Genomic DNA, 54,422 nt, shown 5'->3' on the forward strand with positions numbered 1-54,422 from the left:
CGCCTGCGTGGTGACCTCCGAAAGCATCCGCCGGACGTTCGCTGTGGTGAGCGACTCCAACCGTCGGCTACCCAGCAGAGGTACGAGGTACAGCCGAATGTGCATCTCGTACTTCACGTACGTCGTGCGCTTCCGATTGGGCCGGATGTGCTCCTCCAGCCAGTACGGCAACCACTCGGAGAGCTTCGCTGAACGAGTGGGCGTCGGGATTCCCTGCCGGTCGCGGCGAACGAGTTCCTGACGCTTCTCGTCGCACTCCTCCCAGGTGGCGCCGTAGACGGTCTTGCGCTTGCGGGTGCCGTCAGGCTGCGGGACGTAGGCACGGCCCTCAAAGCGCCCGTCCTTGCGCTGCCAGATGCTGCCGGCACCGTTCGGGTTCCTCTTTCGTGCTGCCATCAGGCTGCGTTCTCCTCCATCCGGTCGTGCATGTACTGGCGAACGGCGTCGACCGGGACGCGGCGTGCCCGGCCGGATGTGTAGCTGGGGAGCTGTTTGGAGCGGATGAGGTCGTAGACCTTGCTGCGGCTCAGCCGCAGCGCGGTCATGACTTCCGGGATCTTGAGTGCTTGGGGCTCGTTCGGGACGGCGGAAAGCACGTCGAAACCTCCGTAAGGGGGTGGGGCCTCCTTTGGCCCCCTCCTGAGAAGTCCGCTACTTCCGCTACCGCCGCTACCGCGCAGGTCAGGGGGCTGCGCGGGGTAGCGGGAAGGGGTAGCGGTAGCGGATGGGTAGCGTTGGGGTAGCGGCAACCGAGGCTGGTTGCCGCTACCGCGTTGTTGCTGGTCAGGCGGTGTTTTCGGTGCCGGGTAGCGGAGGTAGCGGACTTTCCGGGGGTGGGGGGCAGTAGCGGGCCCACGCGTCCCGGAGATCGGCGGCGTAGTAGCCCTTGAGGACGCTTCCGGCGGTCTTGATGTTGCGGGAGGCGACGGGCTCGTTGTCGGCCGTCATGTACTCGGCGAGCATCTTCGACAGGCGCCGGTTGTCGAGCGGCTTGCCGTGCAGGTCTGCCCAGGGGGCGTCGTCGAGGGCGTTGAGCCGGTCGAGGATGGCGATGGTGGGCAGGCGGTCAATGCCGACCATGACGTGATCGCGCAGGTCGGTCAGGAGCCGAATGCCCAGACTGCCCTTGTCGTTGGCCTTGGACGCGGTCACCAGGGCCACGCACGCTGCGCGTGCCCGCTCGGGCCAGTCGCCTCCGGCCGCGTCGGCGACGGCGAGCAGTGGTTCCCATACGTCGGCCGGCCGGTCGGTGACGCCGTCGGGCATGTCCGGCCAGGCGCCCATGACGACCCCGCGGGCGTGTTCGGCCCACTGGGCGAGCCGGTCACGCAGGGCGTGTCCTTCGGCCTCGTGGGTGCGGGCGCGGAAGGGTTCGATGTGTTCGTTGCGTGCGCGCCGGCGCATCCGGATGATGACGGAGCGGGTCAGGATCGTGTCCGGGAGGGAGCCGAGGCCTGCGACCGCGACCCCGGCGTACGAGGGGAACGCCTGCACGGTCTGATTGCCGCCGTCGCCGATGCACCGGTAGGTGACCCCGGTACGGCGGTGACCGGCGTTGAGGAACCCGCGCAGTTCCTCGTTGTCGCCCGCCTTGGGTCCGAAGATCGTGTCGATCTCGTCGAACAGGATCGTGGGCCGCCCGTTGGGGTTGGACACGGACCGGAACAGGGCGGCGGCGGAGGCGTTGACGGCCGTCATGGGCTGCGGCACAAGGGTTTCCACGATCTCCAGCGCCCGCGACTTGCCCGACCCCGGCTCCGGGGACAGGAACGCCAGACGCGGGGTGGAGTCGAAGCAGTCGAGCAGGTGCGCGTGCGCGTCCCACAGCTGGTCGCTGCGGCTGCAATCAACCGCTACGCGTCGCTCTTTGAGCACGTCACGTACGCCCACCTGCATACCGAACGGATTCATGACTCCGTCTCCAAGATCCTTGAGACGGCCGTCTACGACGGTGAGCGAGGGTTCACCCTGTCCTACTTCCATCGCGCCGAAGAGCTTGTGGCGGAGTTGGTGGCCTCCGGACTGACAGACGTGCAGGTCTTCGGTATTGAGGGGCCCGCCTGGTCACTTGTGAAGGCAGCCGAACAGCAGCCGGGCGAGGGCCCCACGGATGAGCTGATTGCCTCAGCCCTGGACGCAGCGCGCATGGCAGAGCCGTACCCGGAACTGCTCGCTGCCAGCTCGCACCTACTGGCCGTCGGCAGGGCTCCCGCTGACATCGACAGTGGCGAACGCTGACGGACAAGTGCAGCCGTGCCACGGGCCGTCCGCGTCGCTGTAGGTACGTGGGGAGGATGCGCACAGGCCAAAGGCCCCGCCGGTTCGCCCGGCGGGGCCTTTTCGCGGCTCTACGCCCGCACGATCACTAGGCGTTTCCCCATGCCTCAAAGAATCGCTCGCGGTCTTCGGCCGTTTCGTGCGTCCGGCGGCTGGCGAGCTGGACGTGCCAGGCAGTGCTCAAGCTTTCGTACAGCAGCTACCACAAGGCCGGCCGCGCTCTGGCCGCGGTCGCCTACGCCCTCGCACCGCGGCGCACTTGAGAACCCAGTTAGCCCTTCGGTCGCTTCGGAGATCGCCAAATCCATGGCTCGGCCTTGCATCTCGGACTGTTGCGCGCAAGGGTGGAGGAAAGGCATTCCTTAGTGCCGGTTGAACCGAGCGGCTGGTGAGGGCGAGTAGCGGCTCGGTGGTGCGGGATTGTTGCGGCCGTCAAAATGAGAGTCGCTCTCTATTCATCGCGCAAGCCACATCCGAACATCCCCAAGCGGAACCGCAATATTTGAGCTTCGCTCGACGCACCGCCTCCGTTGGACGCACAAATAGGGAAGCGATCGTGCGCACTAAGCGACCACTTATGCTGCTCGGCCCGGGGCTCCTGGCTTCCATGGTGCTCGCGCCGGGCATCGTCACCCGGGCCTCGGCCGCCCCGGCACCTGCGCAGGCAGCGGTGGTGGCTCCGAGCCTCCCCGACTACGTGGGGCAACCACAACCGGACCCCGACAGAGATTCCGACCAGAGCGTCCAGCGCCGAACTAACGCCTACTCTGATGGCATCGACGCCGGGATACGTGCGGCTATTGCGTGCAAGCCCCGCAGTTCCGCTCCCGTCCCTTCCGCCCAAGGCCACGATCTCGCCGAGCTCCGGTACTACCAAGGATGGCTCGCTGGATACGACAACAACACCACTGAGGTCTGCGCGGTGCGCGCATCAATAAATACTGCCGAGCAGGACTACTGGAAGCAAAAGCAGAAGGAACGCGAAGAAAAAGAGGCAAAGGAAGCCGAGGGTGTGCGGGTCGAGCCGCTACCCCAGGACCAGCCCCAACTGCCCACCGAGCCGCAGGATCCTGGACATCAAACCGATCAGCAGGTGACGCCACAGGGCCAGGGCACTGGACAGCAGCAAGGCCACACTCAGGACCAGGGCACTGGACAGCAGCAAGGCCACACTCAGGACCAGGGCACTGGACAGCAGCAAGGCCACACTCAGGGCCAGGGCACTGGACAGCAGCATGGAGGGGGTTCTGGAGGCCAGGAGGGTGGATCGCAGTCAGAATCCTCCGGGGAGTAGCCGCACACCAGCCGGTCTTGCGGAGGCTGGCACCGTAACGCTCTTGAAAGCCGTCGTGGCGGCGGTGTCACCGGGGTTCGTGCGCCGGGTTGCCTCAAAATTCGAACACGCGCTCTAATTCGGTGATGCGTCGAGTGGACCACCTCACCGAAACCCAGGAGCGCATCCTGGCCTGCATCCGCGGATCCATCGCCGAGTACGGTGAAGCGCCGACGGTCGCGGAGATCGGCGCGGCCGTCGGCATGCGCAGCCGGGCTTCCGTGCACTATCAGCTCGGCGAACTTGAGGCGAAGGCGGCGATCATCCGCGAGCCCGGCCGCCATCGTGGGATCCGCCTCCTGTGACGGACTCGCAGCGCTACAACTGAGCCTGACCTGGGAAGGCCGGCTGATGATGCATGGCTGGTGGAGCAGTGAGGCGACCGCCCGGCGCAAGTTGACGTCATGGATCGGCGAGCGAGGCGGCATGCCCGGTGCGTGCATCACCCTCACGGATGAGGAGGCAGGCTCGGCGTTGGCCAGCTGGCCGGACGAGTCGTAGCCGACTGCCCTGCCCCGGGTGGCGCGCGACTTCGCTGGCAAGGCGCCGATCCCAGCGTAGGGCGTGCTCACTTGGCGTTTCAGCCCTCCAGATCCGCGACGGCAGTCTGTGACGGCAACAGGTGCGGATGTTGCCGTACGCCAGTGGTAGCTGGCGTACCTTCTCGCCTAGCCCAAAGCGCCAAGCTGCTGACCAGCGTTTTCAGGGTGGGAACTTGTAAAGCGAAGGTCGTCGGTTCGAATCCGACAGGGGGCTCCACGTACCACCTGGGACAGGCTCCGCGATCATGGATCGCGGGGGCTGTCGTCGTTCTTACGGGCGCAGACTCTGCCGCGGCTGTCGGAGGGGGCGGGGGCGGGGGTTCAACCCGTGCGCAGCACCGTCGCGAGGACCTTTCGCAGTGCGGCTTCCGGGTTCGGTACGGCGCCCGGTGCGCGCCAGGCCACGAAGCCGTCCGGGCGTACCAGGATCGCTCCGTCGGCTGTGGTGCCGTGGATCTGTGCCCAGTCGTCGGTGTCGGTGTCGTAGGTGAGGTCGGCGTCGGGGCCGGGGCCGATGCGGTAGGCGTCGAGGCGTACGCCGTCCTGGTCGGCGATGCGGCGGGCGGCGGCGTGCCAGCCCGCGTCGTCGGGTGCGTCGGTGAGCAGGACCAGGGAGCGCTCGTAGAGGTCGATCGTGGAGATTCGCTCGCCGGAGCGGTGCAGCCACATGTGGGGGGCCCGGCTGCCGGGCTTGCCGGTGAGGTCGATTCCTTCGGGGACCACGGGCTGGTCGGGGTCGGCGTCGATGACGGCGCCCTGGGGGTAGCGGTGGCCGATGACGACGCTGAGGATGCCGCCCTTGTGGCCGGTGCCGACGCCGGGTACCGGGGCGAAGCCGGGGTGGCTGTGTTCCACGGAGCGGGCGGAGGCGCGGGCGCTGGTGGCCCGGGCGACCGGGCGGCGTTCGGTGTCGTATGTGTCGAGCAGGTGCGGGCCGGCCCAGCCGTCGAGGACGGCGGCGAGTTTCCAGGCGAGGTTGTGTGCGTCCTGGATGCCGGTGTTGGAGCCGAAGGCGCCGGTGGGGGACATTTCGTGGGCGGAGTCGCCGGCGAGGAAGACCCGGCCTTGCTGGTACCGGTCGGCGACGCGTTCGGCGGCTCGCCAGGATGCCTTGCCGGTGAGTTCGATGTCGAGGTCGGGGACGCCGACGGCGCGGCGGATGTGCCGGGCGAGCCGGTCTTCGGTGAATTCGTCCAGGGTTTCGCCGCGTTCGGGGTGCCAAGGGGCGTGGAAGACCCAGCGTTCCTTGTTGTCGACGGGCAGGAGGGCGCCGTCGGCGTCGGGGTCGGTGAGGTAGCAGCAGATGAAGTGGCGGTCGCCGACGACGTCGGCGAGGAGTTTGGAGCGGAAGGTGACGCTGACGTTGGCGAAGAGGTCGCCGGGGCCGCTCTGGCCGATGCCGAGTCTGCTCCGGACGGGGCTGCGGGGGCCGTCGGCGGCGACCAGGTAGTCGGCGTGGACCGTGTGGCGTTCTTCGGTGTTGCGGTCGCGGATGACGGCCGTGACTCCTCGGGCGTCCTGTTCGAAGGTCTCCATCTCGTGGGAGTACCTGAGGTCGCCGCCGAGTTTGCGGGCGTTGTCCAGGAGGACGGGTTCGAGGTCGTTCTGGCTGCACAGGCACCATCCGGTGGGGCTGAATCTCGACAGTGCGCCGCCGGGGTCGATGTGTCTGAAGAGCCACTCTCCCGCGTCGCCGACCAGGGTGGGGGTCTGCAGAATGCCGTGGTTGTCGGCGAGCAGTGATGCCGCGGTCCGGATGTCCGGTTCGATGTCGGCCACTCGGAAGAGTTCCATGGTCCGGACGTTGTTGCCGCGTCCGCGGGGGTGGATCGAGGTTCCGGAGTGGCGTTCGACGAGCATGTGCCGCACACCGAGGCGGCCCAGGAACAGGGACATGGACAGGCCTACCAGAGAGCCGCCCACGATGAGGACGGGAACTCGGTGGTCGGCTCGGTGGTCGGCTTTTTGATGCATCGAAGCCTCCAGAGGCAGGGGTGTGCGCATGGGGCGCCTGTGAGTTTCCATGCCCTCTGGGGCTGTGCGGGAGCGCCTCCGGGCGTCCAATCACCCACGTGGTTCATACGAGTCGCGCACTTGTGGGGTCCGGCACAGGATCAAGGAACGCTGACGTCGCGTCACTCGCGGCCGGCGTCCGCCTCTGCCCCGCGAAGGAGAAGTGCGCAGGATGACCATTACGTCTGAACGTGTTTCAGAAGAACTGACGCGCCAGGTGTCGAAAGTCTCCCAGTCCGTGTTCGACGGCTCCCGGCTCCGGGTCGTCCTGCTGGTCGACGTGTACGACGGAGCCCAGCAGCAGTTCCTGGAGGCCTACGAGCAGCTGTGCAACCAGGTTGCTTCGGTTCCCGGGCATGTCAGTGACCAACTCTGCCAGTCCATCGAGAATCCATCCCAATGGCTCATCACGAGCGAGTGGGAGAGCGCTCCGCCGTTCCTGGCCTGGGTGAACAGCGAGGAACACGTGCGGATGGTGCAGCCGCTGCACAGCTGCGTGCGGGACACCAGGTCGCTGCGTTTCCACATCGTCCGCGAGACGGGCAGCCTGCCGGCCGGGGCGAGGGGGGAGGAGCGTCGGCTCCAGTCGTCTCCGCGGATCGGTGACGGTCTGATCCGGCACGCGCTGACCTTCACGGTCAAGCCGGGCAGTGAGCCGGAGGTGGCGAAGATCCTCGCGAACTATGCCTCGCCCGAGGCCCAGGCGGATGGCACCACGCGGTTGTGCCGGACCTCGCTGTTCATGCACGGCAACCGGGTGGTGCGGGCCATCGAGGTGCGCGGTGATCTGCTCGCGGCGCTGCGTCACGTCGCCCGGCAGCCGGAGGTGCGTGCCGTGGAGGAGGCCATCAATCCGTATCTGGAGCAGGAGCGGGATCTCAACGACCAGGAGTCGGCGCGGGTCTTCTTCACCCGGGCGGCGCTGCCGGCCGTGCATCACGTGACGGTGGGCGAGCTGCCGGAGGCGGAGCGGCACGCGCTGTACTACCCGGCGAAGTCCGGTCAGGGGATGCGGCTGGCCGAGGCGCTCGCGCAGTACGACGAGGCGGCGGCGGAGGACCGGGGGAGTCCGGTGCTGCGCAGCACGGTCTTCCAGCGTGACGACGTCGTGGTGCGGCTGGTCGATATGCGCGGTGACGGCGGTGGCGCCTCCGTTCTGCCGGGCGACGGGCAGGCCGCGGAGCTGAAGAAGCTTCTCGACGGTGCCGTCGTCCGCATGGATCTCATCACCGACCGCCGTTCGCCGGACGCCTGACCGGGCGGCCAGGTCCTCACGCCGACGCAGCTACCCATCGGAGGAACGTCGTGATCAAACCCCGTCCGAGAATCGTCGACCTCAGCGAGGTCGAGCCCAATGTCAGGCGCGGCGGTGATCTGCGCGCCATGCTCACCCCGACCACTGTGGGCTCCACCAGCGGTTTCATGGGCGTGGCCATCGTGCAGCCCGGCGACCGCATCGGTGAGCACTACCACCCGTACTCCGAGGAGTTCGTGTATGTCGTGTGCGGGCAGTTGGAGGTGGACCTGGACGGCGAGCCGCACTCGCTGCAGCCGGAGCAGGGGCTGATGATCCCCATGCACATGCGGCACAGGTTCCGCAATGTGGGCAATGTGGAGGCGCGCATCGTCTTCCACCTGGGTCCGTTGGCGCCGCGTCCGCAGCTCGGTCATGTCGATACGGAGGAGACCGAGGTCATGGGTGCCGCCGCTGTCGTCACGGAGGGAGCCGGGGCGGGCGTGGACCGCGCGGCCGACCGAGGTCGGGTCCGGTCATGACCCGGCGCGTGGCGGTCACCGGCATAGGCATCGTGGCTCCGGGCGGAATCGGCGTACCGGCGTTCTGGGATCTGCTCGCCAACGGCCGGACCGCGACGCGGGGCATAACGTTCTTCGACCCGACGGGCCTGCGTTCGCAGATCGCCGCGGAGTGCGATTTCGATCCGGGGGCGCATGGCCTGGACGCCGAGCAGATCGAGCGGGCGGACCGGTACATCCAGTTCGCCCTGGTTGCCGGGGACGAGGCTGTCCGGGATTCCGGTCTCGACCTTGCCGGGGAGAACCCCTGGCGGGTCGGGGTGTCCCTGGGGACCGCGGTGGGCGGTACCACCCGTCTGGAGCACGATTACGTTCTGGTGAGTCACCGGGGGCAGCGCTGGGATGTGGATCATCGGGAGGCGGAGCCTCAGCTGCATCGGGCGTTTTCGCCGAGCACGCTGGCCTCCGCGGTGGCGGAACGTTTCGGCGCACAGGGGCCGGTGCAGACCGTCTCCACGGGCTGCACCTCGGGCCTGGACGCGGTCGGATACGCCTTCCACACCGTCGAGGAGGGCCGGGCCGACATCTGCATAGCCGGCGCCTCGGACTCGCCGATCTCACCGATCACCATGGCGTGCTTCGACGCGATCAGGGCCACGTCCCCGAACAACGACGACCCGGCGCATGCCTCCCGGCCCTTCGACAACAACCGTGACGGGTTCGTCATGGGCGAGGGCGGCGCGGTGCTGGTCCTGGAGGAGCTGGAACACGCGCGGGCCCGCGGCGCGCACGTGTACTGCGAGCTCAGCGGCTACGCCACGTTCGGCAACGCGTACCACATGACCGGCCTGACCAGTGAGGGTCTGGAGATGGCCCGGGCGATAGAGGTCGCCCTGGACCATTCCAGGCTCGACGGTTCGGCGATCGACTACGTCAACGCGCATGGCTCGGGCACCCGGCAGAACGACCGCCATGAGACGGCGGCCGTGAAGCGGGCGCTCGGACAGCACGCCTACGACACCCCCATGAGCTCCATCAAGTCCATGGTGGGTCATTCCCTCGGCGCGATCGGCGCCATCGAGGTCGTCGCCTGCGTGCTGGCCCTGGCCAAACAGGTCGTACCACCGACCGCGAACTACGACACCCCCGACCCCGAGTGCGACCTGGACTACGTCCCGTGCGTCGCCCGCGAACGGAAGCTCACCAGCGTCCTGTCCGTGGGCAGCGGCTTCGGTGGTTTCCAGTCCGCGGTGATCCTGACCCGGCCGAGGGAGTGAGGACACGATGAGCGCACCCCATGAACGGCGCGCGGCCGTCACCGGCATCGGTGTGGTCGCACCCAACGGAACCAGCACCGACACCTTCTGGAAGGCCACGCAGGAAGGGCTCAGCGTCCTCGACCGGATCACCCGCGAGGGCTGCGAGCACCTGCCGCTGAAGGTGGCCGGCGAGGTCCGTGCCTTCGAGGCGGCGGCGGCGGTCGAGGAGCGCTACCTCGTCCAGACCGACCGCTTCACGCACTACGCCATGGCCGCGGCCGACCTCGCGCTGGACGACGCCCGTCTCGGGCCCGCCGACACCGCCGCGGCGCCGTACTCCATCGGCGTGGTCACCGCGGCCGGCTCCGGCGGCGGCGAGTTCGGCCAGCGGGAGCTGCAGCAACTGTGGGGAAAGGGGAGCCGGTTCGTCGGCCCGTACCAGTCCATCGCCTGGTTCTACGCCGCCAGTACCGGTCAGATCTCCATCCGCCGCGGTTTCAAGGGCCCCTGCTCGGTCGTCGCCGCCGACGAGGCGGGCGGTCTGGACGCCCTCGCCCATGCGGCGAGGGCTGTGCGGCGGGGCACCGATGTGATCGTGGCCGGTTCGACCGAGGCGCCGCTGGCTCCGTACTCGATGGTCTGCCAGCTCGGTTACGAGGAGCTCAGTACCGTCGAGGACCCGACCCGCGCCTACCGTCCGTTCACCACCGCGGCCTGCGGATTCGTGCCCGCCGAGGGCGGCGCGATGCTGGTCGTGGAGGCGGCGGAGGCGGCGCGGGAGCGGGGCGCCCCGGTCCGGGCCGTCATCGCGGGGCACGCGGCGACGTTCACCGGCGCCTCCCGCTGGGCGGAGTCCCGGGAGGGGCTCGCGCAGGCGATCCGCGGGGCCCTGGACGAGGCCGGCTCTGCCCCCGAGGAGGTCGACGTCGTCTTCGCCGACGCTCTCGGAGTGCCGGAGGCGGACCGCGCCGAGGCGCTGGCGATCGCCGACACCCTGGGCGCCGGCGGCAGACGGGTGCCGGTCACCGCGCCGAAGACCGGCTTCGGCCGGGGCTACTGCGGGGCGCCCGTGCTGGACACCGCCACGGCGGTGCTCGCGATGGAGCACGGCCTGATCCCACCCACCCCCAATGTCTACGACGTCTGCCTCGACCTCGACCTCGTGACCGGCCGTGCCCGCCCCGCCGAGCTGCGCACGGCGCTGGTCCTCAGCCGGGGACTCATGGGGTCGAACTCGGCGCTCGTGCTCAGGCACGGCGCCGCCGGTGCCTCGTAGCGAGGCGCCTCGCAGTAAAGCCTCCGCAGTAAAGGAGAGGAACACATGACAGCCCAAATCACCGTGGAAGAACTGTCCGGGCTCATGAAGAAGGCCGCCGGGGTCACTGTCCCCCCGCAGGAGCTGGAGCGGCAGAGCGACGTGGGCTTCGACGTCCTCGGCGTCGACTCGCTCGGCCTGCTCGGCATTGTGGGTGAACTGGAGAACCGGCACGGTACGCCGATGCCGCCGGACGCGGAGCGCTGCAAGACCCCCCGGCAGTTCCTCGACCTCGTCAACAGCACCCTCATGGCAGGAGCCTGACATGGCAGGACACACGCAGAACGAGATCACCATCGCCGCACCGCTGGACCTCGTCTGGGACATGACCAACGACCTGGAGAACTGGCCGCAGCTGTTCAGCGAGTACGCGTCCTGCGAGGTCCTCTCCCAGGAGGGGAACAGGACGACGTTCCGGCTGACGATGCACCCGGACGAGAACGGCACCGTCTGGAGCTGGGTCTCGGAGCGGGAGCCGGACCGTGACACCCTCACGGTCGAGGCCCGCCGCGTGGAGACGGGGCCCTTTGCGTACATGAACATCCACTGGGAGTACGAGGAGGTGCCCGCGGGCACGCGGATGATCTGGACGCAGGACTTCGAGATGAAGCCGGACGCGCCGGTCGACGACGACTGGATGACCGACAACATCAACCGGAACTCCAAGGTCCAGATGGCCCTGATCCGGGACAAGATCGAGAAGGCCGCCGCCGGACACCGGCCCGCGCCGGCCCTGGCCGACTGAACCGGACGGAGGACCCTCCGATGCACCAGGCCCTCATCGTCGCCCGCATGGCCCCGGGCTCGGCCCCCGACATCGCCAAGGTGTTCGGGGAGTCCGACCGGGGAGAGCTGCCGCACCTCGTCGGTGTCGTGCGGCGCAGCCTCTTCCAGTTCGGCGACGTGTACATGCATCTCGTCGAGTCCGAGCACGAGCCCGGACCCGCTATCGCCAAGGTGACCGAGCACCCCGAGTTCCGGGACATCAGCGAGCGGCTGTCGGCGTACGTCAGCGCGTACGACCCGGAGACCTGGCGCTCCCCGAAGGACGCCATGGCGCACCGCTTCTACCTCTGGGAGCGGGACCGCACCGTCTGAACACCCCACGGACGGCCACCGGTCGCCGGGCCCGCAGCGTCGCGGGCCCGGCGACCGGTGGTCTTGGGGGGGTGCGGTCACCCGGGTACGTGGCAGTCGAACGCGTGCAGGTAGGGGTTGACCGGGCGCATGTCGTCGACGACCAGGCCCGCCGCGGTCAGCCGGTCCACCATGCTCTCGGTGGTGTGCTTCGCCCCGCCGACGTTGAGGAGCAGCAGCAGGTCCATCGCGGTGCTGAACCGCATCGAGGGGGTGTCGTCGACGAGGTTCTCGATGACCACGACCCGCGTTCCGGGGCCGCCCGCCCCGACGACGTTGCGCAGCGTCCTGGCGGTGCTCTCGTCGTCCCACTCCAGGATGTTCTTGATGATGTAGACGTCCGCCCTGACCGGGACCGCGGCGCGGACGTCGCCGGGCACGATCCGCGTGCGGTCGGCGAGGTCGCCGCCCTCGCGCAGCCGCGGCACGGCGTTCTCCACCACGCGGGGCAGGTCGAGCAGACTGCCGTGCATCGACGGGTACTTGTCGAGCAGGCAGGCCACCACATGCCCCTGGCCACCGCCGATGTCCGCGACCGACGTGCTGCCGGACAGGTCGAGCAGGGCGGCGACGTCCCGCGCCGACTGCTCGCTGGACGTGGTCATCGCCCGGTTGAAGACGTCGGCCGACTCCGGGGCGTCCTCGTTGAGGTAATCGAAGAACTCCTTGCCGTAGAGGTCCTCGACGACGTTCCTGCCGGTGCGCACGGCCTCGTCCAGCTGGGGCCAGGCGTCCCAGGTCCACGGCTCGGTGCACCACAGCGAGATGTAGCGCAGGCTGTTCGGATCGTCCTCGCGCAGCAGCCGGGACATCTCGGTGTGCGCGAACATGCCGTCCGGCCGCTCGGCGAAGACGCCGTAGCAGGACAGGGCCCGCAGCAGCCGGCGCAGCGGCTTCGGCTCGGTCTTCACCGCGGCCGCGAGGTCCTCCACGGCCATCGGGGCCTGGCCGAGGGCGTCGGCGACCCCGATCCGGGCCGCGGCGCGGACGGCGGCGGCGCAGGCCGCGCCGAACACGAGCTCTCTCAGCCGCATGGACGGCGGTGGGGCGGTTTCAGCGGTCGTCATGTGCCGCCTTCTTTCCTTGGATGTAGGCGTGGGTACGGCCGGTCAGCACAGGCCCGAGGGCTTGGAGACCGCGCAGGAGTTGCCCTGGAAGGTGTTGTTGCTCTTGGCCTTCTCCTGGTTGACCAGGTCGGCCGGGGCGTTGCCCCGCAGCGTGTTGTCGCTGATCCGGTTCCGTTCGCTGGTGACGCCCACGAAGCTCTTGAACAGGACGATTCCGCCCGACAACGGGGACTTGCCGGAGTTGCCCGTGACCTGGTTCCGGTTCACCTGGGTGTTCTCGACCCCGGTCAGCACGATGCCGGAGCCCTGGAGCATGGGCAGCCGCTCGGTCTTGGGGCAGGACTTGTTGTTGGTGGTGACCAGGTTGTCCGCGACGGTCAGCGCCCCGGCCCTCGGCTTGTTCTCGTCGCCGACGACGAACACGCCCGCGCAGTTGCCGGTGACGTAGTTGTCCGTGACGGAGAGGTTCCGCAGGCGCCGGACGGTCAGGCCGATCCGGTTGCCCTCCATCCGGTTGCGCTGGACCACCGTTCCCCGGGTGTCCAGGGCGCCCTCTTCCGTCTTGATCGTGTTGGCGAGGAACAGCCCCGCGTCGCCGTTGTCGCGCACGTAGTTGTCCCGGAACACACCGCGGACCGACTGCTCCTGGGCGATGCCCCAGACCCCGTTCCTGAGCGCGTTCACCTTGCGCACGGTCAGCCCGTCGGTCTCCTGGCCGAGCACCCCGGTCTTGGCGAAGCCTGTCACGGTCAGCTGGGAGACGGTGACGCCCTCGACGCGACGGTTCTTCTTGCCCACCACGCAGATGCCGTTGCCGCCCTGGGCGCAGGTGTTGGAGGCTTTTCCGGCGGCCGGCTCGATCACCGTGTGCGCGCCCATGCCGCGCAGGGTCAGCCGGGACGTGGTCACCTTGACGCTCTCGTGGTAGGTGCCGGGGGCCACCAGGACGGTGTCTCCCGGCTGAGCGGCGTTCACCGCCTTCTGGATCGATTCCCCCGGATGGACCACGTGGATCGTGTGGGCGGCGGTGGCCGGAGCGGCACCGAGCCCCGCGCCGAGGAGCGCGGCGGCGCAGGCCAGGGAGGCGATGTGGCATTTCGTCATATCCTGTACGCTATGACCGATTAGTGCTCGGGCTGGCCGGATGGGCCATCCGGCGGCGTGTCACCCGCGCAGCGTGCGCCCGATCTCCAACTGCACCGCCGCCAGGGGCCGGTCGTCGCCGATCTCCCACAGGCAGTTCTGCAGCACCCGCCCCAGCGTCCACGCCCGCGCCCGCTCCCGGTCCAGGCCGAGCAGGCCCGTCAGCGCGTCGAAGCGCCATCCGGTCGCGGCCGGGTCGTAGCGGTTGCCGATGGCCGGCAGCAGGTCGAAGCCGGGGTCGCCCGCGAGCGGCTTGGGGTCGATGGCGGTCCACTCGTCGCGGTCCGCCGCGGCGACGGCGTCCGCCCGCTCGGCCGCCAGGACGTTGGCGTAATGCAGGTCCCAGTGCAGCAGCCGGTCCCCGGGCTCGCCGACGACCTCCCGCACGGCCGCCGCGCAGTCCGCCAGGAGCCGCCGGTCGGCCGGGTCGCGAACCCGCTCCAGCGCCCACGGCACCCGCTCCAGCACGGCCCCCGCGATGTCCCCGAGCCGCCGCAGCCCCGGCGGGGCCGGTACGGCGGTCAGCCGGGCCAGCAGCCCGCCGACGACGAGCACGGCCTCGCGCGCGTCCGGCAGCCCTGTCAGCGCCCGGGTCTCGTCCAGTCGCTCCAGCAGCAGCGTGCAACTGGGCGCGTCGTGCTCCAGCAGCCGGCCCCGTCACCGTCCCAGGCCCGCAGCGCGAGCGGCTCCCCCTCGCTCTCCGCGTCCAGCAGCTGGAGCTTCAGCGCGGCCCGGGTGCTGTCGGTCCGGACCACCGGAAGGACCAGCGCGCACACCCCGTGCAGGGCGGGCCCGTCGACCCGCAGCTCCCACCGCCGGAGGAATTCCTCCGCCCGTCGCGGCAGGTCCGCGACGAACGCCCGCCCCGCCTCCCCGTTGAATTTCCGTTGAGAAGCGGCCAGCTCGCCGGGCACCTCGATCACCTTCCCGACGATACTGACGCGTGTGGACCGGGTCAGCGGATTTCGGCGTGGGCTCCGGGCGGCGGCGGCCTACGTCCGCAGCGCCCCGGGCACGTACGTGTGGCTGCTGGTCCTGTTCCTCACGACCGTCGCCCTGCACCACATGTCGCCGGCCTTCGAGGAGGACTTCCTGCGGCAGCGGTCGACCAACATCCACGAGCTGTCGCAGAACCCCGTACGGGTGCTGATCACCAGCGCGATGTGGATCGACGGCGGGCACTGGATTCCGTACGCCGCCCTGTTCACGGTCTTCCACGCCCAGGCCGAACGCTGGCTCGGCACCGCCCGCTGGCTGGCGGTGTGCGTGGCCGCGCACGTGCTGGCGACCCTGCTCAGCGAGGGCGCGCTGCTGAAGGCGGTCCGGGACGGGATCGCGTCGCAATCGGCGCTCAACACCCTCGACATCGGGGTGAGTTACGCGCTTGCGGGGGTCGTCGGGGTGCTCACCTACCGGTTGGCCGTGCCCTGGCGGTACGCGTACCTGCTGGTCGCGCTCGCCGTCTACGGCGTGCCGCTCATCACCGACCGCACCTTCACCGAGTTCGGACATTTCGCCTCCATACTGATCGGCCTGGCGTGCTATCCGCTGGTCAGGGGCTGTGGAAAAGCATGGAATCCGAAGGAGACACTGGCCGCCCTCAGGAGTTAACGTCCGGCCATGAGCAGCTCGGCAAGCAGTGTCGTCAACGGCGGCATCTCCTTCTGGTACGCGGACGACGGCCTCCCGGAGGTCCGGGAGCCGCTCTCCGGTGACGCCTCCGTCGACGTCGTGATCGTTGGCGGCGGCTACACGGGACTGTGGACCGCGTACTACCTGAAGAAGGCCGCCCCCTTCCTCCGCATCACCGTGCTGGAGCAGAAGTTCTGCGGCTACGGCGCCTCCGGGCGCAACGGCGGCTGGCTGTACAACGGCATCGCGGGCCGCGACCGGTACGCGAAACTGCACGGCAAGGAAGCCGCCGTACGCCTGCAGAAGGCGATGAACGACACCGTGGACGAGGTCATCACGGTCACCGAGGCCGAGGGCATCGACGCCGGTCTGCACAAGGGCGGGGTGCTGGAAGTGGCGACCACGCCCGCACAGCTGGCGCGGCTGAAGGCCTTCCACGAGCACGAGCTGGCGTACGGCGAGAAGGACCGCGAGCTGTACGGCGCCCGGGAGACGCGGGAGCGGATCCGGGTCGCCGACGCGGTCGGCTCGACCTGGACCCCGCACGGGGCGCGACTGCACCCGGTGAAGCTGGTGAAGGGGCTCGCGGCGGCCGTGGAGGCGCTCGGCGTCACCATCCACGAGTCGACGCCGGTGACGGAGATCCGTCCGAGGCACGCCGTGACCCCGTACGGCACGGTCCGCGCCCCCTACATCCTGCGCTGCACCGAGGGCTTCACGGCGAACCTGAAGGGCCAGAAGCGCACCTGGCTGCCCATGAACTCCTCGATGATCGCCACCGAGCCGCTCACCGACGAGCAGTGGCAGACCGTCGGCTGGGACGGCCGGGAGACCCTGGGCGACATGGCGCACGCCTACATGTACGCCCAGCGCACCGCCGACGGCCGTATCGCGCTGGGCGGGCGCGGGGTGCCGTACCGCTTCGGCTCGCGGACGGACAACGACGGCCGCACCCAGGACACGACCGTCGAGGCGCTCCGGGAGATCCTGGTCCGCTTCTTCCCCTCCCTGGCCGGCGTCCGCGTCGAACACGCCTGGTCCGGCGTCCTCGGGGTACCGCGCGACTGGTGCGCGACCGTCACCCTGGACCGCTCGACGGGCCTCGGCTGGGCGGGCGGCTACGTCGGCTCGGGCGTGGCCACGACCAACCTCGCCGCCCGCACCCTGCGCGACCTGGTCCAGCTCGACTCCGGCCACGCGGGCGGCACCGAACTGACGGACCTGCCGTGGGTGAACCACAAGGTGCGCAAGTGGGAGCCCGAGCCGCTGCGCTGGCTGGGCGTCCAGGGCATGTACGCCACCTATCGCGCCGCCGACGACCGGGAGCGGCTCCACCCGGGTGCCGAGTCGTCGAGGCTGGCGCGGATCGCCGACCGGGTGGCGGGGCGGCACTGACCGTGATCCGCACCGCGACCCCCGCCGACATCCCCGTCATCCGCGCCCTGATCCGCGAACTCGCCGAGTACGAGAAGGCCCCGCAGGAGGCGAGGGCGACCGAGGAGCAACTGCACGAGGCGCTGTTCGGTGAGCACCCCGCCGCCTTCGCGCACCTGGCCGTGGACGAGTCGACCGGCGAGGCGGTCGGCTGCGCGATGTGGTTCCTGAGCTTCTCCACCTGGCGCGGGGCACGCGGCATCTACCTGGAGGACCTCTACGTCCGCCCCACCGCCCGCGGCCGGGGCCACGGCCGGGCGCTGCTGGCCGAGCTGGCCCGGATCTGCGTGGAACGCGGCTACGAGCGCCTGGAGTGGTCGGTCCTGGACTGGAACCGGCCCGCGATCGGCTTCTACGATTCCCTGGGCGCCCGCCCGAAGGACGAGTGGACGGTGTACCGGCTGACCGACGGGCCGCTGGCCGAACTGGGCGGGCAGGGCGGGCCGGGCGGTTCGGACCGCTGACTCGGCGGCAGCCCGCCCGCGGTCCGCCCGCGGTCCGTCGATCTCGCCGGTGTCGTCGCAGGCCAGGCGGATTGTCAGTGGCGGGGTGCAGCATGGGGGCATGGCGAGGAGAACGACTGACGAGGCAGGGGTGCGGTCCGCGCGGCGGCCGGAGCTGCGCCTGCCCCCGCTGGAGGCGTACGGCGGGGAGCTGGAGCCGGACGGGGACTACGACGGGCTGGAGTTCCGGGAGACGGACTTCACCGGTCAGGACGGCGGGGGCGCCCGCTTCATGGACTGCGCGCTGACGGGCTGCGCCTTCGACGAGACGCGACTGCACCACGCGCGCGTCCTGGACACGGTCCTCACCGGGATACGGGGTGTCGGCACCAACCTTGCCGAATCGACCCTGCGCGACGTCGAACTCGTCGACGCCCGTCTGGGCGGCACACAGCTGCACGGTGCCGTCCTGGAGAGGGTCCTGATCCGCGGCGGCAAGATCGACTACCTCAACCTCCGCAAGGCGAAGCTCAAGGACGTCGTCTTCGAGGGCTGCGTCCTCGTCGAGCCGGACTTCGGGGGCGCCCGCCTGGAGCGGGTCGAGTTCGTGGACTGCGCCCTGAAGGGGGTGGACCTCAACGGGGCGACGCTGACGGACGTCGACCTGCGCGGGGTCGCTTCGCTGGAGATCGCGCGGGGAGTGGAGCGGCTGGCCGGAGCGGTCATCAGCCCCGGCCAGCTGATCGACCTGGCACCGGTGCTGGCGGCGGAGCTGGGGATCCGGGTGGAGTGAGCCAGGGGTGTCGCTCGCGCGCGCAGGGCCGCACCCGAGCGGGTGCGGCCCTGCGGCATGACGGGATCTGTCTTGCTGACGGGAAGACAGTGCCTCACCGGTGGTGAGGCGAGGTCAGATAGTGCTGCCTGAGAAGCTCCTTTCCGTAGTCGTTGCCGTTGGGCGTGCGGATGATGGAGTGGACGTGCTTCTGGGTCGGACCGTCCCCCCGGCTGGCGCCGTAGGCGCCGGCCAGCGGGCCGGGCGACTGGCAGTCGACTTCGATCCACACGACGGGGCTGTGCACGCGCACGTAGAAGGCGTCGTCGTCGCCGGTGCCGCCGGCCCATGTGACGTAGGTGTCGTCCAGGTGCTTGCGGACCTCGGCCATCCGCACCTTCGCGGCATCCGCCTTCGCCCGGCCCGCGAAGGCCTCGGCGATGCCGAGGAGTTTCGCCCGCTGCGCCGCGGTGAGCTCCTTGCCCCGGAGGCCCTCGTAGGCCTGGACCGTGTTGTCGGAGAAGGCGCCGGCCTTCATCGACTCGTCCGACTTGGTCGAGGAGGCGATGGCGGTCTTCCGCTGTGCCTCGGTGAGGGAGTTGATGAAGGCGAGGCTCGCGACGACCTCCTCGTGGCAGACGGTCACCGTCTCGCCGTCGATCTCCATCGAGGTCGGCTCCGAGCCCCAGAAGCAGGGGCTCATCACGACCTGGTCGCCGAGCACGAAGTAGTTGACGACCAGGTGATGGCCGTCGAACTGGAAGCCCCACGGCTCACTGTCCGAGGGCGTGCCCATGAGGGTCCAGTAGTAGGCGTCCTCGTTGAAGGAGGTGGTGTTGCCGATCGCCTCGCCGGCCGCCTGGTTGATCTTCCGGATCTTCTCGGTGGTCTCCAGGCCGTCCGCGCTCAGAGCCGCCTTCAACAGGGCGGTGCCCAGCGCCTTCTGGTCGTCGCTCAGGTCGGCGAGGGAGACGCCCTGGCGCTCGTAGGAGTCGATGTTGCTCCACAGCCGCCATTCGGTGGAGTGCACGGTGAACTGGGCCGAGGACTTCTGGGTGTCGGTGAGGCCCGCCAGAAAGGCGTTCGCGGCGGAGATCACCGGGGCGGTGGCGACCTTGGTGGCGTGGATCGTGAACAGGTCGTCGATCCGCTTGCCGTCCGTGGTCAGACCGAAGAACTCCTCGGTCAGCGACTGGTTTCCGGGTCCTCCGGTGCCTCCGCCCGGTCCGCCGCTGGGAGCCGCACTCGGCGAGGCGCTCGCCGTGGCGTCGGCCGTGGCCGTGGTGTCGTCGGCCAGCGCGGTCCAGGCACCGGCGCCGCCCATCGTCACGACAGCGGTGGCGCCGCCGGCGAAGAAGACCTTCCGCATGAAGTTGCGGCGGCTCGCGTGGGCGCCACGGCCGCCGTCGGACTGCGGCTCTCCGGCGGTCGGCACCCCGGCGGTCGGCTCCCCCGCGTCGAGCTCGGTCATCGTCGCTGTATCCCTTCGTCGTGGGCGCGTCCCCGCTGGACCGCCCGGGCGCACCACAGTCGGGGATCAACCTGAGCCGGGCCTGAAGCGGTCGCGGCACACGACCGTGAAGACGGCCGCGGTCAGCCCACGAAGCAGCTCTGAGCTGCACGTCTGTGGGGATGCTTAGAGTTCGCGGGACTGAGTTCGCGGGACTCCCGGACGCGACGGCGGACGTTCACGTCGCGGCGGGGAGCCACACCGTGAACTCCGTGCGGCCCGGGCAGCTGTCCACTTCGATGCGTCCGCCGTGCGCCTCGGTGATGGCCACGGCGATGGCAAGCCCCAGGCCGGAACCGCCGGTGGCACGGGTCCGTGAGGCATCGGCACGCGTGAAGCGTTCGAAGACCGAGGGGAGAAGGACGGACGGTATGCCGGGACCGTTGTCCCGGACCCGGATCACACAGTGTGTCTCCGTGGCCTCCACATCGACGGTGATCCTGGTGCCCGCAGGCGTGTGCACACGGGCATTGGCCAACAGGTTCTCCACCACCTGGTGGAGCCGGGCCTGGTCACCGACGACCGTAGGGGGGACGCCCAGGCGCAGCGCGAGCTGCCAGTCATGGTCGGTGCCCGTGGCCCGGGCATCCCACACGGCCTCGGCGACCAGGGTCGCGAGATTCACCTCGGCCGCCCCGAGCGGCCTCCCCTGGTCGAGCCGGGCGCGCAGCGACCGTCCCCGGGAGCCGGTGCGGCCGTGCCCGGTGAGCTGCCCGATGATCCGCCCGGTGATCTCAGCCCTCCCCGGCCCTGATCGCATATCCGACTCCGCGCACCGTGTGGATCATCGGTGTCCGCCCTTTGTCCACCTTCGCGCGCAGGCTGTACACATAGACCTCGACCAGGTTCCCCTCGCCGTCGAACGAGGCGTTCCAGACGTGGTCGAGGATCTGCGCCTTGCTCAGTACCTGGTGGGGATGGCTCATCAGGAACCAGAGCACGTCGAACTCCTTGGCGGTGAGCGGGATCGACGTCCCGCCGCGCCGCACCTCGCGCGTCCTGCCGGCGACCACGAGGTCCCCCAGCACCCGCACCGGCCCGTCGTCCCCCGGCTCCCCGGCTCCGGCCCGGCGCAGAAGACCGCGCAGCCGCAGCATGACCTCCTCCACCGAGAACGGCTTGGTCACGTAGTCGTCCGCTCCCGCCGACAGACCGTCGATCCGGTGTTCCAGCGCATCCCGGGCGGTGAGCATCAGTACGGGCAGCCTGTCGTTCTCGCTCCGCAGGCGGCGCAGCACCTCGATCCCGTCCACGTCGGGGAGCATCCCGTCGAGCACGACGACGTGCGGGGCGCAGCCCCGCGCGATGCGCAGTGCGCTGCGCCCGTCCTCAGCGGCGAAGGGGTGCCAGCCTGCCTCGGCGACCGCTGCCGACAGCAGGTCGGTGAGCTCGGGCTCGTCATCGACGATGAGCACACGAACCCCGCTTACGCGGGCGGCAGTGCGGGACATGCCGCGATGGTCCCGTCTCAGCCTGAGGTACGGCTGTGCTCAGGCTGTGTTCCAGCCGTGGGTTGCCAGGCGCTCACCGCACCCGGGGAAAGCGGGCCTGCAGCGTCCAGATCGCCGGGTTCTCGGCCAGAGACTCGTGCAGGTCGGTCAGGTCGGCGATCAGGTCGTGCAGGAAGTCCCGCGCCTCCCGGCGGAGCTCCGCGTGGGAGAAGGTGAGCGGCGGCTCCTCGGCCGGCATCCAGTCGGACTCGATGTCCACCCACCCGAACCGCCGCTCGAACAGCATGCGGTCGGTCGACTCGGTGAAGTCCAGTTCCGCCCGCTGGGGGCGGGAGGCGCGGGAGCCCGCCGGGTCCTGGTCGATCCGCTCCACGATGTCGCACAGCGCCCACGCGAAGTCGAGAACCGGCACCCATCCCCAGGCTGTGGACAACTCCCGGTCCGCCTTCGTGTCGGCGAGGTACACGTCCCCGCAGAACAGGTCGTGCCGCAGCGCGTGGACGTCCGCGCGGCGGTAGTCGGTCTGGGGCGGGTCGGGGAAACGGTTGGAGAGGGCGTAGCCGATGTCGAGCACGTAGGTGATGGTGTCACGGCCGGATCCGGACACCGGCACCTCCCGATCACGCCCCGTCCCCCTGTGCACAACGGCACGGGATCTAGGATCTCTGACATGTCCAGGTCCGCACGCCTTGTCCCGGTCGGCACCCCGGCCCTCGCCGCCCTGCTCGCCCTCACCCTGACCGCATGCGACGGCGGAGTGCACGGCACCCCCGGCGGATCCGGCGTGCACGACCCGTACTTCCCCAAGGCGGGAAACGGCGGCTACGACGTCACTCACTACGGCCTCACCCTCTCCTACGACCCCGGCACCCACCGCCTCACCGGCAAGGCGGTGATCACCGCCCGCGCCACCGAGGACCTCTCCGCCTTCGACCTGGACCTGAAGGGCCTGGACGTCGAGGACGTCACCGTGGAGGGCAGCCGCGCCCGCTTCAGCCGCGCCGGCCAGGAGCTGACCGTCCGCCCGCACGACGACCTGGACAAGGGGGAGACCTTCAGCACCACGGTGCGCTACTCGGGCACCCCGGAGACGATCACCGACCCCGACGAATCCGAGGAGGGCTGGCTGCGCACGGCGGACGGCGCGCTCGCCCTCGGCGAACCCACCGGCTCGATGGCCTGGTTCCCCGGCAACGACCACCCCTCCGACAAGGCGTCGTACGACATCGCCGTCACCGTGCCGAAGGGCCTGCAGGCCGTCTCCAACGGGGAGCTGACGCGCGAGACGACCACCGGCGGCCGTACCACCTTCGCCTGGCACACCGCCGAACCGATGGCGACCTACGTCGCCACGCTCGCCATCGGCCACTACGACATCACCCGCTACACCACCAAGAGCGGTCTGCCCGTGTACGTGGCCGTCGACCCGAAGCAGACCGAGGCGAGCCGCAAGGTGCTGGCGAAGATCCCCGAGATCATGGAGTGGGAGGAGTACAACTTCGGCCCGTACCCCTTCTCCTCCACCGGCGCGATCGTCGACCGCCCCGACGACGCGGGCTACGCCCTGGAGACCCAGACCCGCCCCGTCTTCCCCGGCGCCCCCGACACCGGGACCCTCGTCCACGAGCTCGCCCACCAGTGGTACGGCGACTCCGTGACCCCGAAGACCTGGCGGGACATGTGGCTCAACGAGGGCTTCGCGACGTACGCGGAGTGGCTGTGGGACGAGGACCACGGCGGCGACACCGTGCAGCAGACCTTCGACGCGGTCTACGACGGCGACTACTTCGACAACGCCGACCAGGCCAAGGCCATCTGGGCCTTCCCGCCCGCGAAGCCGTCGAGCGCCGCGCACATCTCCGACAGACCGGTCTACGAACGCGGCGCCATGGTCCTGCACAAGATCCGGCAGAAGGTCGGTGACGACACCTTCTACGACATCATCCAGGGCTGGGCGGCCGCCCACCGCCACGGCAACGCGGACACCGCCGAGTTCACGGCGTACGTCGAGAAGATGGCGCCGGACAAGGACTTCGACGCCATCTGGGACGACTGGCTGTACGGGGACGGCAAGCCGGACCACCGGTGAGGTGTGGCCCGGCCTTCACCGCCTTGTGCCGCTGATCAGTTGACGTTGACGGCCTTCCAGGCGGCCGCCACCGCGTTGTACTCCGCGCTGCCGGCCCCGTACAGGTCGCCCGCCGCCTTGAGGGTCGCGGCGCGTGCGCCCGCGTAGTCGGTCGAGGAGGTGAAGTAGGTGGTCAGGGCCTTGTACCAGATCTGGTAGGCCTTGGTCCGGCCGATACCGGTGACCGTGGAGCCGTCGTACGTCGGGGAGTTGTAGGACACCCCGTTGATCGTCTTCGCGCCGCTGCCCTCGCTGAGCAGGTAGAAGAAGTGGTTGGCGACGCCCGACGAGTAGTGCACGTCGAGGCGGCCGACACTGCGCGACCAGTAGTCGGCGGAGCCGCCGTCCTTGCTGGGCTTGTCCATGTAGCGCAGGGGCGTGCCGTTGCCGTTGATGTCGATCTTCTCGCCGATGAGGTAGTCACCGGGGTCGGAGGCGTTGCCCGCGAAGAACTCCACCGAGGTGCCGAAGATGTCGGAGGTGGCCTCGTTCAGGCCGCCGGACTCCCGGCTGTACTTCAGCCCGGCCGTGGAAGCGGTCAAGCCGTGGCTCATCTCGTGGCCGGCCACGTCGAGCGAGGTCAGCGGCTTGACGTTGCCCTGCCCGTCGCCGTACGTCATGCAGAAGCAGCTGTCCGACCAGAAGGCGTTGACGTAGGCGTTGCCGTAGTGGACGCGCGAGTACGCGGCCCTGCCGTCGCCCGCGATGCCGTTGCGGTTGAACGCGCTCTTGTAGAAGTCCCAGGTGACGGCTGCACCGTAGGCGGTGTCGACGGCGGCGGTCTGACGGTTGGCCGGGGTCCCGTCGCCCCAGGCGTCGTCGGCGTCGTGGAAGAGGGTTCCGGTGCCGTTCGTGCCGCCGTTCAGGTCGTACGTCTTGTGGCCGCCGCGGCCGCCGTCGATCAGGTCGAAGCCGCCGGAGGCGGAGGCGGTGGTGCCCAGTGGGACGCTGCCGCTGTACTCGCTGGTGCCCGTGCCGGTGTCGACGGCCTCGTAGGAGTAGAGCTTCTTCCCGGTGCCGGCGTCGGTGATGACGTGCAGCTCGCTCGGGGTGCCGTCGTGTCGCAGGCCCTTGACCACCGTCTCGTAGGCGAGCACGGGCTTGGCGTCGGCGGCCCAGACGACCTTGCGGGCGGTGGAGGCGGTGGCCCGTGCGGAGTCGGCGGCCTTCAGCGCGGACTTCCCGGCGGAGGCGGCGGAGACGGTGGCGTCGGTGGACGCCACGGATATCCGGGCCTTGGTCGCCCTGGTCACGCCCTTGAGCGCGCCGCTCTTCGCCGTGTGCGTGACGAGGTCGCCGCCGAGGACGGGCAGACCGGCGTACGTCCGCTCGTACCGGACGTGGACGGTGCCGTCCGCGTCCTTCACGACGTCCCGGACGACGAGCTTCTCCCGGGCGCCGAGCCCGAGCTCGCGGGCGGTCGAACCGGCCGCTTCCTGGGCCGACCTGACGGCGGCGGCCCGGGCCGACGCGGTGAGGGGGAGCGCGGTGGCGCCGTTGCGGTGCTCGGGGGCCGCGGTGGCGGGACCGTTCTGCAGGGCGAGGACGACCATCGCCGCGGAGCCGACCAGGGCGGCGGCACGCACGGCGGTCTTGCGGGAGGGGTGGGTGGAGCGGTGCTGCTGTCTCACTCGGTCTCCTTCTGACCGGCCTCATGGTTGAGGCACAGGTGGGGCAAAGGAAGTGCACAGGGTTGCGGCGAGCGAGGAGAGGGTGACACCCGGAACGGCCCGTTTGGCAGTCCGCAGTCAAGACTTTACGTGTTCGTATCCGAAAGCCGTCGGCTGGAATCCGTTATCCGAACGCTCCGGGTCCCGTCAACTCCCTGTTGTCTCAGCGCAATTGACGCCCCAACCGTCACACCTGGCGCGCGCAGGGCCGGTCAGGCCCGGTCCGGTTCGTGGAGCGCCTTGCGCAGCACTGCGCAGGGACGGCCCAGTTGGCGGTCCCTGCGGTGGTCGATCACCTCGTAGCCGAGGGCGGTCCAGAAGGCGAGGCCCCTCGGGTTGTTGTCGAGTACCGCGAGCCGTGCGGCGGTGCGGCCCTCGGCGCGGAAGCGGTCCTCGACCCGTCGGGCGATCCGTCGTCCGTGGCCCTGCCGTTGCGCACCCGCGTCGATCATCAGCAGCCCGATCCATGGATCCGGATCGGCCGGGTCGGGGTGGTGGGCGAGGGTGACGGCGACCCCGACCAGCCGCCCCTCGCTCCGCGCGAGCAGCACCTCCACGCCCGGATTCACCAGCTCGTCGGCGAGCGCCTTCGCGACCTGCTCCGGCCGGATGTCGTCCGGGTCCGGGAAGTCGCCGCTGAGGGCGTGGAAGTCGCGGTTGGAGGCGTAGAGCGCGGTGAGTTCGGTGAGCAGCGGGCCCGGGATGTCGTCACCGGAGGGCAGAGGTTCCAGGATCACCAGGGCAAGCTAGCGCGGGAACGCCGGAGCCCCCAGCTGTTGTGCGGCTGGGGGCTCCGGCGAGGTGCGGGAAGGGCTCAGACGTTCACGCCGAAGTCCTGGGCGATGCCCACCAGACCCGAGGCGTAGCCCTGGCCGACCGCGCGGAACTTCCACTCGGCGCCGTTGCGGTAGAGCTCGCCGAAGACCATGGCCGTCTCGGTGGCCGCGTCCTCGGACAGGTCGTAGCGGGCGATCTCGGCGCCGCCGGCCTGGTTGACGATGCGGATGTAGGCGTTGCGGACCTGGCCGAAGTTCTGGCCGCGGTTCTCCGCGTCGTAGATGGAGACCGGGAAGACGATCTTGTCGATGTCGGCCGGGAGGCCGGCGAGGTTGACGTTGATCGCCTCGTCGTCGCCGGCGCCCTCACCCGTGCGGTTGTCGCCGGTGTGGACGATCGTGTTGTCCGGGGTCTGCTTGTTGTTGAAGAAGACGAAGTGGGCGTCCGAGTAGACCTTGCCCTGCCCGTTCACCGCGATGGCGGAGGCGTCCAGGTCGAAGTCCGTGCCGGTGGTGGTGCGGACGTCCCAGCCGAGGCCCACGGTGACGGCGGTCAGGCCCGGAGCCTCCTTGGTGAGCGAGACGTTGCCACCCTTGGACAGGCTTACAGCCATTGTTGGGAGTCCCTTCCCTAGTTCTGTGTGCGCTCGAAGCTACCGTCACCCGGGAGAACGCCGGGAGGGGTCCCCATGGTTCCGGATCCCTTTACCTTTTTTACCAATCGGGACGGGCGTGTCGCGAAAAATACAGGTGACGTGGACCGGACAGGCCGGGAACATGGACCACATGTCCGGTCCCTACCTCGTCCGTGGCTCCGTCTCCCTGCCCGAGGCCGAGCTCATGTGGCGTTTCTCGCGGTCGTCCGGGCCCGGCGGACAGCACGTCAACACCAGTGACTCCCAGGTGGAGCTGCGCTTCGACCTGGCGAACACCGAGGCCCTGCCCGAGGTGTGGAAGCGGCGGGCGCTGGAGCGGCTGGCCGGGCGGCTCGTCGACGGTGTCGTCACCGTCCGCGCCTCCGAGCACCGCTCCCAGTGGCGCAACCGCGAGACCGCCGCCGTACGCCTGGCCGCCCTGCTCGCGGAGGCGACCGCGCCCCCGCCCAAGCCCCGCAAGCCCACCCGCATCCCGCGCGGGATCAACGAACGGCGGCTGAGGGAGAAGAAGCAGCGCTCGGACACCAAGCGGGGAAGGTCCGGACGGGACTGGGGCTGAGCCCCGTCCGAGCCCGACCCCGAGCCCCGATACCCCCAGAGACAAGAACTCCGCCCGCGTGATGCTCGTCCGGGCAGGTCTGAACCCGGCTGGTGCCGAGGGCGCAAGACCTCCGGGAGCGCTGCTCCCAGAGGCAGCCTGAGCCAGGAATCCCCACTCAATCCTGAAGGAAGGAACCCCCTTCCCTCAGGGAGGGGAGCAGTCAAAAAGCGGCCACGGAATTCCGCTGCTCTACTCCGTTCTACTCCGTCACCCCGATTACCCCAACTGCCGGTAGCGGCCCCGGAAATAGAGCAGTGGCCCCCCGTCCGCGCTCGGCACCCGCGCCGTCAGCACGCGGCCGATCACCAGTGTGTGGTCCCCCGCCGGCACGCGCTGCTCGGTCCGGCACTCCAGGGTCGCCAGGGCGCCGCCCACCAAAGGGGCGCCGGAGACCTCGCCGCGGCCGTACGCGATGTCCTCGAACAGGAGCCGGTCGCTGATGCGGCCCTTCATGGCGAAGCGGCCCGCGACATGGCGCTGGCTCTCGGAGAGGACGGAGACCGCCCACAGGGGCTGTTCGTCGAGCAGGTCGTCCATGCGGGACCCGTTGCGCAGGCTGACCAGGACCAGCGGCGGGTCCAGGGAGACCGACAGGAAGGCGGTGGCGGTCATGCCGACGTCCTCGCCGCCCGGTGCCAGGGGGTCGTCCGGGTCGAGCGGCGGCTCCTGCGCGGTCACCAGGACCACACCCGCGGCCAGCCTGGTCATGGCGGCCCGGAACTCGTCGTTGCTCACCCCCTCAGGATGCCGGGAAGCGGCCGTGGCGGTGGGGGAAGACGGGACAGCGGGAATGTTCAGCACGCCGAAACGCTAATCTCCGCCCTGCGCGCACCGCATCGGGCCTCGGTCCGAGCCGGGTCCTAGGACCACCGAAGGACACCTGGAAGGCCATGAGGCCGCCTCTTCGTGCATCATGTCCCCACACCCGCACAGTCTGCGTTCAGTAAACGCACAGGGAAAATGCAGAAACTCCACTCAATTGTTCACGTTCCGCTGTGACTTGAGTCACAAGGGTCATTAATTGTTGACCCTGTGTACCGAGTGGGCAGCGCGCTGTGATTCAGTGGCGGGGAAACCTGCAAGAGCACCGCGGCAAGAGCGTCACCGAAAAGAAGCGCCGAAGAGAACCCTTGATTCGCTGCGAGGTCTCGGGGGGAGGGCGAACATGGAGGCCGAGTCGGAGCCGTATGTCCGTCTTGCGTCCCTGCGGCAGCTGCACCAGGTCATGGCCGACATGAACACGGCACGCAGCCTGGCGGACACACTGCAGACCGTCTCCGACGGCGTGGTCAACGCCCTCGGGTACGAGATGGCGTGCGTCAACCTCGTGCGCCCCGACGGCGACCTCGTCGTCGCCGCCTTCTCCGGCAACTCCGCCGCCGAGGCGCTCATCACCGGCCGCGTCGGCTCGCGCCCCTCCTGGGACCGTCGCCTCAGCATGGGCGAGGCCTGGGGCGACCTGCGGTTCATACCGCACACCGAGGGCTGGGTGCTCGACGAGGACGACGTACCGCAGTGGTACACCGACGGTCCCGCGCCCCGCTTCGAGGACGAGTGGCACCCCTCCGACCGGCTCTTCGCGCCCATGTACACGCCCGGCGCGCAGGGCGGCTCCTGCGGTGAACTGCTCGGCGTGATCTCCGTGGACCGGCCGCGCAACGGCCGCCACCCCGGCGCGTGGGGGCGCGAGGCGCTCCAGATGTACGCGTTCCAGGCCGCCATCGCCATCAGCAACGCGCGTCTACGCGCGAATATGCAGCGCGCCCTGGTCCGCCTGGAGCGCGAGCAGCAGGCGCTGCGGGCCAGCGAGGAGAGCTTCCGGCAGGCCTTCGAGTACGCCCCCTCCGGCATGGCCATCGCCGAGATGGGCGGCGACCAGCACGGCCGGATACTGCGCACCAACGACGCGCTGTGCCGGCTGCTCGGCCGCCCCGCCTCCGCGATGCGCCGCTACTCCTTCTCCGACCTCGTCCACCCCGAGGACATAGGCACGCTGCTGCGCACCTCCGCCGAGGGCGGCCGCGCGGAGCTGCGCCTCGGCCGCCGCGACGGCACCTATGTCTGGGTGTCCCTGCGCAACAGCGTCGTCGCCGACGCGGCCGACGGCCCCCGTTTTCTGCTCACCCACGTCGAGGACATCGAGGAGCGCAAGCGCCGCGAGCTCCAGCTCGCCCACCGCGCCTCCCACGACTCCCTCACCGGCCTGCCGAACTCGGCGGAGCTGCGCTCGCGCCTGTCGTCCCGCCTGTGCCGGCGGTCCACCCACGCCGGCGAGATCGAGTCCCTCGACGCGGCCTACGGCCACCCGGCCTTCGACGTCAACGGCCACGGCTTCGACTTCGCGGCGGGCACACAGACGTACGACGGCTACGACCACCATGTGCACACGATCGCCCCCGAGGGGGAGCCGGACGACGGCGCCAAGGGACTCGCGGTCCTCTTCTGCGACCTCGACGGCTTCAAGTCGATCAACGACCGGTTCGGGCACAACGCGGGCGACGCGGTCCTCATCGAGGTCGCCCGGCGGCTCACCCGGGGCGTGCGCGACGGTGACACCGTGGCCCGGCTCGGCGGCGACGAGTTCGTGATCCTCGCCGACGGGCTGGGCAAGGCCGACGCGCAGGACCTCGCCGTACGCCTGCGCAACGAGATCATCCAGCCGATCCGGGCCGAGGGCCGGGCCGTCCGGGTGGGCGCCAGTTTCGGCATCGGGTGGGCACACTGCGGCATGACCGCGGACGAAGTGTTGAAATCCGCCGACGAACGGATGTACGTCGAGAAACGATCTCGTCCCAAACAACATCGTCGAGCGGGATGATCCCCAGGTCAGTGCGCTGAAGCGGTCTGAGTCACCCGTTTGGGCCAGCGAGAGCGGGTAGGCTCGACACTCAATACCTGTACCGCATCCGCCCGCACCTGTTGAGGAGTACCTAGGGATGACGCCCGGCGACAACGGCGCGAGCACGCCCGAGGACGACGACCCGTTCGGCTATCTCTACGCCGACGGTCAGGCCAGAGGGGCCCAGCCGCCGTCCGGTGGCTACGGCTACCCGAACTCGGTCAGCAGAGTGCGCCCGGTCGGTGAGCGCACCTACGGCGGACAGCAGGCGCAGTACGGCCAGACGGTCCCGCAGCAGCAGGGCGCCTACGGCCAGCCGAACGCCGCCTATCAGGCGCCGGAGACCCTCCCGGGTGGCGCACCGACCACCCAGCAGCCCCTTCCGGGCGGCGGGGGCCGCGGACGCGGCAGCGGCCCGAACACCAAGGGTCTGCTGATCGGCGCCATCGCGGTGGTCGCCGCGGTCGTCATCGGCATCAGCATCGCCATAATCAACGGCGGCTCCGACGACGACAACAAAGCCAGCAACCAGGTCCAGACCTCCCCGACCCAGTCCCACAGCCCTTCGGTCAAACCGTCCAGCACCAGCTCGGCCTCCAGTACGGGCGAGATCCCGCCGGTCGATGCGAAGACGCTGCACCTGGACGGCACCGCCACCACGGCCTCGGACGTCAAGGGCGCGGAGTCCGACGGCGGCATCTACGTGACGGGCCTCAACCAGACCGGCTCCGGGGTCACCTGGACCGTGAACGGCATTCCGGAGGACGGCACCTACACCGTCTTCGCGAACTACAGTGCGGCCGGCGAGGACCAGTCGATGACCCTCCTCGTCAACGGCAAGCCGTTCGGCAGCAAGGTCGGCTTCGACAACTACCGGCATGCCGCCGACGGCGACTTCGCCAACGGCTGGACCACGACATACTCCTGGCCGACCCTGACCAAGGGCACGAACACCCTCTCGATCTCCTGCCAGGACGGCGACAAGTGCAATGTTCTGCTGGACCAGCTGTACCTGAAGAAGGGCCAGGTCAAGCGGTAGGGCCAGTGCTGTACGCCTAGGCCGCGGTGACCTCGGCTGTCACCGCGACCCGCTCCACCAGTTCCTCGTAGGTGGCACGGTCGAACTCGCCCGCCGCGGGCGCTCGTACGGTTGCCGCCGACAGTGCTGCCGCGCGGGCCAGGCGGTCCGGCCAGGGCAGGCGGTCCACGAGTCCCGACAGCAGACCCGCGACCGCCGAGTCGCCGGCGCCGGTCGGGTTGCCGTCCATGCGGGCGGGCGGGGCAGCATGCCAGCGGCCCTCCGGGGTGTGGGCGATCAGGCCGTCGGCGCCCAGGGAAGCGACCACCGCGTGGGCCCCCCGCCGCCGGGCGTCCTGGGCGGCGCGCAGCGGGTCGTGGGAGCCGGTGAGTTCGGCCAGTTCCTCGGCGTTCGGCTTGAGGATGTCCGGGCGGGCCGCCACACCGCGCCGTAGCGGTTCGCCGCTGGTGTCGAGGAGGACGGGGACACCGGCGGTGCGCGCGGTCCGTACCAGCCCCGCGTACGCGCCCACCGGCACCCCCGGCGGCAGGCTGCCGCACAGGGCCACCGCCGAGGCTCCGGCGAGGAGTTCGCCGTACACCTCCTGGAAGGCGCCCCACTCGGCCGGAGTGATCTGCGGGCCGGGCTCGTTCAACTGGGTGGTGTCGCCGGTCAGCTCGTCGACGACGGCGACCGTGCGCCGGGTCGCCCCGCCGATCGGGAGCAGCGCGTCCAGCACGCCCGGCGTGTCCGCGAGGCCCTCCCGCACGGCCCGTCCGGTGCCGCCGCCCGCGAAGCCGGTGGCCGTCACCTCGTGCCCGAGGGCCGCGAGCACCCGGGCCACGTTCAGGCCCTTGCCGCCCGGACGTTCGGTGACGTCCGAGACGCGGTGCGAGGCGTGGGGCCGCAGGGACCGTACGCGATAGGTGATGTCGAGAGCGGTGTTCAGTGTGACCGTGAGGATCACCCGTTCGACCTCCCTCGAAGTGTGTGTGCTGCCGTCCGTTCGGGCCCTGATCATGCCAAAGAGACGGCGACCGGCCCAGACCTCGGTTCGGCCACCGTCTCTCTACTGGGGTACTGATCAGGGCAGTTGGGGAGCAACCACCCATTCTCCCCGGCGCATCACGCCCTTGAGTTCGAAGTCGGCGTCCAGGAGCACCAGGTCGGCGTCCTTGCCCGGCTCCAGCGAGCCGATGGTGTCGTACATGCCCAGCAGCCGGGCCGGGTTGGCGGACAGCGCGGCCACCACGTCCTCCACCGGCAGCCGGTCGATCGTCACCGCCCGCTTGAAGGCACGGTCCAGGGTCAGCGTCGAGCCCGCGATGGAGCCGCCCTCCACCAGCCGGGCCACGCCCTCGCTGACCTCGACCTCCAGCGGGCCGAGCATGTAGCGGCCGTCGCCGATGCCGGCCGCGTCCATCGCGTCGGTGATGAACGCGACCCGGTCGGCGCCCGCGTGACGGAACGCCAGCTCCAGCGCGGCCGGGTGCAGATGCGTGCCGTCGTTGATGAGCTCGACCGTGACCCGCTCGTCCTCCAGGAGGGCGGCGATCGGGCCGGGGGAGCGGTGGCCGAGGACGGGCATGGCGTTGAAGAGGTGGGTGGCGACGGTGGCGCCCGCGTCGATCGCCTCGACCGTCTGCTCGTACGTCGCGTCCGTGTGGCCGACGGCCGCGATGACCCCGTGCTCCGCCAGCAGCCGTACCGAGTCGAGCCCGCCCGGCAGTTCGGTGGCGAGGGTGACCATCCTGGCCTTGCCGCGCGCCGCGTCGATCAGCTTGCGGACGTCCGCCGGGTCCGGGTCGCGCAGCAGTGCCTCGGAGTGCGCGCCCTTGCGGCACGGCGAGATGAACGGGCCCTCGAAGTGGATGCCGGCGATGTCGCCCTGCTCGGCCAGCTCGCTCAGCAGCCCGGCCTGCTGGGCGAGGATGTCCATGTCGTCGGTGACGGTGGAGGCGACGAGGGTCGTGGTGCCGTGCAGACGGTGGGTGCGGATGGCGGTGAGTACGTCGTCCACCGGACCGGAGAACGACGCGCCGCCGCCGCCGTGGTTGTGGATGTCGACGAAGCCGGGGACGAGCCAGTGGCCGCTCACGTCGACGACCTGGGCATCCGCGGACGCCGCGCCCGCGATCCTCGTACCCTCGACGATCACACGCCCGTCGTCCACGATCCCGGTGGGCAGCACCACCCGGGCACCGGCGAGAACCATGGTGGGGGCCATCAGGCGGTTACCTCCGAAGGGTCAGTGGTTTCGAGGAGATCCCGGGCGAGGATTCCCGCGCCCAGGCATCCGGCGATGTCCCCGAGGGCGGCGGGGACGATCGACGGCAGCTTCTGGAAGGTGACGCGCCGCTGGACGGCCTCCCTCAGCGGTGTGAACAAGACTTCCCCCGCTTCGGCCAGGCCGCCACCGATGATGAGCGTGCGCGGGTCCAGCAGGGTGAGCGCGGTGACCAGTCCGTCCGCGAGCGCGTCCACGGCCTCCTGCCAGACCCGGACGGCATCCGGATCACCGGACGCGACGGCCTTCGCGCAGTCCGCGGCATCCGCGTCCGGATCCCCGCAGGCAGCGGCCCACGCCTCGCTCACGGCGGCCGCGGACGCGTACCGCTCCAGACAGCCGCGCTGCCCGCACGGGCAGGGGGCGCCCCCGGGCCGTACGACGATGTGCCCGATCTCGCCCGCGAAGCCGTGCGCCCCCGCCTCCACCCGGCCGTCGAGGCCGATGGCGCCCGCGATCCCGGTGCCGAGCGGCACGAACAGGAACCGGTCGGACCCTCTGCCCGCTCCGATCCGGCCCTCCGCGAGCCCGCCGGCGCGTACGTCGTGGCCGAGGGCGACCGGGACGCCGAGCCGTTCGGCGAGCAGCTCGCGCAGGGGTACGTCCCGCCAGCCCAGGTTGGCCGAGTACGCGGCGATGCCCCGTTCCTCGTCGACGATGCCGGGGACGGCGACGCCGACGGCGGCCGCCGGCTCGCCCAGCCGCCGGGCGCCGTACGCGCGCAGGTCGGCGGCGAAGCCGAGGATGTCCTCGACCACCGCGCCGGGCCCGCGCTCCCGGCCGGTCGCGCGGCGGTCCTGGTGCAGCAGTGTGCCGCCGTCCCCGACCAGGGCGGCCTTCATCCCGGTGCCGCCCACGTCGAGGGCGATGACATGTCTCACGGGAGACAGTGTGGACCTCCGACCCGCAAGAGGTCTAGTCCATTCGCGTGGTGTAGACCTTGGTGTAGACCTCTTGGTCCATATGGTGAAACGGCTAGACAGCAGAGTTGGTGCGGTAGTAGTGGGTCGGCGTAGGGCAGGAATGATCGCGGTGGTGTCCGCAATGGGCATGACGGCGGTTCTCGGTGGCTGTGGGAACACGGGTTCTTCGGACGTGACCCTCAGACTGGTCGCCGCCGACTACGGCGGCTCCGCGGCCGACAGCTCCAAGAAGTACTGGGACGGGCTGGTCAAGGAGTACGAGGCCGAGCACTCCGGGGTGAAGGTCGAGGTCAGCGTCTACTCCTGGAACGACGTCGACCGCAAGGTCAAGGAGATGGTCGCCGCCGGCAAGGCGCCCGACATGGCCCAGATCGGCGCGTACGCCGACTACGCGGCCGCGCACAAGCTGTACCAGGTCTCCGACCTGCTCTCCATCCCCGTACAGGCGTCCTTCCTCTCCCAGCTCTCCGAGGCGGGGCAGTGGCAGCACGCCCAGTACGGCATCCCGTTCGCGGCCTCCACCCGCGTCCTCTTCTACAACAAGACCCTCTTCACCAGGGCCGGCATCACCCCGCCCAGCACCTGGAGCGAGCTCGCGGCCGACGCGAAGGCGCTGAAGGCCGCGGGCGTGAAGTACCCGTACGCACTGCCCCTCGGCCCCGAGGAGGCGCAGGCCGAGGCCATGCAGTGGCTGCTGAGCGGCGGCGACGGCTACACCGACGACGCCGGCACCTACAGCATCGACTCCGCGCAGAACATCGAGACCTTCACCTGGCTCAAGGACGAGCTCGTCGGCAAGGGCCTGACCGGGCCGGTCGCGCCGGACCGGCTCAACCGCGCCGACGCCTTCGCCGCCTTCGCGGACGGCCGGGTCGGCATGCTCGACGGGCATCCGACGCTGATGCGGCAGGCCGCGAAGAAGGGCGTGAAGTTCGGCATGGTGCCGATGCCGGGGCGGACCGGGGAGTCCAAGTCCGCGATGGGCGTCGCCGACTGGATGATGGCCTTCAAGCAGAACGGCCACGCCGAGCAGATCGGCGACTTCCTCGACTTCGTCTACAGCGACAAGAACGTCCTCGACTTCTCCCGCGAGTACGGCCTGCTCCCGGTGACCGGCTCCGCGTCGGACGCCATGGCCCGGTCCACGAAGGACGCGGACCTCCACCCCTTCCTGGACCAGCTCACCACCTCAGAGCTCTACCCCGTCGGCAAGACCTCCTGGGCGGCGGTCAGCGCCGACATCAAGAAGACGGTCGGCCGGGCCGTCACCCCCGCCGGCAGTCCGGCCGCCGTCCTGAGCCGGCTGCAGACGGCGGCGACGACGGCGGACAGCCGCGACGTCGGGTGATCCGCTGCCGCGACGCCGGGTGAGCCATGGCCGTGACGCCGGGTGAACCGTTGTCGGCGCCCGGCGCTACGGTTCAGGGCATGGAGCGGGAAGAACGCCAGGAACTCCACCGACGCGAACAGGCCATCCTCGCGCTGGAACGCCGGGGCTTCCCCGGGCCGGGGGCGAAGGAGCGGGCGATAAGGGAGGAGCTGGGGCTGGCCCCCGTCCGCTACTACCAGCTCCTGAACGCCCTGCTGGACGACGAGCGGGCGCTGGCGCACGACCCGGTGACGGTGAACCGCCTGCGGCGGGTCCGGGAGGCCCGGCGCTCCGAGCGCTGAGGAGGACGGCGCTTCCCTGTGCGCCCCCATGAGCCATATGAGCCATGGGTGCGCCCGCCCTCCCGTGGATAGGGTCGCCGTATGGGCATCCATACGACGGACTCGACCAACCCGACGGACCCGCTGCCGACCCCCGCGACCCGGGCCGGACGGGAAGGGCTGGAGGCGCTGCTCGCGCGACCGGGCGCCGCGGTGATCGGGCTCGACTTCGACGGCACGCTGGCGCCGATCGTCGCCGACCCCGAGCAGGCCAGGGCCCACCCCGAGGCCGTGCCGGCGCTCGCCGCCCTCGCCCCGAAGGTGGCCTCCGTCGCCGTGATCACCGGCCGCCCGGCCGGGGTCGCCGTGCGGCACGGCGGCTTCGCGGGCGTATCAGGCCTGGAGCACCTCGTCGTGCTCGGCCACTACGGCGCCGAGCGCTGGGACGCCGTGAGCGGCACCGTCAGCGCGCCGCCCTCGCACCCCGGGGTCGCCGCCGTCCGCGCCGAACTGCCGGGGTTCCTGGACCGGATCGGTGCCTGGCGGGGGACCTGGATCGAGGAGAAGGGGCGCGCCGTCGCCGTCCACACCCGCCGCGCCGAGGATCCGCAGGCCGCCTTCGAAGCCCTCCGTGCACCTCTCGCCGAGCTCGCCACCCGGCACGGCCTGATCGTCGAGCCGGGGCGGATGGTCCTGGAACTCCGTCCGCCCGGCATGGACAAGGGCGTCGCCCTCCTGGAGTACGTCCGTGAGGCCGGAGCCGAGTCGGTGACGTACGTCGGCGACGACCTGGGCGACCTGCCCGCCTACGCCGCCGTCGACAAGCTCCGCTCCGACGGCGTCCCGGGCCTGCTGGTGTGCAGCGGCAGCTCCGAGGTGACGGAGCTGGCCGAACGGGCGGACCTGGTGGTGGACGGTCCGGAAGGGGTCGTACGACTGCTGCGGACGCTGGCGGCTCAGCTGGACTGACCGGTGTCCAGCGCGTGCAGCTGGTCCAGGAACCACTGTGCCGGCGGTAGCGCCGTGGCCGCGGCGGCCAGCCGCTTCGTGCGTTCCGCCCGCTCGTCGGGGGGCATGGTCAGCGCCTGGTGCAGGGCGTTCGCCGTGCCCACGATGTCGTACGGGTTCACCGTGATCGCGTCCTCGCCCAGTTCCTCGTACGCCCCGGCCTCTCGCGACAGCACCAGCACGCACCCCTCGTCGGAGACGACCGGAATCTCCTTGGCGACCAGGTTCATGCCGTCCCGGATGGGGTTCACCAGGGCCACGTCCGCCAGCCGGTAGGCGGCCAGGGAGCGCGCGAAGTCGTCCTTGACGTGCAGCACGACCGGGGTCCAGCCCGGCGTCCCGTACCGGGCGTTGATCTCCTCCGCGAGGCGCTGCACCTCCGCCGTGTACTCGCGGTACACGGCCAGGTCCTGCCGGGAGGGGTAGGCGAAGGCCACGTGCACGACCCGCTCGCGCCATTCGGGGTGGCCGTCCAGCAGCTGCCGGTACGCCAGCAGCCCGCGCACGATGTTCTTCGACAGCTCGGTGCGGTCGACCCGGACGATCGTCCGGCGGCCCTCGCCGATCTCCGTCCGCAGCACGGTCATCCGTTCGGCCACGTCCGCCTCGTGCGCCCGCTTGCGCAGGAAGTCCGCGTCCGCGCCGAGGCCGTGCACGCCGATGCGCGTGCCGGACGGGATGCCGGGGCCCAGGATCTCGTGACAGCAGGCGGTGAACGCGTCCGCCCAGCGGTGCGTGAGGAAGGCCGCCCGGTCCGCGCCCAGGATGCCGCCCAGCAGCTCGGCCGCGATGTCGTCGGGCAGGAGGCGGAAGTAGTCCGGCGGGGCCCACGGGGTGTGCGAGAAGTGGCCGATCCGCAGATCGGGCCGGAGCTGCCGGAGCATCCGGGGGGCGAGGGCGAGGTGGTAGTCCTGGATCACCACCGCGGCACCCTCCGCGGCCTCCTCCGCCAGCGCCTCGGCGAAGGCCCGGTTGTACGCCTCGTACGACGCCCACTGGCGCCGGAACTCCGCGTCGAAGACCGGCTCCAGCGGGGTCTGGTACAGCATGTGGTGGACGAACCAGAGCACGGAGTTGGCGACGCCGTTGTACGCGTCGGAGAAGACCGTCGCGTCGATGTCCAGCATCCGCACCTGCTGGCCGCCGGTCGCGTCCACGGACAGCCGGCGGCCGCCGTGCGAGCGGCGCACGGCCTCCCGGTCGGCGTCGCTCAGCGCGGCGCACACCCACACCGCGTCCGTGTGCGGCCCGATGGCCGACAGCCCCGAGACCAGCCCGCCGCCGCCCCGCTTGGCGTGCAGCGCACCGTCCTCAAGGACCTCGTACGAAACCGGGCCGCGATTGGACGCGACCAGCACCTCAGCGCCGTGCGTGGAAGCCATACGCCTCAACTTAGCCCGGCCCGGAAACGCTCAAACGTACGTTCCACCGTGCGAGGGGGCCGTATACAGCCGTTCTCCAGCCGATCAAGGCCATTCCGCCCGATCAGGCCACTCTGCGCGAGGCGTACTCCGCGATCTCCGCCATCGGCGGCCGCTCCTCCGCGTCCACCGAGTAGGTGCGTGGCTCGAAGCCGTCGTCGCCCCGCTCGAACTGGGTGAGGGAGGGACGGATGAGGTGACCGCGGGCCAGGCGAAGCTGCGCGGTGCGGTAGATCGCCGCCGCCATCCGGCCCAGCGCCTGCCCGTCCTGGTGCCGGTGCTTGCGCACGCCCACGTCGACCTGGGCGAGGGCGTCCAGGCCCACCAGGTGCAGGGCGTCGACCAGCATGCCCAGCTCCACGCCGTAGCCGACGGGGAACGGGAGCTGTTCGAGCAGCGAGCGGCGGGCTGCGTACTCGCCGCCGAGCGGCTGCACGAATCCGGCCAGTTGCGGCCAGTGCATGTTCAGCAGGGGGCGGGCCATCAGCTCGGTGACCCGGCCGCCCTGGCCCGCTGTCTTGCCGGAGGCGAGCGAATTCAGCTCAGTGCCCAGCGGGCGGTCGTACATGGCCTTGACCAGATCGACCTCGGGGTCGGTGAGCAGCGGGCCGACGATCCCGGAGACGAAGTCGGAGGAGAACTCCCTCAGATCGGCGTCGATGAAGCAGACGATGTCCCCGCTCGTGACCAGCAGGGAGCGCCACAGGACTTCCCCCTTGCCGGGGACGGCCGGGATGCGCGGCAGGATGTCGTCGCGGTGGACGACCCGGGCGCCCGCGGCGGCGGCCACCGCGGAGGTGCGGTCGGTGGACCCGGAGTCGACGACGACGATCTCGTCGACGAGCGGAACCTGTCGCATGAGGTCGTGGCGGATCACGGTGACGATGTCGCCGACCGTCTCCTCCTCGTTGAGCGCGGGCAGGACGACGGAGACCGACTGCGCCGTCCGCTGCTTGGCGGCGAGGATCTTGTGGAGGGGGCGATCGGTCACGGACCAGGAGTGGGTGGCCAGCCAGCGCTCGACTTCTTCCAGCACAGTCAGCGGCTCCTCACGTGTCTCGCGGTACGGACGACTATCTCAACTGTCCTGGCCTTCGGTTACAGTCTTGAACAACGCCGATGACCATCGCATGTCGAGGGCCAAGGGCGTCGACAACCGAATACAGCTCATCCAGAGGGGCAGAGGGACACGGCCCGATGAAGCCCCGGCAACCCTCCAGTCGGTACTCCTGACCTGTGCAGCGAGGCTCCCGGCTAGGGAAGGTGCCAAATCCGTCTCACGGCGAGATGCGTCGTGAGGAAGATGAGGAGAAAGGGCCTCGCCTCTCATGGCTGTGCAGACCGTTGCCACCACCACCGATTCCACCGTCGACCTCGGCCCAGCCGCTGCGCTGAGCTGCCGGGAATGCGGTCACCGGGTACCCCTCGGACCGGTGTTCGCCTGCGAGGAGTGTTTCGGCCCGCTGGAGATCGCGTACGACTTCTCGGCCTACGACACCGAGGAACTGCGCCGGCGCATCGAAGCGGGACCCGCGAACATCTGGCGCTACGCGCCGCTGCTGCCCGTCCCCGCGGACGTGGCCGAAAAGCCGAACATCAACCCCGGCTGGACCAAGCTCGTCAAGGCCGACAACCTGGCGCGCGAGCTGGGTGTGACCGGTGGTCTCTACGTGAAGGACGACTCCGGCAACCCGACGCACTCCTTCAAGGACCGCGTCGTCGCCCAGGCCCTGGAGGCCGCCCGCGCCTTCGGCTTCACCACCCTGTCCTGCTCCTCCACGGGCAACCTCGCAGGCGCCGTCGGCGCCGCGGCCGCCCGCGCCGGCCTGCGCTCCTGCGTGTTCATCCCGCACGACCTGGAGCAGGGCAAGGTCGTCATGGCCGCGGTCTACGGCGGCGAGCTCGTCGGTATCGAGGGCAACTACGACGACGTGAACCGCTTCTGCTCCGAGCTGATCGGCGACCCGGCCGGCGAGGGCTGGGGCTTCGTCAACGTCAACCTGCGGCCGTACTACGCGGAGGGGTCGAAGACCCTGGCGTACGAGATCTGCGAGCAGCTCGGCTGGCGGCTCCCGGACCAGATCGTCGTCCCGATCGCCTCCGGATCGCAGCTCACGAAGATCGACAAGGGTCTGCAGGAGCTGATCAAGCTGGGGCTCGTCGAGGACCGGCCGTACAAGATCTTCGGCGCCCAGGCCGAGGGCTGCTCCCCGGTGTCCGTCGCCTTCAAGGCCGGCCACGACGTCGTCCGTCCGCAGAAGCCGAACACCATCGCCAAGTCCCTCGCCATCGGCAACCCGGCCGACGGCCCGTACGTCCTCGACATCGCGCGCCGCACGGGCGGCGCGGTGGAGGACGTGACGGACGAGCAGGTCGTGGACGCCATCAAGCTGCTGGCCCGCACCGAGGGCATCTTCGCGGAGACCGCGGGCGGTGTGACGGTGGGCGTGACGCAGAAGCTCATCAAGGACGGGGTCCTCGACCCGACCAAGACCACCGTCGTCCTGAACACGGGTGACGGCCTCAAGACCCTCGACGCGGTGGCCGGCACCGGCCTGACCGCGACCATCCGCCCGAACCTGGACTCCTTCCGAGAGGCTGGCCTCGCATGAGCGTGACCGTCCGCATCCCCACCATCCTGCGCACCTACACGGGCGGCAAAGCCGAGGTGACGGCCGAGGGCGCGACCCTCGCCGAGGTCATCGAGGACCTGGAGAAGAACCACACCGGGATCGCCGCCCGGGTCCTCGACGACCAGGGCAAGCTGCGCCGCTTCGTCAACGTGTACGTCAACGACGACGACGTCCGCTTCGAGCAGGGACTGGAGACGGCGACCCCCGAAGGCGCGGGCGTCTCCATCATTCCCGCGGTCGCGGGCGGCTGATCAATTACCGTGGGTAACCTCAGTTACCGAGTGTTCATCTGATTGCCTCCTCCGCGAGAGAAGCGGAGGGGGCAATTCAGTGTGGTTGAGCGCGGTACAGTTGGGGAACAGCTCCCGATCCCCAGGTCGGAAGCCCTGGATTCATGCCGTAGGCCCGACAAGAAGTAGCCAAAATGCGCGGGCTTTCTGCGGCTTTTGTTCCTTTTATGGGGCCCGAGTTGCCCTGAATTCAGGCGAATTCTCGCCACTTCCCGCATCCTGTGCGTCCAGAATTCTCGTCCGATTGACCTGTTGCAGAGGGCAGTTGGACAGATACATTCAGCCGCGGTCGACGCGTTCCGGCGCACGCCCCCAAGCCAATGGGGGGTGAGGTCTGACCCGGATCCGCGAAGTGTGGATCTGTGCAAGGGCCAGTAATAGGGGAGTTAGGCATGGCTCAGGGCACCGTCAAGTGGTTCAACGCGGAGAAGGGGTACGGCTTCATCGCGGTCGACGGTGGTGCGGATGTTTTCGTCCACTACAGCGCGATCCAGATGGACGGTTACCGCACCCTGGAAGAGGGGCAGCGGGTCGACTTCGAGATCTCGCAGGGCCAGAAGGGCCCGCAGGCGGACATGGTCCGGCTGGCGACCAGCTGAAGCACGCGTCGACTGTCAGCGACGTTCTTCGTTCATCCTTCGAAGGGCCCGTTACCCCCTAGGGGTACGGGCCCTTCGGCCTGCCCCGGCTCCGTGACGCCACCGCCGCTCACCTGCCGATCCCCAGGAGTCGCTTGCACTCGGCAGGGCCGAGTGCTAATCATTGGCGTTAGCACTCTGAAGGTGAGAGTGACAATGAAGGACCGGGTCGGTGAGGCCCGCAGGCCAAGTGGGGCAAGGAACCACGGGGTTTGCGAGCCGTCCGTCGCGGGCGCGGGCGCGGTCCGAAGGAATCACCCCCAGTCCTGGAGGGACCACTTCACATGGCCAAGATCATCGCGTTCGACGAGGAGGCGCGGCGCGGCCTCGAGCGCGGCATGAACCAGCTCGCGGACGCCGTGAAGGTGACGCTCGGCCCCAAGGGCCGCAACGTCGTCCTCGAGAAGAAGTGGGGCGCCCCCACGATCACCAACGATGGTGTGTCCATCGCCAAGGAGATCGAGCTCGAGGACCCGTACGAGAAGATCGGCGCCGAGCTGGTCAAGGAAGTCGCCAAGAAGACGGACGACGTCGCCGGTGACGGTACGACCACCGCGACCGTGCTCGCCCAGGCGCTGGTCCGCGAGGGTCTGCGCAACGTCGCCGCCGGTGCCAACCCGATGGCCCTCAAGCGCGGTATCGAGAAGGCCGTCGAGGCCGTCTCCGCCGCCCTGCTGGAGCAGGCCAAGGACGTCGAGACCAAGGAGCAGATCGCCTCCACGGCCTCCATCTCCGCCGCCGACACCCAGATCGGCGAGCTCATCGCCGAGGCGATGGACAAGGTCGGCAAGGAAGGCGTCATCACCGTCGAGGAGTCCCAGACCTTCGGTCTGGAGCTGGAGCTCACCGAGGGTATGCGCTTCGACAAGGGCTACATCTCGGCGTACTTCGCCACCGACATGGAGCGTATGGAGGCGTCGCTCGACGACCCGTACATCCTCATCGCCAACTCCAAGATCGGCTCCGTCAAGGACCTGCTTCCGCTCCTGGAGAAGGTCATGCAGTCGGGCAAGCCGCTGCTGATCATCGCCGAGGACGTCGAGGGCGAGGCCCTGTCGACCCTGGTCGTCAACAAGATCCGCGGCACCTTCAAGTCCGTCGCCGTCAAGGCCCCGGGCTTCGGCGACCGCCGCAAGGCCATGCTCGGTGACATCGCCATCCTCACGGGCGGCGAGGTCATCTCCGAGGAGGTCGGCCTCAAGCTGGAGAACGCGACCCTGGACCTCCTGGGCCGCGCCCGCAAGGTCGTCATCACCAAGGACGAGACCACGATCGTCGACGGCTCCGGCTCGTCCGAGCAGGTCAATGGCCGTGTGAACCAGATCCGCGCCGAGATCGAGAACAGCGACTCGGACTACGACCGCGAGAAGCTGCAGGAGCGCCTGGCGAAGCTCGCCGGCGGTGTCGCGGTCATCAAGGCCGGTGCCGCCACCGAGGTGGAGCTCAAGGAGCGCAAGCACCGCATCGAGGACGCCGTCCGCAACGCCAAGGCGGCCGTCGAGGAGGGCATCGTCGCCGGTGGTGGCGTGGCGCTCATCCAGGCGTCCACCGTCTTCGAGAAGCTGGACCTGGAGGGTGACGAGGCGACCGGCGCTGCCGCCGTCAAGCTCGCTCTCGAGGCCCCGCTGAAGCAGATCGCCGTCAACGCCGGCCTCGAGGGCGGTGTCGTGGTGGAGAAGGTGCGCAACCTGACCCCGGGCCACGGCCTGAACGCCGCGACCGGTGAGTACGTCGACCTGGTCAAGGAAGGCATCATCGACCCGGCGAAGGTGACCCGTTCCGCGCTGCAGAACGCCGCCTCCATCGCCGCGCTGTTCCTCACCACCGAGGCCGTCATCGCCGACAAGCCGGAGAAGGCCTCCGCGGCCGCTCCGGGCGGCATGCCGGGCGGTGACATGGACTTCTGATCCCCGCGGATCAGCCTGTCCTTTCCGAGGGCGGCACCCCCTGTTCCGGCAGGGGGTGCCGCCCTCGGGCGTTTTCCGGCACGGCCCGTGCCGGTCAGCGGGAGGCGTAGTGCGAGGCGACCGCGGGCCGTCGCCTCCGTCTCGTGGGCGGGTGCGTGGCCGGGATCACAGGGGTTCATCGGCCCGGCCGGAATGGTGCCGGGGCCGGGGGAGTTCTTGTTGCCAGAGGCACCTGATGCATGTGCACATACCACCCGGTCAACCCTAACGAGGAGTCGCCCACGTGAGCGTCACCGAGTCCGCACCCTCCCGCGCCGCCGAGATCCTCTCCCGGCCGGTCTCGATCAACGGCCTGACCGTCCCCAATCGGATCGCCATGGCCCCGATGACCCGCCAGTTCTCCCCGGGCGGCATCCCCGGTGACGACGTGGCGTCTTACTACTCCCGCCGCGCCGCCGCCGGTGTCGGCCTGATCGTCACCGAGGGGACCTACGTCGGGCACGACTCCGCCGGGCAGAGCAACCGCATCCCGCGGTTCCACGGTGAGGAGCAGTTGGCGGGCTGGGCGAAGGTCGCCGAGGCGGTGCACGCGGCCGGCGGCACGATCGTCCCGCAGCTGTGGCACATCGGCATGGTCCGCGAGCAGGGCCAGCCGCCGTTCGCCGACGCCCCCGCCGTCGGCCCCTCCGGCCTGCGCATCGGTGCCACCGAGGCCACCGGCAAGGCCATGGACCGGGCCGACCTGGACGCCGTCATCGGCGCGTTCGCCGAGGCCGCGGCCGCCGCCGAGCGCATCGGCTTCGACGGCGTGGAACTGCACGGCGCCCACGGCTACCTCGTTGACCAGTTCCTGTGGGCGGGCACCAACCGCCGCACCGACGCCTACGGCGGCGACCCCGTGGCCCGCACGAAGTTCGGGGCCGAGATCGTCGCCGCGGTCCGCGAGGCCGTCTCCCCCGGGTTCCCGGTCATCTTCCGCTACTCGCAGTGGAAGCAGGAGGCCTACGACGCCCGGCTCGCCGAGACCCCGGAGGAGCTGGAGGCGATCCTGACCCCGCTGGCCGCCGCCGGTGTGGACGCCTTCCACGCCTCCACCCGCCGCTACTGGCTCCCCGAGTTCGAGGGCTCCGACCTCAACCTGGCCGGCTGGACCAAGAAGCTCACCGGCAAGACCGCCATCACCGTCGGCTCCGTCGGCCTCGACGGCGACTTCATCAAGGGCTTCGTGGGCGAGGGCTCCCCGGTCAAGGGCATCGACGACCTGCTCGACCGTCTGGAGCGCGACGAGTTCGACCTGGTGGCCGTCGGCCGCGCGCTGCTCCAGGACCCCGAGTGGGCGGTGAAGGTCCTCTCCGGCCGCTTCGACGAACTGGCGCCGTACGACGCGGCCGCGCTCAAGACGCTGAGCTGACGCCGAGCCCCAACTCGCTTGTACAGTCCGGGAGATGCGAATACTGCATCTCTCGGACACCCATCTGGAACGCACCGACGCCCCCAACCGGCACGGCGTCGATGCCACCGGATCCCTGCGCCTGATGCTCGCCGCACTGCGCCACCAACGGGACGTCGACGCGGTCGTCGTCACGGGGGACCTCGCGAACGACGGCGCGGTGGAGGCGTACACCGTTCTGCGAGAGCTGGTCGGGGAGTTCGCCCGCACCTGGAACGCGCCGGTCCTGTACACGACCGGCAACCACGACGAGCGCGAGGCGTTCGCCAAGGTGCTGGGCAGCGGGCACCTGGACCCCGACGGCACGGACCGTGCGGAGGCCACGTCGGGTTCGGGGGAGCGGGCGGCCGTGAGCACGGTCGGCGGATACCGCCTCGTCACCCTGGACTCGCTGGTGCCGGGCGAGGTGTACGGCCGCCTCGGTGCCGCCCAACTGGAGTGGCTTCGCGAGGTGCTGCGCACGCCCGCCGAGCGGGGCACCGTCCTCGCCTTCCACCACCCGCCGGTCACCCTGGACGTCCCCACCCAGCGCGCCTTCGGCCTGCTGAACCCCGACGACCTGGCCGACGCGGTCCGGGACACGGACGTCCGGGTGATCCTCACCGGCCACTTCCACCTCCAGCTCTTCGGCTTCCTGGAGCGCACCCCGGTGTGGGTCACGCCGGGCGTCGTCAACCGCATCGACCTGACCGCACGCCCCGGCACGGAGCGGGCGGTGCGCGGGGCGTCGGCGTCACTGGTGGAGCTGGGCGGGCCGTCAGGCCCGATGTTCCACACCTTCCATGCGCCGGACCCACGCGCCCACGAACCGGTGTACGAGCTGGACGACGAACGGACCCGGGAATTCCTCGACCGCTTCGGCCCTCGCGGCTGACGTAAAGCCGCTGGTCGGACGCCCTGTGGCGGCATCCTCGGCAGAATTCACTTGCTTAAGTCAATCAATATGTATAAGGTTGCGTAAGTCAAGCATTCGCGTGTTCCCGAGGAGGCCCAGCCATGTCCGAAGCCCTTGCCCGGCCCGCTGAGGCCGGGGGGTCCGCCCCGCCGAGGTCGAACGGCGTGGTGGCGGTGCTGGCCCTGGCCGGAATCGTCGTGTCGCTGATGCAGACCCTGGTGATCCCGATCGTCCCGGAGCTGCCGGGCTATCTGCACGCCTCCGCGTCGAACGCGGCCTGGGCGGTGACGGCGACACTCCTCGCGGCAGCCGTGGCCACTCCCGTCATGGGCCGCCTCGGGGACATGGTCGGCAAGCGGCTGATGCTGCTGACCAGCCTGGTCCTGCTGGTCTCCGGCTCGGTGGTCTGCGCGCTGAGCGACTCGCTGGTCCCGATGATTGTCGGACGCACGCTCCAGGGACTGGCGGCCGCCGTGGTCCCGCTCGGTATCAGCATCATGCGCGACGAACTCCCGCCGGAGCGGCTCGCCGGCTCGACCGCGCTGATGAGCGCCTCGCTCGGGGTCGGCGGCGCCCTGGGCCTTCCGTCCGCGGCCTTCATCGCGGACCACTTCGACTGGCACGTACTGTTCTGGACGTCCGCCGCGCTCGGCGTGGTGGCCTTCGCCCTCGTCCTGACGCTGATCCCGGAGTCGAAGGTACGCACCGGCGGCCACTTCGACATCGTCGGCTCGCTCGGCCTGTCCGCCGCGCTGGTCTCCCTGCTCCTCGCCATCTCCAAGGGCGCCGACTGGGGCTGGACCGACCCGGTGACCATGACTCTGTTCGCCGCCGCGGTCGTCGTACTGCTGGTGTGGGGCTGGTGGGAGCTGCGCACGGCGCAGCCGCTGGTCGACCTTCGTACCACCGTCCGCCGCCAGGTGCTGTTCACGAACCTCGCCTCGATCGCGTTCGGCTTCTCGATGTTCGCGATGTCCCTGGTCCTGCCGCAGCTGCTCCAGCTGCCCACGCAGACCGGCTACGGCCTGGGCCGGTCCATGCTCACCGTCGGCCTGGTCATGGCCCCGCAGGGCCTGGTGATGATGGCGACGGCTCCGTTGTCGGCCATGATCACAAAGACCAGGGGTCCGAAGATCACGCTGATGATCGGCGCCGTCATCGTCGCCTGCGGATACGGCCTGAACATCGTCCTGATGAGCCAGGTCTGGCACCTGGTCCTGGTGTCCTGCGTCATCGGCGCGGGTGTCGGCTTCGCCTACGGCGCCATGCCCGCCCTGATCATGGGCGCGGTCCCGGCGTCGGAGACCGCCGCCGCGAACTCCCTCAACACCCTGATGCGCTCCATCGGCACCTCGGTGGCCAGCGCGGTCGCGGGCGTGATCCTCGCCCAGATGACGATCAGTCTGGGCGGCCATTCCCTCCCGTCCGAGAACGCCTTCAAGGTCGTCATGGCGATCGGCGCCGGCGCCGCCGTCCTGGCCTTCCTCCTCGCCTCCTTCCTGCCGGGCCAGCGGGCCGACGCGGCGCAGGCGCCGGAGGCGGTCGGTCAGGCCGGGGCGGTGGAGGCCGCCGAAGCGAAGGCGTAACAGGGCAGAAGAAGACCGGAAGTCGGCGGCCGTCACCCGTATGAGTGGGGTGGTGGCCGTCCGGCACTTGTTCGTGTGCCCGGCCGTTCCACAGACAACGAATCGAGGAGCGATCATGACGACGACCGAGTCCCCCGACCACCCTGCTTCCGCGCCGTCCGGACCCGTGGTACGGACCTCCGCCGGTGCGGTGCGTGGCCGCAGGGAGGACGGGCTGGCGGTCTTCCGGGGCATACCCTTCGCCGAACCCCCGGTGGGGGAGGCGCGGTTCGCGGCACCTCGCCCGGTGCGGGCCTGGGACGGGACACGGGGGGCGTTCGAGTTCGGGCCGCCGCCCCCGCAGGAGGTGGGCATCCAGGGACGCACGGGCGTGGTGAACGGCCCCATGGGCGACGACTGGCTGACGCTCAACGTCTGGACGCCGGACCCGACCCCCTCGGCCGGGCGGCCGGTGATGGTGTGGATCTACGGCGGCGCGTACAAGCTGGGCTTCTCCGGCCAGCCGGGCTACGACGCGCAGCACATCGCGCGGGACGGTGACGTGGTCGTGGTCACCTTCAACTACCGCGTGGGAATGGAGGGTTTCGCCCGTATCGAAGGGGTGCCCGCGAACCGGGGCCTGCTGGACCAGGTGGCGGCGCTGGAGTGGGTGCAGGAGAACATCACAGCGTTCGGGGGCGACCCCGGTCAGGTCACCGTGTTCGGGGAGTCGGCCGGGGCGGGCTCGGTGGCGTCGCTGCTGGCGATGCCGAAGGCGCACGGTCTTTTCCGGCGGGCGATGGCGCAGAGCGTGCCGGGGACGTTCTTCTCCGACGAGCTGGCCCGGGACATCGCGTCCGCGCTCGCGGCGGAGGCGGGGCTGCGCCCGACGGCGGCGGACCTGTCGACGGTGGATCCGCGCCGGCTGACGGAGGCCGGGCAGGCGCTGAGCGCCAAGATGCTTCAGCATCAGGACAGATGGGGCCAGGCCGCACCCACGGTTACCCCTTTCTCACCGGTGGTCGACGGCGAGGTGCTGCCGACGACTCCCTGGCGGGCGCTGGCGTCGGGATCGGCCAGGGACGTCGACCTGGTCGTGGGCCACAACCGGGACGAGTTCCGTCTGTTCCTCGTCCTCGGCGGAATGCTGGGCAAGATCACGGAGGACCGGGCGACGGAGGCCCTGCGTCTGTTCGCACCGGGCGGGGAGGAGGGCGAGCGGGCCTACCGCGCCGCCTTCCCGGAAGCCTCGCCGGGTGAGCTGTACGAACGCGTCCACACCGACTGGCTGTTCAACATGCCGTCACTGCGTCTGGCGGAGGCGCAGCTGGCGGGCGGCGGCCGGGCGCACGTGTACGAACTGACCTGGCCGGCCCCGGGGAACGGGGGCGTTCTGGGGGCCTGTCACGGCCTGGACATCCCGCTGCTGTTCGGCACGTTCGGGGCGGACCTGGGGAATCTGCTGTTCGCCGGGGTGGATGCCTCCGCCTCGGCGGACGCCCAGGAGCTGTCGTCGCGTTTTCGCCGGTCGTGGACGGTATTTGCGAGGACGGGGGATCCGGGATGGCCCGCGTACGACCGAGAGCGAAGGCTGGTACAGGTGCTGGACGCGGAGCCAGCGGTCGTGGCGTACCCGGAGGAGAGGAGCCGGAAGCTGTGGGAGGGGTACGACTTCGGGCCGCTGCCGCTGATCGGCTGATCTGCGGATGAGAAGCTAGAGGTTGCCCATGGGCTCGATGTCGACCTGCACGGGCGTCCCCCAGATCCGCAGCACCTCGTAGTCCGTGAACTCGTGCACGAGCCGGTACGCCATGGCGGGCCGGGAGCCGCGCCGCTGGGCGGCGAGATACAGGTCGGCCTCGCGCCGGTCTCGTCGCGGCGTACCGCACAGCTGCCATTCGTGCCCGTTCCACAGCTCCGGCAGCCAGCGCTGCTGGGGCTGGGGGCGGTCGGAGCGGACGCCATAGCGGGAGGGAGAGGGGGAGGCGGGGTCGGCGCCCGGCAGGGGACGGGTGCCGTGGAGCTCGGAGCGACGCGCGGCCCGCCGCCGCGTCTCGCACAGCAGACACAGGTCGGGCGCGCTCTCGTCGACGGGCCCGTTCGGGTGCTCGGGGCAGCGGGTGGTGGCCGCGCCCGAGGTGACGCTCTCGTCGAGCAGCTCCAGAGCCCGCCGCAGATCGGCCTTCACCTCGTGCAGCCGGGCGTCCGGGGTGTCGGCGGTGAGGGCCTCCCCGTGCTCGCCGATCAGGCGGAGGGCGCGGCCGAGGGCGGTGAGCTGGGCGTGGTTCATGTGAACCAGCGTGGCATACGGCGCTGACAACGACGTCGGCGTGTGATGTCAGGTGCTGCGACCGACTTTGAGCACACAGACCGTGACGGTGTCGCTGTCCGGCTGGTAGAGCACCCGCCAAGCGCCGACGTGCAGGCGGTAGTACCCGGACCTTCCCAATGCGCGGGCCGCCTCCGGACGAGGTTCTTCGGCAAGCGCTCGTACTGCTGCGGCAGTCGCCTTGGCGCCCACGGGATCGATTGCTCGCAGCCGTCGGAACTCGTTCATGGCGTGGTGTTTCCACACCACCGCGTGGATCACGAAGCGACCCCTCGGCGGTCCTCTTCCTCCAACTGCGCCATGAACTCGTCGTGTGCCATCGAGGGCCCGGACGGAGCCGCCTCGCGCGCACGGGCTTCGGCGATGTCTGCTTCGTCCCGGAGCCTCTGAAGCTCCTCAAGTTCGCTTATGGGAATGAGCGCGGCGGCGGGCTTGCCGTACTCGGTGATCAGGATGTGCTCCTGCCCGTGCCGGACCCTGCTGACTAGCTGGCCGAGCTGATTCCGAGCCTCCACAAGCGGATACGTCTCCATGGAAAAAGTGTACACACCCGCGGGTGTGTGCAGTGTGCTCATTTCTTGGACCTTCGTCGATCGGTGAGAGGGTCAGGCGTATTTCTTGAGCGGCTCTGTGTCGAGGGTGATGTCGACAGGGGATGGGAGCACGACGGTGGTGCCCCAGGGGTGGGACGGGGACTGCTGATAGCGGCCGTCCTTGGGTTCGCTGAAGACCGTGAGGGTGTCGTCGTCGCGGTCGATGAGGAGGTAGACGGGGATCTCGGCCTCGGCGTAGCCGATGGGCTTGTCGATGCGGTCGCGTTGGTTGGTGTCGTGGTCGCGGACAGTGATCTCCACGACCATCAGGATGCCGTCGGGGTCGGACCATTCGCCATGCCCTGTGAAGTGCCCGCGCCGCGCGAAGGCGCCGTCCGTGCGGGCTCGTCCGTTGCGGTGAACCTGTGTCTTGACGCCGGAGTAGGGATAGAGGCCATGGCCGGGGCGCTGGAGGAGGCACTGACGCATCAGCCACGCGTGAATGCAGGAGTGGTTGCCGTCCTGCGGGGCCTTGACCTCTAGTTTCCCGTTGAGGTACTCAAGCCGGACGGTCTCAGGGGCGCGGCGCTCCAACTCCTCGAAATCCTCGACGCTGAGCGCATCTTTGGTGCGGACACGCCCGTCCACGAATTCGAGGCGCACGTGTTCAGGGGCCGCTTCGGCCAGTTCCTCGAAGTCCCCGATGGGCATCGGGACTTTCATACGGGTGTCCTTTCGTGTCGTTGATTCATCGCGCCACGGATCTCGGCGGCGCGGGAGCGGACCTCGGGAGGTGACAGGGGCGTGGTGTGGCTACTGGGGGCGCGTTCACCCCGGCACGCGCCGCAGATGCCACCCGGCAAGGCCTCCGGGCGGCCGGGCACGCCGCACTTCGCGCACTCCAGGATGCGGAGCGGCCGGCGAGCGGATGGCTGCACCGGCTCGGGCGGGAGCTTGTCGACGAGGCGTTTGCGGAGCAGGGCGGCCGGGTGGTGGACGGGGGAGGGGAGGCCGCTGGTGAGGGCCTGGCGTACATATTCGTCCGTGGCACCTCGCGCGAACCACTCCGTGAGCAGCGGGGCGAGGGCAGCACAGTCGGACTGGGAGAGGGAGAGGGCGGGGGTGGTGCGGCCGAGGGCGGCGAGGAGGATGAGGGCGCGGGAGCGGGTGGTCCGGCGGGGCGGGTCCGGTGGCTGTGGCTCCTCCGGTACGTCGCCGCGCGTGAAGGCCGCCCACCAGTCATCGTCGCGTGCGGTGCGGGAGAACCACGTTCGGGTGATCCAGCGGACGTTCTCGGTACCGGCCAGCCGCTCACGTCCTCGCCGCAAGTGCCCAGCCTGTTGGAGGCGGTTGAGGGCGGTCCGGAGTGCGCACTGTCCGTACGGCAGCGTCTTGGCCAGCGTCTTCACGGAGATGTCGGCGCCGTCGGGGAGGCGGTCGAGGTAGGCGGCGATGGCGGCTTCGCGGGGTGGGAGGTGGGCGAAGTCGTGTTTGGTGCGCGGGCGTTGGTCCGGAGCGGAGCGCTTGCCGTAGCCCGGGTTCGCCATTGGGTGCGGGGAGGGGTGCGCGGACAGGTCGGCAGCACTAAAGTTGGCGTCAGCCATGGGATCGAGCCTCGTAATCGATCTCGTTGGTTAAGCCCCCGCCCAGGTGTTGGTAGCACCGGCGGGGGCTGTTGCTTATGTGCGCACGCTAGAGGTTCGTGACTCTGCGTGGCAAGTCGAATGCGTCAAGTCAACTCGCCAGGGTGGGCGGGTGGGTTGAGGCCCTCCACCCGTTCCTTGGAAAGACGGCTCGGAACTCGGCGTCTGAGCCCCGGGGGCTTTCAGCAGGCGCCGTCTTCGACCTGGACGGTCAGGGTGGCGTACGTGTCGTTCACCGGTGTGGGCTGGATGTGCATGCAGAACGCCGCGTCCGTTCCGGGGCCGGTGATCGTGTAGTCGTCCGAGGTGGGGGACACCTGGTCCACCACCGCGCCGGTCGACGGGCCTTTCCCGGTGGCGTCGATGGCCTCGTCTATGTAGGCCGTGAAGCCCGTGTACTCGTCGTCCACGACCTGCTTCTTCTCCAAGGCGGTCGCCGCCTCGTGCACCGCGGTCCGCAGCTCGCCCTCGCTCCACTTCGAGCTCGCCTCGACGTAGTAGATGCCCCCGGCCGCGAACAGCAGCGAGCCGATGGTGAGGGCGAGGCCGATCGGGTTGCGGGTGTTGTAGTACGAACGGCCCCATTTTCTGATGAAGACCGGTTCGTGGTCGCGCGGTTCGCTCAACGCTTCAGGTCCGACACGAATGCCGTCCACGCTGCCGCTCGGAACACGAGCTTCGGGCCGTGGGGGTTCTTGGAGTCGCGGATGGGGATGAGGGTGCGGAAGTCGTGGGTCGCTTCCAGGCAGTCGCCGCCTTGGCCGCCGCTGTAGCTGGACTTGCGCCAGGTAACCGCGTCCAGTTCGTGCTCAGGGATGCTCCTCATGTTCGTAATCCTGCGCCACAGACTCGATCAAGACCAGGGAGTCCGCCGGAGTAAGGGAAGCGGCTACGAGGAGTTTGAACATCCGGGTGTGTCGGGCGACGGTGGCCGGGTCGTCCAGCAGCTTCCCCATGTCCGGTGCTTCGACGAAGGAGAGCGGAGGTGCGTCGTCGAACTCCATGAGCTTCAGCGGGCCGTCCATCCCCGCGTGCGCCCCGGAACTGTACGGCAGCATCTGCACGATGATGCGGTGCCTGCGCGCCAGGTCCACTACGTGGCGCAGGGCCTCCGTCATCACTGCGCCGCCGCCGACATTCCGCCGCAGCGCGGCCTCGTCCAGAACCGCCCACAACAACGGGGTTGTTGGATCGTCTAGCAGGCGGCTGCGTTCGATACGCGCTGTTACCCGGGCGTTGATCTCCTCGTCCGTCGCCGTCGGCTCGTACGCTCGGAACACCGCCTCCGAGTACGCCCTCGTCTGCAGCAGTCCCGGGATCAGCAGCGTCGTGTACTGACTGATCGCCGTAGCTCTGGCCTCCGCCTCCGCCGCCTCCGCAAAGTGGTCTGGATACTTGGACCTGGCCGAAGCCGCGCAATTCCGCCCGAAGAAGTCCACCGTCCCCAGCGCCTCGTCCAGCATCCGCGCATACTCCGGCTGCATCCGCCGTGTCCCCGCCTCCAGCTGCCCGATGAACGACCCGCTCACGAACAGCCGTTGCCCCACCTCCTCCTGGCTCAGTCCGGCCTTCTCGCGGGCGTGGCGGAGTTCGGCGCCCAGCAGGGCCCGGGGTGAGGAGGACGGGTCCAGATCCTTCGGTCCTGGCATGGCGGCGACTCCCTGTTGAACAAGTGGGGTTGTTGGGGCGTCGTGTCTGGCCAGGTTAGCGGCGTGTCGGACACGCTGTGTGGCGTACCCGGAACTCAGCGTGGAGGTAGGGAAGGTGCGGTCGACCGAAGAGATCGTGGAGTCGTTGCGGGACGCACTCGCGGGCGTCGGTGTCGTGTTGCCGTCGCTGCGCGTCGACCCCGTGACCGGTGCGAGTGACGAGCCGTTCGCCCTGGTCGACCTGGGGCGGCGCAATGTGTGTACCGCCGAGCATCTGACGGACGTACTGCGTGCCATGTCCGTCGGTGAGGAACTCCTGGCCCGTGCACGGCAGATCAATCGGCAGGGGCGGCTGCCCTGACTCGCCGGGCGGGCCCAGTGGCCCGCTGAATCAGGCCAACTTCCGCACCCGGAACCCCAAGTGTTGACGATTTTGGCGACAAGTCATCCAGTTCAGAGGAGACTCTCAGAAACCGCTGCTGCACTCCTGAACCGCACGAGCCGCCTACAGAAGAGACGGATGTGAAGCGAGTGAAGCGCAGAACTGTGGTCATGGGGCTCACCGCGGCAGCCGCCGTCGTGCCGGCCGTCGGGCTCGCAGGCAGCGCCCGGGCAGCGACCAGGTCCGCCGCGGCTTCGGACACGTCCCTGGTCTTCGACCCGGACGCCTACACCGAGCTGACCACCAGCATCACCGACACCGAGGGCACGGCCCACTCGGTGACGTACCACTTCTACAAGGTCGCCAGTTATGTGGCGAACCCGGTGGACACCACCTACCAGGGCCTCAACGTCAGCGTCCCGGTGAGCGTCGACGGGACCGCCGTCGA

The 54,422-nt window shown here is 69.8% G+C and carries 55 protein-coding genes, 1 tRNA gene, 5 pseudogenes and 1 riboswitch (2 of these 62 running past the window's edge); of the genes and pseudogenes, 32 read left to right on the forward strand and 29 right to left on the reverse strand.

Going from position 1 to position 54,422, the window contains the following annotated elements:
• The 3 genes and pseudogenes from ACIPSA_RS15355 to ACIPSA_RS15365 all read right to left on the reverse strand — a co-directional run.
• Positions 1–396 carry the 5' portion of a tyrosine-type recombinase/integrase gene (locus tag ACIPSA_RS15355; RefSeq protein ID WP_402634113.1) on the reverse strand. 744 nt of this gene lie to the left of the window's left edge, so only the first 396 of its 1,140 coding nucleotides appear in the window; the start codon lies at positions 394–396; its stop codon lies off the left edge, out of view.
• Entirely contained in the window at positions 396–596 is a 201-nt protein-coding gene (locus ACIPSA_RS15360) for a helix-turn-helix domain-containing protein (RefSeq protein WP_402634116.1), read from the reverse strand. The genes ACIPSA_RS15355 and ACIPSA_RS15360 overlap by 1 nt, the downstream gene beginning before the upstream one ends.
• Positions 597–783: 187 nt before the next feature.
• Positions 784–1,827: pseudogene (locus ACIPSA_RS15365) on the reverse strand (DUF3631 domain-containing protein); the annotation flags it as partial.
• Between ACIPSA_RS15365 and ACIPSA_RS15370 the strand changes: the two are divergent.
• Positions 1,828–2,238: pseudogene (locus tag ACIPSA_RS15370) on the forward strand (SAM-dependent methyltransferase); the annotation flags it as partial.
• A gap of 1,066 nt (positions 2,239–3,304) precedes the next feature.
• Here the strand turns inward: ACIPSA_RS15370 and ACIPSA_RS15375 are convergent.
• Positions 3,305–3,514: a hypothetical protein gene (locus ACIPSA_RS15375; RefSeq protein WP_402634119.1), complete on the reverse strand. Its 210-nt coding sequence runs from the start codon at positions 3,512–3,514 to the stop codon at positions 3,305–3,307.
• 182 nt (positions 3,515–3,696) lie between these two features.
• On the opposite strand from ACIPSA_RS15375, the gene ACIPSA_RS15380 reads away from it, so the two are divergent.
• On the forward strand, positions 3,697–3,915 hold the full coding sequence (locus ACIPSA_RS15380; RefSeq protein ID WP_402634122.1) for a LexA family protein: 219 nt from the start codon (positions 3,697–3,699) through the stop codon (positions 3,913–3,915).
• Positions 3,916–4,250: 335 nt separating this feature from the next.
• Positions 4,251–4,369, forward strand: a tRNA-OTHER gene (locus tag ACIPSA_RS15385).
• Positions 4,370–4,473: 104 nt separating this feature from the next.
• Here ACIPSA_RS15385 and ACIPSA_RS15390 read toward each other — a convergent pair.
• A complete protein-coding gene (locus tag ACIPSA_RS15390; RefSeq protein WP_402634124.1) occupies positions 4,474–6,126 on the reverse strand; it encodes an FAD-dependent oxidoreductase in 1,653 nt (550 codons plus the stop codon).
• 211 nt (positions 6,127–6,337) lie between these two features.
• Here ACIPSA_RS15390 and ACIPSA_RS15395 point away from each other — a divergent pair, with 211 nt between their 5' ends.
• From ACIPSA_RS15395 to ACIPSA_RS15425, 7 genes are read left to right on the forward strand one after another with little or no spacing between them, the layout of a single operon-like run.
• Positions 6,338–7,420: a SchA/CurD-like domain-containing protein gene (locus ACIPSA_RS15395; protein ID WP_402634127.1), complete on the forward strand. Its 1,083-nt coding sequence runs from the start codon at positions 6,338–6,340 to the stop codon at positions 7,418–7,420.
• A gap of 50 nt (positions 7,421–7,470) precedes the next feature.
• The gene (locus ACIPSA_RS15400; protein ID WP_402634130.1) at positions 7,471–7,941 is read left to right on the forward strand and encodes a cupin domain-containing protein; all 471 of its coding nucleotides are present in this window, start codon (positions 7,471–7,473) and stop codon (positions 7,939–7,941) included.
• Positions 7,938–9,197: a beta-ketoacyl-[acyl-carrier-protein] synthase family protein gene (locus tag ACIPSA_RS15405; protein WP_402634133.1), complete on the forward strand. Its 1,260-nt coding sequence runs from the start codon at positions 7,938–7,940 to the stop codon at positions 9,195–9,197. The genes ACIPSA_RS15400 and ACIPSA_RS15405 overlap by 4 nt, the downstream gene beginning before the upstream one ends.
• A gap of 7 nt (positions 9,198–9,204) precedes the next feature.
• A complete protein-coding gene (locus ACIPSA_RS15410; protein WP_402634136.1) occupies positions 9,205–10,455 on the forward strand; it encodes a beta-ketoacyl synthase N-terminal-like domain-containing protein in 1,251 nt (416 codons plus the stop codon).
• Between the two features lie 45 nt (positions 10,456–10,500).
• Positions 10,501–10,758 (forward strand): acyl carrier protein, encoded by a 258-nt coding sequence (locus ACIPSA_RS15415; RefSeq protein ID WP_402634139.1) that lies wholly within the window; start codon positions 10,501–10,503, stop codon positions 10,756–10,758.
• A gap of 1 nt (position 10,759) precedes the next feature.
• Positions 10,760–11,239, forward strand: coding sequence for an SRPBCC family protein (locus ACIPSA_RS15420; protein WP_402634141.1), 480 nt, complete (start codon positions 10,760–10,762; stop codon positions 11,237–11,239).
• A 20-nt stretch (positions 11,240–11,259) separates the two neighbouring features.
• The gene (locus tag ACIPSA_RS15425) at positions 11,260–11,592 is read left to right on the forward strand and encodes a TcmI family type II polyketide cyclase (protein ID WP_402634144.1); all 333 of its coding nucleotides are present in this window, start codon (positions 11,260–11,262) and stop codon (positions 11,590–11,592) included.
• 77 nt (positions 11,593–11,669) lie between these two features.
• Here ACIPSA_RS15425 and ACIPSA_RS15430 read toward each other — a convergent pair whose 3' ends face one another.
• The 3 genes and pseudogenes from ACIPSA_RS15430 to ACIPSA_RS15440 all read right to left on the reverse strand — a co-directional run bounded on the left by ACIPSA_RS15430 (position 11,670) and on the right by ACIPSA_RS15440 (position 14,776).
• A complete protein-coding gene (locus tag ACIPSA_RS15430) occupies positions 11,670–12,698 on the reverse strand; it encodes a methyltransferase (protein ID WP_402634147.1) in 1,029 nt (342 codons plus the stop codon).
• 42 nt (positions 12,699–12,740) lie between these two features.
• Positions 12,741–13,802, reverse strand: coding sequence for a nitrous oxide reductase family maturation protein NosD (locus tag ACIPSA_RS15435; protein WP_402634149.1), 1,062 nt, complete (start codon positions 13,800–13,802; stop codon positions 12,741–12,743).
• Between the two features lie 60 nt (positions 13,803–13,862).
• Positions 13,863–14,776, reverse strand: a pseudogene (locus ACIPSA_RS15440) (aminoglycoside phosphotransferase family protein).
• 10 nt (positions 14,777–14,786) lie between these two features.
• On the opposite strand from ACIPSA_RS15440, the gene ACIPSA_RS15445 reads away from it, so the two are divergent.
• From ACIPSA_RS15445 to ACIPSA_RS15460, 4 genes are all read left to right on the forward strand, one after another.
• Entirely contained in the window at positions 14,787–15,452 is a 666-nt protein-coding gene (locus tag ACIPSA_RS15445) for a rhomboid-like protein (RefSeq protein ID WP_402634152.1), read from the forward strand.
• Between the two features lie 9 nt (positions 15,453–15,461).
• Positions 15,462–16,868, forward strand: coding sequence for an NAD(P)/FAD-dependent oxidoreductase (locus tag ACIPSA_RS15450; RefSeq protein ID WP_402634155.1), 1,407 nt, complete (start codon positions 15,462–15,464; stop codon positions 16,866–16,868).
• A gap of 2 nt (positions 16,869–16,870) precedes the next feature.
• Positions 16,871–17,371, forward strand: coding sequence for a GNAT family N-acetyltransferase (locus ACIPSA_RS15455; protein WP_402634158.1), 501 nt, complete (start codon positions 16,871–16,873; stop codon positions 17,369–17,371).
• Between the two features lie 100 nt (positions 17,372–17,471).
• Entirely contained in the window at positions 17,472–18,143 is a 672-nt protein-coding gene (locus ACIPSA_RS15460; protein ID WP_402634160.1) for a pentapeptide repeat-containing protein, read from the forward strand.
• Between the two features lie 94 nt (positions 18,144–18,237).
• Here ACIPSA_RS15460 and ACIPSA_RS15465 read toward each other — a convergent pair whose 3' ends face one another.
• From ACIPSA_RS15465 to ACIPSA_RS15480, 4 genes and pseudogenes are all read right to left on the reverse strand, one after another.
• Complete coding sequence (locus ACIPSA_RS15465) at positions 18,238–19,593, reverse strand: DUF3500 domain-containing protein (RefSeq protein WP_402634163.1); 1,356 nt, start codon at positions 19,591–19,593, stop codon at positions 18,238–18,240.
• Between the two features lie 217 nt (positions 19,594–19,810).
• Positions 19,811–20,302, reverse strand: a pseudogene (locus ACIPSA_RS15470) (sensor histidine kinase); the annotation flags it as partial.
• A gap of 64 nt (positions 20,303–20,366) precedes the next feature.
• Positions 20,367–21,083: a response regulator transcription factor gene (locus tag ACIPSA_RS15475; RefSeq protein WP_402634165.1), complete on the reverse strand. Its 717-nt coding sequence runs from the start codon at positions 21,081–21,083 to the stop codon at positions 20,367–20,369.
• Positions 21,084–21,156: 73 nt separating this feature from the next.
• Complete coding sequence (locus ACIPSA_RS15480; RefSeq protein WP_402635395.1) at positions 21,157–21,657, reverse strand: hypothetical protein; 501 nt, start codon at positions 21,655–21,657, stop codon at positions 21,157–21,159.
• A gap of 96 nt (positions 21,658–21,753) precedes the next feature.
• Between ACIPSA_RS15480 and ACIPSA_RS15485 the strand changes: the two genes are divergently transcribed.
• Positions 21,754–23,172 (forward strand): M1 family metallopeptidase, encoded by a 1,419-nt coding sequence (locus ACIPSA_RS15485; protein ID WP_402634168.1) that lies wholly within the window; start codon positions 21,754–21,756, stop codon positions 23,170–23,172.
• Positions 23,173–23,207: 35 nt separating this feature from the next.
• Here ACIPSA_RS15485 and ACIPSA_RS15490 read toward each other — a convergent pair whose 3' ends face one another.
• The 3 genes from ACIPSA_RS15490 to ACIPSA_RS15500 form a co-directional block, all read right to left on the reverse strand.
• Entirely contained in the window at positions 23,208–24,764 is a 1,557-nt protein-coding gene (locus tag ACIPSA_RS15490) for a M4 family metallopeptidase (RefSeq protein ID WP_402635398.1), read from the reverse strand.
• 329 nt (positions 24,765–25,093) lie between these two features.
• Positions 25,094–25,618, reverse strand: a complete 525-nt coding sequence (locus tag ACIPSA_RS15495) for a GNAT family N-acetyltransferase (protein ID WP_402634170.1) — start codon at positions 25,616–25,618, stop codon at positions 25,094–25,096.
• Between the two features lie 77 nt (positions 25,619–25,695).
• Entirely contained in the window at positions 25,696–26,271 is a 576-nt protein-coding gene (locus ACIPSA_RS15500) for a TerD family protein (protein WP_402634173.1), read from the reverse strand.
• Between the two features lie 163 nt (positions 26,272–26,434).
• On the opposite strand from ACIPSA_RS15500, the gene arfB reads away from it, so the two are divergent.
• Both arfB and ACIPSA_RS15510 read left to right on the forward strand, forming a co-directional pair.
• Positions 26,435–26,872 carry an alternative ribosome rescue aminoacyl-tRNA hydrolase ArfB gene (gene arfB / locus ACIPSA_RS15505; protein WP_402635401.1) on the forward strand — a complete coding sequence of 146 codons (438 nt, stop codon included), beginning with the start codon at positions 26,435–26,437 and terminating at the stop codon, positions 26,870–26,872.
• 31 nt (positions 26,873–26,903) lie between these two features.
• Positions 26,904–27,014: pseudogene (locus ACIPSA_RS15510) on the forward strand (RNA-guided endonuclease TnpB family protein); the annotation flags it as partial.
• A gap of 116 nt (positions 27,015–27,130) precedes the next feature.
• On the opposite strand, the gene ACIPSA_RS15515 reads toward ACIPSA_RS15510, so the two are convergent.
• Positions 27,131–27,715, reverse strand: a complete 585-nt coding sequence (locus tag ACIPSA_RS15515; protein WP_402634176.1) for a flavin reductase family protein — start codon at positions 27,713–27,715, stop codon at positions 27,131–27,133.
• Between the two features lie 364 nt (positions 27,716–28,079).
• Here ACIPSA_RS15515 and cdgB point away from each other — a divergent pair, with 364 nt between their 5' ends.
• Entirely contained in the window at positions 28,080–29,732 is a 1,653-nt protein-coding gene (gene cdgB / locus ACIPSA_RS15520; RefSeq protein WP_402634179.1) for a diguanylate cyclase CdgB, read from the forward strand.
• A gap of 118 nt (positions 29,733–29,850) precedes the next feature.
• Positions 29,851–30,792 (forward strand): carbohydrate-binding protein, encoded by a 942-nt coding sequence (locus ACIPSA_RS15525; protein ID WP_402634182.1) that lies wholly within the window; start codon positions 29,851–29,853, stop codon positions 30,790–30,792.
• A gap of 16 nt (positions 30,793–30,808) precedes the next feature.
• On the opposite strand, the gene ACIPSA_RS15530 is transcribed toward ACIPSA_RS15525, so the two are convergent.
• The 3 genes from ACIPSA_RS15530 to ACIPSA_RS15540 form a co-directional block, all read right to left on the reverse strand.
• A complete protein-coding gene (locus ACIPSA_RS15530) occupies positions 30,809–31,738 on the reverse strand; it encodes a 1-phosphofructokinase family hexose kinase (protein WP_402634185.1) in 930 nt (309 codons plus the stop codon).
• 117 nt (positions 31,739–31,855) lie between these two features.
• A complete protein-coding gene (nagA, locus tag ACIPSA_RS15535; protein ID WP_402634188.1) occupies positions 31,856–32,998 on the reverse strand; it encodes an N-acetylglucosamine-6-phosphate deacetylase in 1,143 nt (380 codons plus the stop codon).
• Positions 32,998–33,939 (reverse strand): ROK family protein, encoded by a 942-nt coding sequence (locus ACIPSA_RS15540; RefSeq protein ID WP_402634191.1) that lies wholly within the window; start codon positions 33,937–33,939, stop codon positions 32,998–33,000. The genes nagA and ACIPSA_RS15540 overlap by 1 nt, the downstream gene beginning before the upstream one ends.
• 142 nt (positions 33,940–34,081) lie before the next feature.
• Here ACIPSA_RS15540 and ACIPSA_RS15545 point away from each other — a divergent pair, with 142 nt between their 5' ends.
• From ACIPSA_RS15545 to otsB, 3 genes are all read left to right on the forward strand, one after another.
• A complete protein-coding gene (locus ACIPSA_RS15545) occupies positions 34,082–35,329 on the forward strand; it encodes an extracellular solute-binding protein (protein WP_402634193.1) in 1,248 nt (415 codons plus the stop codon).
• An 80-nt stretch (positions 35,330–35,409) separates the two neighbouring features.
• Positions 35,410–35,652, forward strand: coding sequence for a DUF3263 domain-containing protein (locus ACIPSA_RS15550; RefSeq protein ID WP_402634196.1), 243 nt, complete (start codon positions 35,410–35,412; stop codon positions 35,650–35,652).
• An 81-nt stretch (positions 35,653–35,733) separates the two neighbouring features.
• Positions 35,734–36,600 carry a trehalose-phosphatase gene (otsB, locus tag ACIPSA_RS15555; protein WP_402634199.1) on the forward strand — a complete coding sequence of 289 codons (867 nt, stop codon included), beginning with the start codon at positions 35,734–35,736 and terminating at the stop codon, positions 36,598–36,600.
• Here otsB and ACIPSA_RS15560 read toward each other — a convergent pair.
• Positions 36,588–38,021: a trehalose-6-phosphate synthase gene (locus ACIPSA_RS15560; RefSeq protein WP_402634202.1), complete on the reverse strand. Its 1,434-nt coding sequence runs from the start codon at positions 38,019–38,021 to the stop codon at positions 36,588–36,590. The genes otsB and ACIPSA_RS15560 overlap by 13 nt on opposite strands.
• Positions 38,022–38,124: 103 nt before the next feature.
• On the reverse strand, positions 38,125–39,096 hold the full coding sequence (locus ACIPSA_RS15565; RefSeq protein WP_402634205.1) for a glucosyl-3-phosphoglycerate synthase: 972 nt from the start codon (positions 39,094–39,096) through the stop codon (positions 38,125–38,127).
• 128 nt (positions 39,097–39,224) lie between these two features.
• Positions 39,225–39,370: riboswitch (SAM riboswitch) on the forward strand.
• Between the two features lie 18 nt (positions 39,371–39,388).
• Between ACIPSA_RS15565 and thrC the strand changes: the two genes are divergently transcribed.
• From thrC to ACIPSA_RS15605, 8 genes are all read left to right on the forward strand, one after another.
• Positions 39,389–40,672: a threonine synthase gene (gene thrC / locus ACIPSA_RS15570; protein ID WP_402634208.1), complete on the forward strand. Its 1,284-nt coding sequence runs from the start codon at positions 39,389–39,391 to the stop codon at positions 40,670–40,672.
• Positions 40,669–40,944: a ubiquitin-like small modifier protein 1 gene (locus ACIPSA_RS15575; RefSeq protein ID WP_402634210.1), complete on the forward strand. Its 276-nt coding sequence runs from the start codon at positions 40,669–40,671 to the stop codon at positions 40,942–40,944. The genes thrC and ACIPSA_RS15575 overlap by 4 nt, the downstream gene beginning before the upstream one ends.
• Before the next feature lie 431 nt (positions 40,945–41,375).
• Positions 41,376–41,582 (forward strand): cold-shock protein, encoded by a 207-nt coding sequence (locus ACIPSA_RS15580; protein WP_019057200.1) that lies wholly within the window; start codon positions 41,376–41,378, stop codon positions 41,580–41,582.
• Between the two features lie 323 nt (positions 41,583–41,905).
• A complete protein-coding gene (groL, locus tag ACIPSA_RS15585; RefSeq protein WP_402634212.1) occupies positions 41,906–43,528 on the forward strand; it encodes a chaperonin GroEL in 1,623 nt (540 codons plus the stop codon).
• A 283-nt stretch (positions 43,529–43,811) separates the two neighbouring features.
• Positions 43,812–44,939: an NADH:flavin oxidoreductase gene (locus ACIPSA_RS15590; protein ID WP_402634215.1), complete on the forward strand. Its 1,128-nt coding sequence runs from the start codon at positions 43,812–43,814 to the stop codon at positions 44,937–44,939.
• 34 nt (positions 44,940–44,973) lie between these two features.
• Positions 44,974–45,852 (forward strand): metallophosphoesterase, encoded by an 879-nt coding sequence (locus ACIPSA_RS15595; protein ID WP_402634218.1) that lies wholly within the window; start codon positions 44,974–44,976, stop codon positions 45,850–45,852.
• A gap of 122 nt (positions 45,853–45,974) precedes the next feature.
• Positions 45,975–47,459 (forward strand): MFS transporter, encoded by a 1,485-nt coding sequence (locus ACIPSA_RS15600; RefSeq protein WP_402634220.1) that lies wholly within the window; start codon positions 45,975–45,977, stop codon positions 47,457–47,459.
• Between the two features lie 115 nt (positions 47,460–47,574).
• Positions 47,575–49,137 (forward strand): carboxylesterase/lipase family protein, encoded by a 1,563-nt coding sequence (locus ACIPSA_RS15605; protein ID WP_402634223.1) that lies wholly within the window; start codon positions 47,575–47,577, stop codon positions 49,135–49,137.
• Positions 49,138–49,152: 15 nt separating this feature from the next.
• Here ACIPSA_RS15605 and ACIPSA_RS15610 read toward each other — a convergent pair whose 3' ends face one another.
• The 8 genes from ACIPSA_RS15610 to ACIPSA_RS15645 form a co-directional block, all read right to left on the reverse strand.
• Positions 49,153–49,728 (reverse strand): hypothetical protein, encoded by a 576-nt coding sequence (locus ACIPSA_RS15610; protein ID WP_402634226.1) that lies wholly within the window; start codon positions 49,726–49,728, stop codon positions 49,153–49,155.
• Positions 49,729–49,776: 48 nt separating this feature from the next.
• On the reverse strand, positions 49,777–50,028 hold the full coding sequence (locus ACIPSA_RS15615) for a type II toxin-antitoxin system RelE/ParE family toxin (protein ID WP_402634229.1): 252 nt from the start codon (positions 50,026–50,028) through the stop codon (positions 49,777–49,779).
• Positions 50,025–50,300 (reverse strand): type II toxin-antitoxin system Phd/YefM family antitoxin, encoded by a 276-nt coding sequence (locus ACIPSA_RS15620; RefSeq protein ID WP_402634232.1) that lies wholly within the window; start codon positions 50,298–50,300, stop codon positions 50,025–50,027. The genes ACIPSA_RS15615 and ACIPSA_RS15620 overlap by 4 nt, the downstream gene beginning before the upstream one ends.
• Before the next feature lie 72 nt (positions 50,301–50,372).
• Positions 50,373–51,023, reverse strand: a complete 651-nt coding sequence (locus ACIPSA_RS15625; RefSeq protein ID WP_402634234.1) for a Uma2 family endonuclease — start codon at positions 51,021–51,023, stop codon at positions 50,373–50,375.
• Positions 51,020–51,904, reverse strand: coding sequence for a hypothetical protein (locus ACIPSA_RS15630; RefSeq protein WP_402634236.1), 885 nt, complete (start codon positions 51,902–51,904; stop codon positions 51,020–51,022). Before ACIPSA_RS15630 ends, ACIPSA_RS15625 begins: the two co-directional genes overlap by 4 nt.
• Positions 51,905–52,125: 221 nt before the next feature.
• Complete coding sequence (locus ACIPSA_RS15635) at positions 52,126–52,569, reverse strand: hypothetical protein (RefSeq protein WP_402634239.1); 444 nt, start codon at positions 52,567–52,569, stop codon at positions 52,126–52,128.
• Positions 52,566–52,769: a DUF397 domain-containing protein gene (locus tag ACIPSA_RS15640; RefSeq protein WP_402634242.1), complete on the reverse strand. Its 204-nt coding sequence runs from the start codon at positions 52,767–52,769 to the stop codon at positions 52,566–52,568. The genes ACIPSA_RS15635 and ACIPSA_RS15640 overlap by 4 nt, the downstream gene beginning before the upstream one ends.
• Positions 52,753–53,592, reverse strand: coding sequence for a Scr1 family TA system antitoxin-like transcriptional regulator (locus ACIPSA_RS15645; RefSeq protein ID WP_402634245.1), 840 nt, complete (start codon positions 53,590–53,592; stop codon positions 52,753–52,755). The genes ACIPSA_RS15640 and ACIPSA_RS15645 overlap by 17 nt, the downstream gene beginning before the upstream one ends.
• 115 nt (positions 53,593–53,707) lie before the next feature.
• On the opposite strand from ACIPSA_RS15645, the gene ACIPSA_RS15650 reads away from it, so the two are divergent.
• Positions 53,708–53,953 (forward strand): hypothetical protein, encoded by a 246-nt coding sequence (locus tag ACIPSA_RS15650; protein WP_402635479.1) that lies wholly within the window; start codon positions 53,708–53,710, stop codon positions 53,951–53,953.
• 191 nt (positions 53,954–54,144) lie between these two features.
• A protein-coding gene (locus tag ACIPSA_RS15655) for a subtype B tannase (protein WP_402635404.1) crosses the window boundary here: on the forward strand, positions 54,145–54,422 show its beginning. The gene runs 1,243 nt beyond the window's last position; 278 of the gene's 1,521 nt are visible here — the first part of the coding sequence; its start codon is at positions 54,145–54,147; its stop codon lies off the right edge, out of view.

Source organism: Streptomyces sp. NPDC086549 (assembly GCF_044746205.1).
Classification (GTDB): domain Bacteria; phylum Actinomycetota; class Actinomycetes; order Streptomycetales; family Streptomycetaceae; genus Streptomyces.

Excerpts from the sequence above, each read along its gene's own strand:
- ACIPSA_RS15450 (WP_402634155.1), top strand. The coding sequence starts at position 15,462 with ATGAGCAGCTCGGCAAGCAGTGTCGTCAACGGCGGCATCTCCTTCTGG.
- ACIPSA_RS15640 (WP_402634242.1), bottom strand. The coding sequence starts at position 52,769 with ATGAGGAGCATCCCTGAGCACGAACTGGACGCGGTTACCTGGCGCAAG.
- ACIPSA_RS15610 (WP_402634226.1), bottom strand. The coding sequence starts at position 49,728 with ATGAACCACGCCCAGCTCACCGCCCTCGGCCGCGCCCTCCGCCTGATC.
- ACIPSA_RS15625 (WP_402634234.1), bottom strand. The coding sequence starts at position 51,023 with ATGAAAGTCCCGATGCCCATCGGGGACTTCGAGGAACTGGCCGAAGCG.
- ACIPSA_RS15460 (WP_402634160.1), top strand. The coding sequence starts at position 17,472 with ATGGCGAGGAGAACGACTGACGAGGCAGGGGTGCGGTCCGCGCGGCGG.
- ACIPSA_RS15550 (WP_402634196.1), top strand. The coding sequence starts at position 35,410 with ATGGAGCGGGAAGAACGCCAGGAACTCCACCGACGCGAACAGGCCATC.
- groL (WP_402634212.1), top strand. The coding sequence starts at position 41,906 with ATGGCCAAGATCATCGCGTTCGACGAGGAGGCGCGGCGCGGCCTCGAG.
- ACIPSA_RS15430 (WP_402634147.1), bottom strand. The coding sequence starts at position 12,698 with ATGACGACCGCTGAAACCGCCCCACCGCCGTCCATGCGGCTGAGAGAG.
- ACIPSA_RS15545 (WP_402634193.1), top strand. The coding sequence starts at position 34,082 with ATGATCGCGGTGGTGTCCGCAATGGGCATGACGGCGGTTCTCGGTGGC.
- ACIPSA_RS15595 (WP_402634218.1), top strand. The coding sequence starts at position 44,974 with ATGCGAATACTGCATCTCTCGGACACCCATCTGGAACGCACCGACGCC.
- ACIPSA_RS15630 (WP_402634236.1), bottom strand. The coding sequence starts at position 51,904 with ATGGCTGACGCCAACTTTAGTGCTGCCGACCTGTCCGCGCACCCCTCC.
- ACIPSA_RS15410 (WP_402634136.1), top strand. The coding sequence starts at position 9,205 with ATGAGCGCACCCCATGAACGGCGCGCGGCCGTCACCGGCATCGGTGTG.
- ACIPSA_RS15525 (WP_402634182.1), top strand. The coding sequence starts at position 29,851 with ATGACGCCCGGCGACAACGGCGCGAGCACGCCCGAGGACGACGACCCG.
- ACIPSA_RS15620 (WP_402634232.1), bottom strand. The coding sequence starts at position 50,300 with ATGGAGACGTATCCGCTTGTGGAGGCTCGGAATCAGCTCGGCCAGCTA.
- ACIPSA_RS15580 (WP_019057200.1), top strand. The coding sequence starts at position 41,376 with ATGGCTCAGGGCACCGTCAAGTGGTTCAACGCGGAGAAGGGGTACGGC.
- thrC (WP_402634208.1), top strand. The coding sequence starts at position 39,389 with ATGGCTGTGCAGACCGTTGCCACCACCACCGATTCCACCGTCGACCTC.
- ACIPSA_RS15560 (WP_402634202.1), bottom strand. The coding sequence starts at position 38,021 with ATGGCTTCCACGCACGGCGCTGAGGTGCTGGTCGCGTCCAATCGCGGC.
- ACIPSA_RS15605 (WP_402634223.1), top strand. The coding sequence starts at position 47,575 with ATGACGACGACCGAGTCCCCCGACCACCCTGCTTCCGCGCCGTCCGGA.
- ACIPSA_RS15380 (WP_402634122.1), top strand. The coding sequence starts at position 3,697 with ATGCGTCGAGTGGACCACCTCACCGAAACCCAGGAGCGCATCCTGGCC.
- nagA (WP_402634188.1), bottom strand. The coding sequence starts at position 32,998 with ATGGCCCCCACCATGGTTCTCGCCGGTGCCCGGGTGGTGCTGCCCACC.
- ACIPSA_RS15405 (WP_402634133.1), top strand. The coding sequence starts at position 7,938 with ATGACCCGGCGCGTGGCGGTCACCGGCATAGGCATCGTGGCTCCGGGC.
- ACIPSA_RS15485 (WP_402634168.1), top strand. The coding sequence starts at position 21,754 with ATGTCCAGGTCCGCACGCCTTGTCCCGGTCGGCACCCCGGCCCTCGCC.
- ACIPSA_RS15415 (WP_402634139.1), top strand. The coding sequence starts at position 10,501 with ATGACAGCCCAAATCACCGTGGAAGAACTGTCCGGGCTCATGAAGAAG.
- ACIPSA_RS15500 (WP_402634173.1), bottom strand. The coding sequence starts at position 26,271 with ATGGCTGTAAGCCTGTCCAAGGGTGGCAACGTCTCGCTCACCAAGGAG.
- ACIPSA_RS15420 (WP_402634141.1), top strand. The coding sequence starts at position 10,760 with ATGGCAGGACACACGCAGAACGAGATCACCATCGCCGCACCGCTGGAC.
- ACIPSA_RS15490 (WP_402635398.1), bottom strand. The coding sequence starts at position 24,764 with ATGGTCGTCCTCGCCCTGCAGAACGGTCCCGCCACCGCGGCCCCCGAG.
- ACIPSA_RS15395 (WP_402634127.1), top strand. The coding sequence starts at position 6,338 with ATGACCATTACGTCTGAACGTGTTTCAGAAGAACTGACGCGCCAGGTG.
- otsB (WP_402634199.1), top strand. The coding sequence starts at position 35,734 with ATGGGCATCCATACGACGGACTCGACCAACCCGACGGACCCGCTGCCG.
- ACIPSA_RS15575 (WP_402634210.1), top strand. The coding sequence starts at position 40,669 with ATGAGCGTGACCGTCCGCATCCCCACCATCCTGCGCACCTACACGGGC.
- cdgB (WP_402634179.1), top strand. The coding sequence starts at position 28,080 with ATGGAGGCCGAGTCGGAGCCGTATGTCCGTCTTGCGTCCCTGCGGCAG.
- ACIPSA_RS15465 (WP_402634163.1), bottom strand. The coding sequence starts at position 19,593 with ATGACCGAGCTCGACGCGGGGGAGCCGACCGCCGGGGTGCCGACCGCC.
- ACIPSA_RS15435 (WP_402634149.1), bottom strand. The coding sequence starts at position 13,802 with ATGACGAAATGCCACATCGCCTCCCTGGCCTGCGCCGCCGCGCTCCTC.
- ACIPSA_RS15425 (WP_402634144.1), top strand. The coding sequence starts at position 11,260 with ATGCACCAGGCCCTCATCGTCGCCCGCATGGCCCCGGGCTCGGCCCCC.
- ACIPSA_RS15600 (WP_402634220.1), top strand. The coding sequence starts at position 45,975 with ATGTCCGAAGCCCTTGCCCGGCCCGCTGAGGCCGGGGGGTCCGCCCCG.
- ACIPSA_RS15475 (WP_402634165.1), bottom strand. The coding sequence starts at position 21,083 with ATGTCCCGCACTGCCGCCCGCGTAAGCGGGGTTCGTGTGCTCATCGTC.
- ACIPSA_RS15375 (WP_402634119.1), bottom strand. The coding sequence starts at position 3,514 with ATGCTGCTGTCCAGTGCCCTGGCCCTGAGTGTGGCCTTGCTGCTGTCC.
- ACIPSA_RS15645 (WP_402634245.1), bottom strand. The coding sequence starts at position 53,592 with ATGCCAGGACCGAAGGATCTGGACCCGTCCTCCTCACCCCGGGCCCTG.
- ACIPSA_RS15390 (WP_402634124.1), bottom strand. The coding sequence starts at position 6,126 with ATGCATCAAAAAGCCGACCACCGAGCCGACCACCGAGTTCCCGTCCTC.
- arfB (WP_402635401.1), top strand. The coding sequence starts at position 26,435 with ATGGACCACATGTCCGGTCCCTACCTCGTCCGTGGCTCCGTCTCCCTG.